Here is a 57,671-nt window from a genome sequence, read left to right on the forward strand (position 1 = left end):
ACTAATGCTGAGATCGGAGTTACCGTGATACTGCCCGTGCTTGGTCCGTCTCCGCCAAAACTGTCATTTCCTAATACTGCGATGTTCGTTAATCCGCTGTCTTCGTTTACGTCGGATGGCGTGTCGTTTGCAGCTAATGGTGCATCGTCAAGTACTATTAAATTAGCACTTGTAGAAGTTATCGTTCCACAAACAAAATTACTTTCGGTAATTACATCTCTGTAATCGTAACCATTAATTGCTGCGGTTGCTGCAGTAATGGTTAAAGTTGCAGTTGTAGCATTAGAATAAACACCTGCATTTGTAATATTTGTCCAAGAAGTTCCATTATCTGTACTAACTTGCCATTGGTGTTGTGTAACTCCCGAACCTCCTGAAACTGCTGCCGAAAAGGTTGTATTAGTGCCTGCAAGAATTGATGTATCTATAGGTTGTGTATCTATTGTGCTTGCAGTACCTAGAATTAAAGCATTTGAATAATCCCCAGAATAGGCAGCAGCAACTGGCCCTGTTACTAATCCTGTGCTATCTACTGTTGGAGTACCTATTCCAAAACCGCCTCCATCATTACCATCAGCTGTTGCTGAATTATAATATTCATTTGAATCTGAACATCCGTCATTATCGGAATCTAAATCTAAATAATTAAACGAACCATCATTATCAGAGTCACAATACAAATAAACACCTACACCCATTGCTTGGGTTCTTGCATTAGTGGCCTCATTTTCATAAACACCTGTTATAGAAATATTTTTACCTCTAGTGTAAGCAAATAATGATCTAGAATTGGTTTGAGTATTATCATAAATTAATTGATTTCCGGTAATACTTGCTTCAGTTGCTGTTGGAATAGCTCCTAAATTTTCAATAAGACTCCAATTAGATGAATTTGTAGTATAAACTCCTTTCTCTGCTGCAGTAGTTGATTCACCATCGAAAGCAAAAGCATCAAAAATTTGATTTATCCCCCCTTTAGTAGCAGTAATATCAAATTTAATTTCTAACCTGTTACCGACTGAATATGTAAATGGACCAACAAGCTGATTGCTAAGTCTAAATAAAAGAATACCTGCTAAGTCATCTGCGGCAGTGTTTCCAAAATTAGAATATCTCCAAAACATTTGATTTCCTCCTGCTGGAAAAGTGTTAATTATATTTCCTGTAATCGGGGTTAAAGCCCCACCCACTCTATTGACAACTGTAGCGATGGCAGTATATGTTATTCCATTAACAGTCTTACTAGATGTAGCACTATCTCCTATGTTAGTCAAAGAAACACCGTTCCAATCAAAAATCAAAAATTGATTTCTATTGGCGCCAGAACCACTTGTGAAATTATAAACTCCAGGAATATAATCACATCTTAACTCTACTGAATCTAAAATACCATCATTATCACTGTCAAGATCTGTCAAATCCTCTAAAGTGTCATTATCAGAATCATTTATAAAAACACAAGCAGCCGCTCCTGAAACAGTCAACGTTAAAGTACATGAAGGGGATGTTACATCAGTTACTGTCACAGTTTTATTTGAACCATCAGCTCCATTAGCAATTGTAAAAACAGTTGCTACACCATAAGAACCAGTTGTAGGTGTTGCACCAGACATCGTATATGTTGCTCCAGTATTGGAACCTGATAGGTTTAAAGTAAATTGTAAATCATTTGAACCAGTACAAGTCCCTGCCAAAGTACCCGGATTTGTTAAAGAACAAGTAGGTGGACAAGCCGAATTTACAGCACTATTTGTTACAGCAGAATTTGTACCTGTATAAGCAGTTGCATAGCCTGTAACTGCTCCGGTAGAAGAAACACCTGTCCCATCTACTTTGCCATCAGCAGGGCTAGCATCTGTAAAACCAGCCTCTTTGGCATCGCTACAACCATCCCCATCAGAGTCTGTGTTTTTATAATTATACGTTCCCGCAGTAGTAGCTATAGGTATAATTGTTGTGCCACAAGATTTTTGATAAGAAACACCATAAATCCTAAGACCACATGAACCTGTTGTAGATTTAATCAAAATATAGTCTTCGGAATTTGCTAATGTATAAGTATATGTCTGCATTGACGATCCAGCAATACCTGTTCGAGTACCTATAAGTGTACCTTGCGTACTTGATGCATCAGACTCATATAGACTCATATCATAATTAGTCCATCCACAATTATCCGAAGCATAGACCGTAATCACTGTTCCAGCTGGTATTACACTTCCAAAGCCTAATAAGAAATTGAAATTATTTGTCCATGAAGCAGAAAGAGCAAAATCAGAACTTAAAGGAGCCCCTATGGCATTTGCAGGATTTGTAACATTTGAACCAGAAACAGTAGTGGCATAAGCATCACTTAAACAACTTGCATCATAGATATCGGGCACTCCATTAGCATTTGAATCTGTCAAATTATCAGCTAATCCATTGTTGTCTATATCTGCTGCTCCCGCCTCTAGTATATCATAAATACCGTCATTGTCTGAGTCTAAGTCAAGTGAGTCTATAATTCCATCACTATCGGTATCTACTATTCCCTCAACAGTATCCAAAATACCGTCATTATCATCATCTGAATCACAAATATTTCTAATTCCGTCACTATCGGTATCTGGGCCTGTACAAGGTAAGGTAGTAAATGTTACTGTTGCTTTTTCAGAAACTCTACCATTATTTGCACTTCCACTTGCATCAGTTATAGTGTATTGAATAGGAGTAGGATTTGCTGAAAAACCCGCTAGTGGAGCAAACGTAAGTTGTCCTGAAGATGTGTTATAGGACCATGTCCCTTGTCCTGGTACTGTAAAACTATTTCCAGTAACTCTTGATCCATAAGTATCATATAGTTCTACAGTGGTGTTTGTAGTAGTTGCTTGTGCTCCCCCATTTAAATAATCGTTACTTAAAATCGAAACCGCTATTGGATTGCCCTGAAGTCCAGACCCAGTATCTGAAATTGCTGTAGGTGTTCCAGCATACTGTATTGTTACAGTAGCTCTTTCTTTACCTCCAGTTGCATTATCTGTTATAGTATAGGTTATAGGAGTTGGATTTCCTACAAATCCTGCCGCAGGTGTAAAAGTAAGATTACCTGATGTATATTGCCAAGTTCCCTCTCCGGCAACTGTATAGGATGTTAAACTCTTAATTCCAAATAACTCAAAAGTTACCCCCGCCGCTGTTGCGCTAGCACCACTAGCCAAAAAATCATTTGACAATACAGGCACAGTTACTACTCCTGAAGGCTGATTGGTAAGAATATCATCATTTGCAGTAGGGTCTTGAATTGAGCAATTGAATGCTACTGCAGCTGGCATTCCACTGTAAGTATCTAGTTCTTCTAATAAAATATCATCCAAATAAAAATCATTACCCGAATTATTACTCATTTCGTTGACCAAGGAAACGTAATAATTAGATGCGGAAACACAAGGAGGAGTTGGGAACATAAAAACTGCTGTATATTGAACCCAACCACCATTACCGTTTCCATTATTGGCAGGTCCAATATTACCTGAATCAAAACTACCAATAACTGTTTCACCAGATGGCAGTAAAAAATTTAATTTAATATTACTGTTTGCGTTTACCTCATAAATCCACAGCGAGAGTCTATAATATTTATTTGCTTGGAGAGGAATACTCCTTTTGTAAAAAGCATTCCTTGTAGTTCCAGCATTAACGACCATTACTGCACCGTTAGTATCACTAGGCGTATGATCTTGCATTGTAGTATTCCAAATTTGATAAACTGGTATATAGGAGTTATAAATATTTGGTGGAGCAACAACTGCATAATGATTGTTTTCCAAATCTCTAGCAAGATACGTTTCGTCTTGCGCAGTTGCAGGGTTATTTGGGGTATTCATATCGGCAAAAATAAAATTACCTGGCCCAACAGGAACATAAGGCGAGGGAATTCTAACAGTCGATTGACCAAAATCCTCAAAAAACAAAGTTGTTTGAGCATATGTTTTTACAAAGGAGAAAATAGTTAAGAAAAAAAATAATCCAAATTGTATTGATTTAATCTTAAGAAAGTATTGAAATCCTCCAGAAATAAATTGTGTAGTTTTAACTATCATAATTATAAAATTATATTATAAATGTTTCTTTGTAACAAAAATAAATCCTAAACAGATTCGCTTTTTAAATCAAAAAAGCGTATTATTGTGTTTTCACTTATTCCTAATTAAAAATATTTTTAACTTTAATAGATAAGTAAATATTAAAAAAAAGAAAATGAGACAAATCGTGGACTATTCGATTAAGTTATTAATATTCTTTATTTTTAAAATATTCAGTACAAGATGATTTTTATTGTTTTTTATAAATAAAAATTACAATTGTATTCACAAATAAAATTTTATAAGCAGTTAAAAACCCCACTATATATTGTACAACTTTAAAATCTTGTTAACGGTTTTTTTTTTTTAAATATGGCAAATATAAAATATATTTAAAAAAATCACTAATAATGTAACACAAAGTAGATTAAAAGCGATTTTACCCGATAAACTACATTAATACCTCAATAACACACAATAAGACATTCTTTTCTTTATGTTTTTCAAAAAATAAACATAATAAACTTCTACTTTTCTAATTTCTAATGAATTGAAATTTCTATCTATAAAACAAACTCCATAGAGTTTTTATCAATAAAACCAGTTGTTTTGAGAAGCACATAACCCATTTGGAGGATCTGTTTCAAAATCATTTTTTAATATTTTAATTCTCCCCATGACGTGCAAATTTTCAAATCTCGAACGGTATATTAGCAACGATAAAATAATCTTAAAATTCTAAAACCGAGATGCTAATTTTGGTCTTACTTATTCTAAAAATAAAAACAAAAAATTCGTCTTCTTTTATTAAATGCCTTCAGCTCAATAAAGCTAGGTATTTGTTGCTTATTAATCTCTATAAATAAAGTTTTTTCACTATCAATAACCACAAATTCAGGCGTTAAACTAATTCTAAATCATTTTTTTTACTTACATCTGATTTATTACCTAATTTACAATTCAAAGAACTTATAACTTCTAAAACTCTAAAATATTTTTTTAATCAAATTGAGATAGATATTGGCTTGTTTGATGAGTTAAATATACTAAAATTCAACATCTTGACAAATATTTAATCAGTTTTTTTTCACTATTAATATTTACACCCAAGGGATTAAAACTCTTTTTTTTAACACACCTAAACTGGCAACTTGAATTAACTAATAAGTTACATCCTTATTCACATCAAATTTATCTTTATAATTGACAAAAATATTACTTTATTCGTCAGGTATACAATATATATAGACAAATTACAAAAAAGTGTCGATAAATGGGTTCTCAGTGGTTTTGCCGCATCTACTGCAAATTCCAGTGATATTGACCACCCAATTCCAATTTAAAGTGACCACCTGATTCCAATTCAAAATGACCACCTAATTCCGGAGCAAAATGACCACCTCCATTTTTCATTAAAAACCTGAGCTCGATTAATAAAAGACAGCTAATTGGTTAGATTTAATTGTTTCGTATTTTAAAGAAGGTTTTTTAGGTAGAAAATTATAAGCAATTATTCCAGCAATAAGATTTGTCAAAAAGTTAGTAAATGAACGATGTCTAGAATGTTCAACTTGGCAGATATTTTTAAGTTCATCATTAACTGTTTCGATTATAGAGCGTTTACGAAGTAAAATTTTATCACTCATTTCCATCAAACTATTTTTCATATTATTACGAATGCTTGTAATTAACTGGATTCCATCAACAAATAATAATTGAGAAAGTTTTTCGCTTATATATCCTTTATCCCCAAATAACTTTCCAAAGACTGCATTCAAAAAACCTTCGTTTTTCAATGGTTCTCTATCATCAACATTAGCCTGGGTTACAGCAAAGCTTAATAATTCTCCTTTATCATTAATAATGATATGTAATTTAAACCCATGAAACCAGCCCATTGTAGATTTTCCTGTAGTGGCAGTGCCTTTGAAAACTTTGTTTCTGCTGATTCGTTTGTTTTTACAAATTCTTATTGGTGTTGAGTCAACAAATGAAATTCCTGTGCAATTTCCTAAACAACAAGTTTTTGCAAAAATAGTCGTTGGCAAAAGAACACTTTGCATCAGCTCTAAAAAACGATTATAAGAAACTGTATTTGGAAACTCATTTTGCATATGCTTTTGAACATAAAAAATATAATAGTGCTTGAAACAACGAAAACCACTTAAATGGAAAAGTAAATAAATTGTAATTACTTCGGATTTAGACATAATTGAAGGACGTTTAGAAGGCTTTCCTAGCAGAAAAGGCTGTGTAGTTTTGTCAAAATCTTTACAAAATTCATCAACAATAGAAAAAATATCAGTAATTTTATCGAAACAAATCATAAGGTAGAATTTAGTTAAATATTTAATTGTCAGAGATTTAAATATACTGAATTTTGCCTTTTTGTGCAATATTTTCAACCTAAATTATTAATCGAGTTCAGGTCAAAAACTAAAACCAATGCTATCACTTGAAATTTTATAATAAAACTCAATGTATAACATGAATTAAAGCTGACCTTAAAAAATTTGAAATGAAGCCGAAAAAAAAACAGCTAGAACTAGAATACTACAGGTATACTTTTTTTATTCCTGATAATTCATTTATTTCGATAACGAAAATAAAAGAAAAAAAAAGCTGTGGATAGTCAATTCGGACATAATTAACATGAATAAACACAGGTATTTATTTGAAAGAAAATAATTATTTTAATCAATTGCCGAATTTTGCAAAACACTATAATTGAGATAATTAACTTTTATAAATCATAAATAAAAAAATACTGCATGATCTTTTTTTGAAAAAAAATATTTTCAAAAGTCATAAACGAACCTCAGAAGGCAGTTTTCCAAAACGTTTTCTGAAATTTGAAGCAAATCGACCTGCAGAATCATAACCCGTAACTACAGCAATATCTTGAATATGGATATTTGAATTTCGAATTAATTGCATAGCCAAAAGCATATTTTTCTCTTTATGATATTGCAGCATAGAGAATCCAAAAACTACTTTAAAATTTGATTTTATTTTTGTAGGAGATGTATTAACTTCCTTCGCAATGGATTCGATACCGATAAAAGGCAGTTGCAGATTATGCAAAATAATTTTTTCTGCCTTGGCAACATTATGATAGTCTAAATTGGTCAAGGAGATATTATCTAAAATACGGTTGTCTTCAAAAGAGTTATCAAAAAAATCAGCCATTAAGTTGATGCATTTCTTCTTCAATCTCGCCCTGTCAGATTGTATATCATCCACATTTTTCAAAATTATCGAAATCTCTTTCGCTATATTATGTGCCTGCGGTGCAATGTCTAACCAAGTATAAGACCCTTTTTTAGCATTTAAAAAGTTCCTGATAGCCTTTCTGTGTTGGAATTTTTTAGAGGAAAAATTTTTATCAACCCAATCTTTTCTAATAGCAAAACTAAAGAATTTACCAGTTGTTCCTTTGTAAAAATAACTAGACACTTCGGTTTCTGGCTTACTGAAAGTCCAGCAAGTACTTAAAAGTAATATCTCTTGACTATCTTTAAAAGAAAACTTGTACTCAAATACTGAGAATGTAAGCAAGTAATACTCACTTAATTCATTCTTATCATAACGAGATTTAGTAACAATATTTTCCTTAACACTCATATCCACTTCCAAAATCCAAAAACCATCCTCAATTTCACGATAATACATCTTTGCTTTACAAAGAGCAGTATTGAAAGAAATAAGTTGTTTTAAAGGAGTATGATTCGTTATTGGAAGTTTTAAGATACTCTCCAGCATTATTTTTGGAGAATTAAATAAATAAGGAAGTTTAAAAAAATCATCTTTAAGAAGAAAAAGATACTTCTGAATATATTTTGGCCAATTATCTAAAGTCATAAAATCTAAAATTGATAAAAGTTAATTTCACAAACATAAAATCAATACATCAAAAATTAATAAGGCAAAAATATCAATAAAACGATTAATAAATCTAAAAAAATCAAACATATCCATACTATTTAATCACTTTTCAATTCATAATAATTATTTTATGTTTTTTTTATACAGTACAAAAAAAATAACAACATCAACCAAATAGTTAGCATAAAAGGAAACGAGGATGAGAAAAATGACACCAGAAAGCTCAACTACATCCATCTTTATTAAAAAAAAAGCAAAACTCATTTAAATAACAATAAATCCAACTTTTTATCTATAAAAAAACCAAAATGCAAACCTTGTTTATCTTCCTTCAATTTAACAAATTCAAAAGGCTGATCTGACCACATTACTTTGTGCCTTATTTCCTAGGCATCTGATGCTTTAATTGATTTTATCATCATTATAAAAATAAAAAACCGCCCAATCATTATTAGACGGTTCTAAATTACTTCAAATTTTATTTACTTGGCAGACCATTTATTATTTAATGGTGTTGCATCCATAAAAATCCCCCCATCAAGTGTAATTTGTCTGATTGGTTTCTTACCCTTTAAAATTACTACAGCTGTCTTTTCATTTTTCTCCCAAATAGCAGGATTTTGATGCAAGGTTTCTTTTGAATCATCAGTATACAAAATACTGATATCAAAAGGAATAGCAAAACCACCCGGATTTTCTACAGTAATATTTTTTCCTGAAACATTTTTAACAGCAATATCAATGTAATGATTGGGACTTGATGGGGCAGAATTCGAACCGTCTGTTAGATGCTTTAAAGATTTTAAATGATGTCTAGCATGCAGATTCGAAGTTCTTATCGCCCTCCATAATATTATGCAAATCGTGATCCTTACGAACCATTTTATACAAGATTTGAAAAAACTTTCGATTTCACTTGATTTTATTACAAAGTATTAGAAGGTGTAAGACTTGTGAACCAGTATTCCATAATATTACAAATAGTCTTTTTATAATCGTCAAATTTTTCTTCTTTTTTAAAGAAGTCATGAACATAGCAGTTATAAGATTTAATAACGTGTTCAGGACTCATTGAGGTGGACATAAAAATATAAGGTATGCATTTTTTGCATGTTACCGGATTGGATTCAATCTCATTGTTAAAAAGGAAAAAACACTTGTGAAATCAACAGCACAAGCAAAAACAGCATTGCATATGCTTTTGCAGCATTCAAATAAGAATCTCGAAAGCGGGATTTCTGAACTTCTGGGTAAATTGAAAAATCCCAAGCTCGATTTATTGCTTGACAGATATCCCGACCTTTTGCAGGAATACGATTTGGAAGAATTGCTTTCAGGTGATATTGAAATCATTGATGCGGAGATGCAGGACGTCAAGACGGCAGGACTGCTGTCGTGCTTACAATTACTGCTACATTTTTGTTATGAACTGAAAGAAAATCCAAATCCAGCTGATAAGCGATTTGATAGTCTCAGGTATATTTTAAAATCCATTACCTGCTCCCAGTTTGTACATGAACTGCTCTTTGTTGTTATAACAGTTGTCGGAGCAGACTATTACAAAAATTTTCAGCAGAGCATTCAAGACTTAAAATTTGATTTAGAAAGCGCAATAGAGCTGGAAAACGATCCTGAACTGAATGAGCATATTGATCAGATGACATGGTTTGCGTTAATGAGGCTATTTTTAGAATCGGTCTACACTTATTTCAACAGTCCTGATAAAAACTTCAAAAACACGACATAATCAAAACTTCAAACAGTCCACTAGATAAATGATTAATTGATTTAAAAATAAAGATTATGGAAAAAGATAAAATCAAATTAAATGAGTTCATAGAGAACCCAGAGCATTATTTTGTATTGCTCAAGCCAGCATTAGAAACAAGAAATGATATCCACATTATTGAAATAAATGTGCAAGGATATAGAGACCAGTTTTGTATGATTATGGATTTGCTTAAAACAGCAAAATTTGCTTTAGACGGCATTGAAGTCAGTATTGAGAGTGCTAAACATACTGAACGATATGTTGGAAGTCTTTTGAGAATAATAGAAATGCTGATCCCATTGGAAGAAGCGGAATTATTGGATATGCTTTACCTAAAACATTTAGATGAAAAAAAGAAGAGTGATTCCAATTAACCTGTTTCCAATTGTAATTTTAATAAAACGGCGACTTTGGAGACGTTTTCCGCCCCCTGCAAGGGCAAGTTGTTTTGAGATGCTGAATTCATTTCAAGCATCTCAAAACACAACTTGCCGTTGTCCCGCGACAACTTTTTTACAAAAGGTTTTAATTGAAAGGGCTTGATGCCCTTTTTTTATTTTGTCCGTATTTTTGAATTTCATGATTGTGCTAAAGGTTCAAAATTAGTTGTGGCAAGGTCATATAGATATTGCTTTTAAAAGTCCCGTCATATATAATTTTGTCACGGTAAATTCCAGTAATCACAATGACAATTTTTTGATCGAAGTCAAAGTATATAAATCTGTACAGTGTAATTTACATATTTATGCACGCCTGCTCATGCGTATTTGTGCCCAGATGTATTTCTGGCTGGCCAGATATAAAGCCATAAATAATAGTATAAGCAATTGCACATGTAAAACTGCAAATGAGTATTTACGTACATGCGCTTTTATGTTTTTACAGTTTTGCATATATACATAAATACTTCTCTGTATAAATAAGTAAATACAGTGTTATGTACATATGTAAAAACACAAAATATTTTCAAAAGAAAACAGAAAAACCGAAAAAAAGAAAAAGAAAGCAATTTCACAAGACAGGATGCAGTCAGGCCAAAAGGAATCGGAATAAGTCCCGAAGGGTGGCTTGTGAGGTACGAGCAAGGCATTATGCCGAAGTCTTTTTGCCAGACTGAGAACAGCCTGTCATACCTTCGTTTTCTTTTTTATTTCTTCGGAAAAATATAAAGTAAAAAGAATCTCGTGTTTAATAAATTTAAGAGGCAGAACTAAATCCAGTGATAGGGTTTGTCTTTGCGGTTCAGATAGCAATACATCTCTTCCTTTTTTAGTTCGGGAAAGAATTTAAGAGCATTCTCAATGGCATAGTTGGGAAGAAAGAAAATCTCGTCACGGACAGCCTTTATCACTTTTTCACGACCATAAAAACGCACGATTTCGTCAATTTGATCCTGACCTCCACGCTCAACAATACGGGCAATTACCATTTTATATCCTCCATCCCAGTCAATACTGTCGAATCTAAAATCCCAGAAGAATTTAGGGTGAAGATTAGGTATATGTTTGATTAATGGCTTCATTATTTTTTTAAATGGATTAGTATCAAATATAAGCATTTTTTACTGAATTACCTGCGAAATCCTCTCTTTTTGTTGGGATTAATGGGTAAATCCTGGCTTTCTGATTTAAATTTATACAAAGGATTTTTTACTGCCAGTTCCAGCCGTTTTTGGATATTTTTCCAGTTTTGCTCTTTTTCTTTCAGCATATCTACGCCTTCAAAGGTAGTAATCTTGTCATATGTATTCAGCCCTATGGAAGCCCAGTACGGATCTTTGTCATATTTTCTCTGATAGGCTTGAAGGTAGAACTTCAATGGTTCTCGTTCAAGCATAAAGTACATATCGACAAAATCCTTACACCTGTCTCCGCTCTGATGAATCGCATGGAGTTTCATTGCTCCAATATCTTCATTGGAAATCATGCGGACTCCTTCAGCTGTTTCTACAGAATTCAGAAGAGGGTAATTGTGTGTAACAATATCAACTTTTACATCATCGATGTAGGTAAGAACGGTGTTCGGGAAGAACTGGCTTTCCTTTTCATTTACAGCGTAAGTGTCATGCAGATATTTGAGCATCATCTGCGAATTAAAATTTTTTGTTGTAAAAAGATCTATATCCACCGATAAGCGGTGTCCCAATCGTAAGGCTAGCGCCGTACCTCCGACCAATATATGTTCTTTTAGTTTTTCGTCTTTCATAAGCCTTTGGAGAAGTTCCCACATCTCCTCGGTAACTGTTTCTTTGTGGAGCATAATTTCATGTTTTCAGAAAATTAATCCTGAAAAAGGCCTACTCTTTTAAAGTGTCTAGTGATGGCTTTACTTGACAGCAAATGTCCAATCCTACAGGTTGAAGACTGGGTCAGGCACAAATAAGCCAAATGCTTCCAAGTACTTCCAAATTAGAGTGTAAGTACTGATTATAAGATATATTAGTTTTTAAGTAATTAAAATAAGAAGTCATGGAAAATGAAGAAACAAAGAACCCGCATAAAGGAGGCAGACCTTCCAAAATAGATCCCGCTGTTCATCGTTATTCTATCAGTCTTACTGCAGAAGAAAATGCCCGTTTTCTGACTCTTTTTGAAATATCAGGAATGCATGTAATGGCGCACTTTATTACAGCGTGTGTTTTTCAAAAAGGAATAAAAACAGTTAAGATCGATAAAGCGACAATGGATTATTATATGCGCCTAACCTCTTTTTACAGCCAGTTTAGGGCTGTTGGGGTAAATTACAATCAGGTTGTCAAGATTTTGCACCGTAATTTTTCCGAAAAGAAAGCTTTGGCATATCTATACAAATTGGAAAAGCAGACTGCGGAATTTGCTGTTCTGTCCAAAAAAATCATACAGCTCACAGAGGAATTTGAGGAAAAGCACCTGAAAAAATAGGAATTGCCAATGTTTTATATTTTCTAACAATGCCAAATAAAGTCATTATATTCCTTTGAAAACAATAAGAAGCTGAGATATACTTTTACTTTTTAAATTCGCTTTACTACTGTAATGAGATTGGTGTCTTAATTACATCGATGCTATTTGGCATTAGTGTAGAAATCTTTTGTATGCCCTGACAAGGAATACAAATAAACGATACAGTTCATATTTTTAGAATGATGACTAAATTTTAGAAGCGATGAAAAGGGGTAAGCAAATAGAGTTCTTTAATGTTATATTGAAATTTGACGAAAGGTTACGATTATTAGAAAATCTAGTCAGCGAAACTGACATGGACAACAAAGTGCAATCTGTTTTTTCAAAAGAAAAATGTAAATCCTGTTACAATAAAATTGACTTCGCTCAGCTCTTTTATTTCTTAATGGATGAAGGTCTATTGTTTTTTGACAATGCAGATGAAAAAAATAATAGAAGTAAGTTTCAGTTTTTTCTCGAAAATAATTTTACATATGCTGGCGATGAGGGCGGGCAGTCGAAAATTAAGTCGATCAGTAGACAATTCTCCGAATGCAAAGGTTATACCTATAAAGAGAAGCAGATTACATTTTTAGAAGAACTCATTACAAAAATGCAGGAAAGAAAAAGAAGACTTCAGAGTTGGTAAGAGCTTGTAAAAATAGTTTAGTGTCAAAATTTAAATCTTTAGTTATGACAAAAAAAGAAAGAAAACTCTCTTTTGTAATGAGAGTAAAACAATTAATAGAGCCTGTACTGGTGAGGCTGGAAACAATTGATTCAAAAATCAGCGGACAGGGTAAAGGCGTGATACCTGTATATTACAGAAATGAAGATTTAAAAAAGATATTTGGATTGTCTAGCAATACTATTATAAAATACAGGCAGACAGGAATTCTGCCATTTACTAAACTCGGTGATATATTTTTGTACGATGCGGTAAAAATCGAAAAAATTCTTCATGAAAATAATAGTTAAAGAAAAACTGTAAAGCAAAAGGCTCCATAATTTGGAGCCTTTTTTAGTTATGTATTTTACTTGTATTTTAATTTCAGTTTCTCCATATCTTCCATAATATTTACATCTAAAACTTTTGCATAATGCTGGGTCTGCTTAATATTGGTGTGTCCCATCATGGATGAAACATTCTCGATTCTCATACCGTTCCCTAAGGTCACGGTAGTAGCGAAAGTATGTCTGGCGACATACCACGTTAGATGTTTGGTAATACCACAGACATCAGCAATTTCCTTTAGATAGGCATTCATTTTTTGATTGGATATCTGAGGAATTAATCCTTGCTGTTGATTTTTATATTTATTGATAATTTTTAAAGTCGAAGGAAGTACAGGAACGTTTGCTCTTATTGCGGTTTTAGCCCTGCTGGTCATAATCCAAAGATTGCCATTATTGTCTTCGAAAAGGTTGCCAAGTGAAAGATCCATGGCATCAACAGGCGCATAGCCAGTGTAACAAGAAAAAAGAAAGATGTCTTTTACTTTTTCTAAGCGATTTACCGAAAATATTTTATTCTCTATCGTATCGAGTTCTTGCTGAGTCAGAAACACGGCATCTTTAATACTTAATTTACCGTCGTAGATTTGAAAAGGGTTTTTGATGATTAAGTCCATTTTAATACTGTAATTACAAGCTGTTTTGTACATTTTCATATACTTGACTACAGAATTATTCTTAATCCCTATTTTACCCTTAAAATTGCTTTCGTATTTTAGAAATTCTTCCAGCTTATAAACAAACGAACTTGATATTTCCAAAGCAGGCATATCATTGGTTCCATAGTTCTTCTTCATAAAATTCAAAAGAAGCTCTTTAGAACGCTCGTATTTTTGAAGAGAAGCGCTGGAGCGCTCACCAGCGGCAACCTTTCTTCTGAAATACTTATTGTATTTGTCAAGAATCTCAATGATGGTGGTCTGATTTGTGTTGCCGTTTTTCTTTGCATTTGTTTTACCGCTGAGCTCTTCTTTTAATAATTCTAATGATACCTCAGAATCAATTCTGAAGAGTTCATTGAATTTTTTTTCGGCATTGAGTTGGAAAAGATCAAGAGAACTTTTAATCACTTTTTCTTTTTCAAGTTTTAAAACATTTCTAAGGTTGTTCGTAAAAATCCATCTATCTTTTGAGATAGATTTTCCTGTACTGATTGAAATTCTTTGCTTGTTGAGTGACAGACGGGCAAATATTGTTAATTCGCCATTTTTGTCAACGGTGCTTGATTTGAGAAAAAAAATTACTTTTAACATGGTATCTAGTTTTTAAATTAATATTCAAATTGATTTAAAAATTTTGATAGAGCCTAGAGGTAGCAGGGAATTCCCGGGGAATTCTCAATTTTTAGTAACCCTATTTTTGATTTAAAACTCAAAAATAATTAGGGTTACCAATAGGGTTACCGTTCTTTGATAAAGTATGTGCTTTTTGAAAGGTTGCCAAAAATGAAAAAGCCTTTAAACACTAGTGTTTAAAGGCTTTTGACTTTTAAAGTTTCTTTTGAAACTCCTACTGGCGGAGAAAGAGGGATTCGAACCCCCGGACCTGTTACAGTCAACAGTTTTCAAGACTGCCGCATTCGACCGCTCTGCCATTTCTCCAGTATATCGCTATCATTTTCTAATTGCGAGTGCAAATGTAATATGCTTTTTCGATTATAAAAAACTTTTTTTTAATTTTTTTACAAATTATTTCGATATATTATTTAAGTAATTAATAATCAGTATCTGTTGTTTTTTTTTCTTTAATAATTATTCAAAAATTGGAATTGGTTTTTTGTTGTCATCGACTGCAACAAACGAAAAAGTACCAGCAACAACACTTTCACGCTGTTCTGAGTACATCTGTTCCATAAAAATATCAACTTGAATTTTACAACTCGTTCTTCCTACACTTATAACTTTTGCAATTAATTCGATAAGTGTTCCGGCAGGTATGGCATTTTTAAAATTTATTTCGCCAGTGGCAATAGTCACCATTTTTTTGCGACTAAAGCGTGTGGCACAAATAAAAGCAACTTCATCCATGAGGTGAAGTGCTGTACCACCAAATAAGGTATCATAATGATTTGTGGTACTCGGGAAAACAGCTTTAAAAATGCGTGTTTCTGATTTTTCTATTTTTTCTTCTAAGTTTTCCATTTTAGTATCTAACGTATTCGGTAATTTCAAGACCATAACCAATCATCCCAACACGTTTTGATTGTTGAGTGTTCGAAACCAAACGAATTTTTGAAATATCAATGTCGTGCAAAATTTGGGCTCCAATTCCATAATCTTTGGTATCAATCACAACTTTTGGAGCTTTCATCGTTCCTTGTGATTGTAGCGCTTTCAACTCACTAATTCTGCTTAGCATATTAACCGCTGTCATATCCTGATTAATAAAAATCACTGCTCCTTTTCCGTCTTCATTAATTATTTTAAACATATCATCCAATTGCTGATCTACATTATTGGTAAGTGTTCCTAATAAATCATTATTAACCTGTGAAGAATGAATACGTGTTAAAATAGGCTCTCCCAAGTTCCATGTTCCTTTAGTCAAAGCGATATGGATTTGCTTATTCGTGGTTTGTTCGTATGCTCTCAATCTAAAAATCCCGAAACGAGTTTCAATATCAAAGTCTTCTTTTTTTATAATTAAACTATCATGTTGCATTCTATACGCAACCAAGTCCTCTATTGAAACTAATTTTAAATCAAATTTCTTAGCAACTTCAACTAATTGAGGTAAACGAGCCATTGAACCGTCTTCATTCATGATTTCAACAATAACCCCCGCAGGTTTGAATCCTGCTAGTCTTGCAAAATCAATTGCAGCTTCGGTATGCCCAGTTCTTCTTAAAACGCCACCTTGTTTGGCAATCAACGGAAAAATATGTCCAGGACGCGCTAATTCATGTGGCTTAGTACTAGGGTCAACTAATGCTAAAATTGTCTTAGCTCTATCTCCCGCCGAAATCCCTGTGGTCACACCATTCCCTTTTAAGTCAATCGAAACCGTGAAAGCAGTCTCCATATGATCTGTATTGTTTGTAACCATTGCTCTTAAATCAAGCTCTTTACAGCGACTTTCAGTCAAGGGTGCGCAAATTAATCCACGTCCGTGTGTAGCCATAAAATTGATCATTTCTGGAGTAACTTTGTCGGCTGCTGCCAAAAAATCTCCTTCATTTTCACGGTCTTCATCATCAACAACAATTATGACTTTTCCTTGTCGAATGTCCTCTATTGCTTCTTCGATTGTGTTGAGTTGTATTTTTGTGACAGACATTTTATTCTTTATTTTGAGATGGAACTATTCTTTGAATTATTTTTTGAAAAAACTTTTGTATTGGCGTAAGTAATACATCCATGTTAATTAACCCAATGTCGTTTGTAGCACGGTATGTTAATAAAATTGCCAATGGGGTAAGAATTAATGATGACATCCATGAACCAAAAAAAGGTGGTAAACCATCTTCTTGCGAAATTCTTTTCCCAAATGTATTGATAAAGTGAAACGAAATAAAAATCAAAACAGCAAAAACAATAGGGAGTCCTACTCCACCCTTACGAATAATGGCTCCCAAAGGCGCTCCAATAAAAAACATCAAAAAACATGCATAAACAATAACAAACTTATCATACAATGACAAGATGTGACTGTTGATATTTTTCTTTTTATTGTCTAATTCTGTTTTTGAAGCATCAACTGTATATATTGTACTTTCAATACTACTTATCGCTGTATTTAAAACCCTTGCTTTTTCCTGATTGTTATAAATAGTGAGAATATTTTTTACAAATGGCTTTTTGGTTTTTTGAGGTTCATTAGAATTATTATTACTCAAAATGGGGGCTTTGGCAGCTATACTTTCAGAAAATGCAACAATTTCGTTGTCTCTATTTTTTTTCAACGAATCCAAAGTGTATTTCAAATCACTAACATTAAGCATGTTATTAGTATTAGAAACCGACTCATTATTTTCGTCAACAGCATTCAATTTAGACAAATCTATATTGATGCGATATACTTTAAATGAACTTTTTGCAAAAGGAATTTTATTTCGGTCTTCATATTTTTTGGGAACAATGTCTTGATAGTAATTTCCCTTATTTAGAACCAATTGCAGAAGATTAGTTTTTTCATTACTAATCAGTTCACCATCTGTTGCCCGAATAACAGTCTTACCACCATCCCCATTTTGAGATTTTTGGTGAATTGTAATTCCAGTAAGATGATTTCCGTTTTCGCCAGATTTTTTATTTACTTTGATATTATACATCCCAATATCACTAAATTGACCTTCGGCGATTGCTAAGGCAGGTTTTGCTTGAGCAATATTTTTTCTGAAATTGACAAACCTAAATTCGGCATACGGAATGACATTATTTGCAAACAAAAAAGCAACTATGCTTAGAATTGCAATTGCAATTATCAAACTACGCATAGCTCTTTGCAAAGAAATACCAGAAGACTTCATGGCAGCAAACTCATAATGTTCTGATAAATCACCAAACGACATTATAGAGGCCAATAATATAGAAAGTGGTAAAACTAGCGGTACAATTCTAGGTAGCGAAAACGCTAAAAATTTTATCACCATTACAAAATCTAAATCTTTTCCAGCTAGTTCGGCAATAAACAGCCAAACCGTTTGCAGAATGAACACAAAAAAAAGGATTACAAATACCGTAGCAAATGTTCCTAAAAAAGTTTTTAATAAGTAACGGTCTAAAATTTTCACCTAGTAATTAGTCTAATTTATTGATGTAATAATTGGGGTATTTACTAGCGACAAAGGTAAATTGATTTTTTGGTAAAGCTTGATTAGTTTTAAAAGAATTCACTGTCAAAGTTGTTTTAGTTCCCTTTTTTCCAATTTCAATGATATTGTAAATTGTATTTGTTTTAGAATCAATTCCTAACAAAATTTCTTTCCTTTGATCTTTTGTATTAGTAGGAATCAATTTGACATACTGAATTTTTTTGCCACCAACATTCTGTACAATATCCATTGAATATTTATATCCTTTGTTAAAAAAAGTCAACATTTTTGATGGTGTGATAGCAGATTCATCTTTTTCATTTACGGTCGAAACACTTATTTCTTCATCTTCAGGAACAATTGTATAGGTTTTCTTCCCGTCGAAAATTTTGGTAACTCCCATCAAATTCAAAACATATTGATTTCCTTTCATTACAACATTCCCTTTGCTTTCTTGATTGATATTCTCTTTTGCATTATTCAAAGAATATTTAAAATCGATAGCGATATTATTGTAACTTTTAATTTTAGCAGTTACTTTATCCAGTAATGCTTTGGCTTTGGCATCCTGAGCTTGTGCCGAAAAACCAATAAAAAATACCAATGTAAAACCTAATATAAACTTTGTTCTTATGTTGTTTTTAAAAATCATTTTTTTGTTTTTTATCCTTGATTAATTTTGTTTAGCAAATTCTAAAATGTAAAGCTAGTTTGAAAAGGATTTGAAATGAAAGGCGAATAACTTACTTTATCCTTTACTTTTATATGGTGGATTTAAATATATTCGATTCTAAAGAAAATATCCACATCAAGTAATCCTTATCTAAAATCACAGTAATCAGAATTTGATGCAAATTTAAAAAGCTTAAAAGTCAAAAGCATTAAAAAAAAGCTAAATTATCACAATTATCTAGGTTTCATTATTGAAAAACTGGTCTAAACTAGCCATATCTTGTATGTTTACACTTCTAGCCTTACTTCCTTCAAAAGGTCCTACAATTCCTGCAGCTTCTAACTGATCAATCAATCGACCTGCTCTGTTATAACCCAATTTCAACTTACGTTGCAATAAAGAAGCTGAACCTTGTTGAGCACTTACTATAACTTCTGCAGCTTCTCTAAACAAAGTATCTCTTTCTGAAATATCCATTTCTAAACTCACTCCGCCATCTTCTCCAATAAATTCTGGTAGCAGATAAGCTGTTGAATATGCTTTTTGAGAACCAATAAAATCAACTATTTTTTCTACCTCTGGTGTATCAACAAAGGCACATTGTACCCTAACAACATCATTACCATTTGTATAAAGCAAATCACCACGACCAATCAATTGGTCTGCTCCTTGCGTATCTAAAATAGTTCTCGAATCAATTTTCGAAGATACTCTAAAGGCAATTCTAGCAGGAAAGTTCGCCTTGATCAAGCCTGTAATTACGTTTACCGAAGGACGTTGTGTCGCAATAATCAAATGTATTCCAATAGCACGAGCTAATTGCGCTAAACGAGCAATTGGCATTTCTACTTCTTTCCCTGCTGTCATAATTAAATCGGCAAACTCATCAACAATTAAAACTATATAAGGCAAAAATCGATGACCGTTTTCGGGATTTAACCTGCGTGACTTAAATTTCTCATTGTATTCTTTGATGTTTCTCACCATTGCATCTTTCAAAAGATTATAACGGTTATCCATCTCAACACAAAGAGAGTTCAATGTATTTACAACTTTGGCATTATCCGTAATGATTGCGTCATCAGTATCAGGAAGTTTAGCCAAGTAATGTCTTTCAATTTTATTAAAAAGTGTCAACTCCACTTTTTTAGGATCGACCATTACGAATTTGATTTCTGCCGGATGTTTTTTGTACAATAAGGAAGTAATTACGGCATTTAAACCGACCGATTTTCCTTGACCAGTAGCTCCAGCCATCAATAAGTGTGGCATTCTGGCCAAATCGACCACAAAAGTTTCATTCGAAATTGTTTTTCCAAGTGCAATCGGCAATTCCATTTCGGCTTCTTGAAATTTTGCCGAACCAATAACGCTTTTCATAGAAACCATTGTTGGATTCTTATTAGGAACTTCTATACCAATAGTTCCTTTACCTGGAATTGGCGCAATAATACGAATTCCTAATGCCGAAAGAGACAAAGCAATATCGTCTTCTAAACTTTTAATTTTAGAAATTCGAATTCCAGCTTCAGGCACAATTTCATATAATGTAACCGAAGGACCAACAGTAGCTTTAATTTGGGCAATTTCGATTTTGTAATTACGAAGCGTTTCAACAATTTTATTTTTGTTTTCTTCTAATTCTTCTTGATTAATAGTAATACCTCCTGTTGAATATTCTTTTAATAAATCGATTGTGGGATATTTATAATTGGACAAGTCCAAAGTTGGATCAAATAATCCAAAATCTGAAACCAATTTTGAAGCTAAATTGTCCTCTATTATATCTTCTTCGACTGCTTTTTCAATCACAAATGCTTCTTCTTTAGGTTGCTCAATATTGGGATGAACTTCAACTGGAAGCGGTTTAAGTGTTGGATCTAAATTAATTTCTGACGAACTAGAAATCGTGGGTTTCAAAGCTTCTTTATTGATTTCAAATTGAGAACCTGTAGTTTTTAAGTGGATCAAATCCAACTCTTCATCCACATCATTAATAGGTTCTTCTACAGCAAATTCTTCTAAGTTATAGCTTGGATCGTTTGATGAAATAACTGGTTGCGGTAAAGTAATCTCTTCTTTAATTTCTTTTTTTGTATTCTCAAAAAACGACTGTACCCGTTCAGGCGACAATTGTATTTTGAAAATTAAATAAATAATTATTCCAAAAACTAGGGTTAACAAAGTCCCAGTATTACCTACATAATCTTGCATTAAGATATTCAGTTCGTAACCAATAGTTCCTCCTAATTCTGGGATAGAAGTTGCAAAAAAACCAAATAAAACCGAAATTATAATCATGACAAATAAGTCCCAAAACCAGATGCCTTTTAGTTTTTTGATAGAAAGATCTAAAACCAAATACATTCCGGTTAGAAAAAATAAACGCACAAACAAAAAAGATGCTACTCCAAATCCTTTGTAAATAAACAAATCAGCCAAATAAGCACCGAACTTGCCTAACCAATTTTGAACCGATTCATCACGATTTGTCAATTCATGAACAGCACTTTGATCATAATGACCATGAATAAAAAAAGAAACAAAAGCAACCAGTAAAGCAATTGAAAACAAAACCAATAAAGCCCCCAAAACAATACATTGTTGTTTGGTTAACTTCCATGATTTTGTTTTTTTTACTTCTGAATCGTCTTTTTTATCTGATGTTTGTTTTTTTGTAGATTTTGCCATTCTTGAATTTACTTGAACCTATATTAATTTTGGAATATAAATAATAAGACCAATTGCTATTGCCGTTAATGCTGCAAAAAAAACAGCCCCAGCAGCAATATCCTTTATAAAACCAATTCTTTCATGGTAATTAGGATGAATAAAATCAGCTATTTTTTCGACTGCTGTATTCAATCCCTCAATACTCATAATTAAACCGATTGCCATAGTTTGAAAAAGCCATTCGGTAGTTGAAATCTGATAATAAAATCCAGCAATGGTTATAAGGATTCCTATTGAGAATTGAACCATTATACTGTGCTCGGTAGTTATTAGTTTTACGGCACCAAGAAAAGCGTATTTTACGCTTTTCAATCGGCCCGTAAGTAGAGAATTGTCTTTTTGAAATTTCATAAAAATCTTAAAGAGCAGCTAATGCCGCTTCATAATTTGGCTCGTGAGCTATCTCGGCTACTTGTTCTGTGTGTGTAATTACTCCGTTTTCATCAACTACTATAATAACACGTGAATGAAGTCCGTTTAACGGCCCATCAACAATATTTAAACCATTGTTTTTACCAAAAGTTCCTTCTTGAAAATCAGATAAATTAACAACGTTTTCTAAACCTTCGGCTCCACAAAAACGTTTTTGAGCAAACGGTAAATCTCTAGAAATACATAAAACGGTAGTATTTGGTAAACTACTTGCTTTTTCATTAAATTTTCTAACCGAAGTTGCGCAAGTTCCTGTATCGATGCTTGGAAAAATATTTAAGACTAATTTTTTCCCTGCAAATGTGCTTAAATCTGCAATAGACAAATCGTTTTGAACTAATTTGAAATCAGCCAATTTAGAACCAACTTTTGGTAATTCACCTGAAGTATTAACAGGATTTCCTCCTAATGTTATAGTTGCCATAATTATTTTTTGTTTTTTGTGAGGTTCAAAAGTAAGGATTAAAATTTGAATCTAAAAGTATTTGTTTCTTACAAAAGGGCTTTCAAATGCTATTTTCGAATGGACTTTAGCCAAAATTTATTTTACTATTTTTTACTTATAAAGTTGGTATTCAAATAGAGAAAATACCTTGTATAATGTTTTGAGATAATGATTGTATATAATGAATTTGTAGCAAAACTTTTTATAATTGCAATGAACTACCTCCTATTCTTTTGAATTACATAATTGTTATTTAAAACACATCCTTTTACTTATTTCTGTAAAATTATTATACCCTGCAAGACAAATGATTACAAAATAAAATCAAAAAGTTTCAAATTTATCAGTCTGTAAAGTAAATAATAAGAATTTATTTGCGTTATAAAATCATAGATTTAGTGCAATTGTTATAAAAACTGCACGCAAAAAAAAAGCATATGTCTCATTTTGAAAAAGTTAAAAAACTCCCTATTTATCAAAAAGCAGAATTACTTCATCAATTAGTCGAAAGTCTGGCTGCCTCGCTACCAGATGAAGATGAATACATTCAGGTCGCTAAGGACTTGATGCGCTCTGACGCTATGATGATTCCAGCAAAAATAGCAGGTGCTGAGGGTGGTGATTTATACAGTATCAGAATGCAAAAAGCGGCATTGATTAGAGAACACGCCATACAATTGGATATTCAAATTAGTGACTTGCGCTTTCAAAAAAACTATACCAATATAGAATATGTTTTGCTAATTCGGAAAGAACTTAATGAATTTAGATTGTTATTTATAGATTGGATTAATAGTTTTGATGCTACTAATTACGTTTGGGACGATTGGGAATTGTTTAACCCCAATGGAGCAATTAGACCTACTGACAACAATACCCATTTTGAAGACGACGAGTTTAACTCTGATGATTTTTGGGATAATAATGATTAATTATTTTGCTAATATACTGGCAATCTCTCTCTGCCCAGGATTGCAACAAAAAGCCCGCAAGGAAGGAACCTAAAAAAACAAAACCCAAAACAGCGACCAACGGAAGCTCGTTTTGGGTTTATGTTTTTTAAGGTGATGCCCGAGGACTTGGAGTGTAAAGCCTGAATTGGCAGCCGAAATATTTTACAAGTAATTTTTTTTGAATTAACTTTGGTTGAAAAGTTTTGTGATACGTAAGTTTAGTAGGGAATTAAATTTTAAAATATGTCGAATATTGGATTAATTATTGAAGAAAGAGCTGCTAATATTGGTAATTTTCTAGTTGGTAGGCTTTTGCCTTTTCGTGAAAAACGAGCTGTTGGTCCATTTGTTTTTTTGGATCACATGGGACCAGCGCTTTTAAAGGACTATCAAAATTTAGATGTTCCGCCACATCCTCATATTGGACTTTCGACACTTACTTATCTATTTGAAGGGGCGATTATGCATCGAGACAGTGTGGGAACCGAAATGGAAATTACTCCTGGAGCTGTAAATTGGATGACTGCTGGTAAAGGTGTAGTACATTCTGAACGTACACCTGAGTGTTTGAGAACCACGGATAAAAGTTTGCACGGTCTTCAAATTTGGGTAGCTTTACCGAAAGAAAAAGAAAATATAGATCCTTCCTTTGTGCATATTGAAGCCCAAGATATTCCTGAGTGGCAACAAGATAATGTGACTATAAAATTGATCGCAGGTGAAGCTTTTGGAAGAAAATCACCTGTACCTGTTTACAGTCCGTTGTATTTGATTGAAATAAAGAGTAGCACCAAATCAATACTGAGTATTGGCAAAGAACTTTTTGGAGAAAGTGCCTTGTATATTTTGGAAGGCGAAATTAAAAACAACGGTAACACTTATTCTTCTAAACAAATTTTAGTTGCCAAAGAAAGTAGTCTTTGTGAGTTTGAAATGGGTGAGCATACTACAATTTATATTTTTGGAGGTGACGCTTTCCCTGAAGAGCATTTTATATATTGGAATTTCGTGCATTCTGATAAAAATGTTATAGAAAAAGCCAAACAAGATTGGTTAGACCAAAAATTTCCAAAAGTTCCTAACGAAACAGAATTTGTCCCTTTGCCACAACCTCAATTTAAAAAAAACTAAAGTAATAGTTTTGCTTTTTTTAACCTAATTAACTGTCTTATAGCTTTTTATACGAATACATTTTTCAGTTCCTAAGTATAATGGATTACCGTGTTTTTCGGACCAAAATCCGTCTAAAACATCGTGGCTAAGACAACGGTAAACTGCTACACCTTTATAAATTTTAGAATCATCCCCTTTATACTTAAAATTAAGGACCACTATATCATCTTTAAAAAAACCTGTTCCGGTTTGCACTTGTATATTATTGATGATCCACTGCCCTATAATTCGATTGTTATGATCTAGTGATAAAGTCAAAATACCTTGGTAAGTAAAGCCATCATCTTCACTCTGATTACTTCCTTTAATACTATAAGTGCCTACTATTTCTTGTATTGTCATTCTGTTTTCTAAATAATGACAAATGTACTATTTCTATTTTGCAATTTCGTTTTTTACAACTGCATAGACTGAAGTCTTAATCGTTTTTTAGTCTCATTTCTTCATTTTAGGTACAAATTTCATAAAAATTACTACTCCCTTTTTGTTTATAATTTAACAAAATATACAGATTTAAGTTTTTTTTTACAAGAATACACTATCTAAATTTGTATTTATATTTATTCATTCTAAATAAAAATAATGAAGCGCAATTTATATTATATACTACTATTCTTAATAACAATTAATACTTACAGTCAGAACAACAGCTTTAGCGGTACAATTGTTGGCGAAAACACACAAACAATATCTGATGCCGTAATTGTTATCAAAAATAGATTGACTACAAAAAGCACAACCACAGATGCAACAGGTAAATTTAAAATTACAGGAATTGCATCTGGCACTTACAAAGTAACTATTACTGCAGTAGGTTATTTATTGTTAGAAAAGGAATACAAAATAAATTCGAACGAAAAACAAGATTTTATTTTAAAGGAAGACATTAATAATCTGAACGATGTTGTAGTCAAATCAAAATCAGAAGAACAAAAAAAACGTGAAAACCCTATTGCTGTTAGTGTAATTGATGTTGAAAAAACGATTGATCGCTCAGTTTCCGTTACACAGCTCATCAATCAGACTTCTGGAGTAAAAGTACGTGAAGCAACTGGGCTTGGTAGTAATTTTGAAGTTAATATCAATGGTTTACAAGGAAATGCCATCCGATTTTTTAAAGATGGAATCCCAACTGAATATTTAGGAAAAGCCGCACAACTAAACCTAATCCCTTCTGCTTTGATTTCGAATGTAGATATTTACAAGGGAGTTTTACCTACTGAACTTGGTGCAGATGCTCTTGGTGGAGGTATCAATATTGTTACCAAAGGAAACTCCAAAAATCACATAACTGCAACTTATGAATTGGGTTCCTTTAACACCCATATTGGTACAGTAAATATCAATTATCTTATTCCGAATTCATCTTTTTTTGTAGGAGCAAATGCTTATTTTATTTATTCGGATAACAATTACCAATTGGATGCTCCTGTAAGAGATGAAAATACTCAAGCATTGACAACGGTTCGTTTAAAACGTTTTCATGATAATATTAGTTCTCAATTTGCTCAAGTTTATTTTGGAATACAACAAACAAAATTTGCCGACCTATTAAAATTTGAGGCTTCGTATTTTAATTATTATAAAGAATTGCAAAACGGAATTTTTATAGATAACGTTTTTGGAGAACCCATAAATGAGGAAGAAAGCAAAATGTTCTCGTTGACTTATGAAAAAAAATTCACAGATAAATGGCTATTTAAAGCTTTTGGTGCATACAGTGATAAAAATGAAGTTTTCGTAGATATATCAAATTACAAATATAATTGGTATGGAAATATTACGAATCCAAATGAGCCTGATTATATTTCTGGCGAAGTGAGCACACCAAAAAGAGATCAAAATCTGGATATAGATGTCTATACAGGTCGCCTATACACACAGTATGATCTTACTGACAATATAAATTTTAAACTCAGTTCGACATTACTAAATCAAGATCGTGTAGGCTCTGACCCTTACTCCGTTCCTAATCCTGTAACTGGAATTCAGCCTATAACACAACCTAACGAGTACACAAAAATAATTTCGGGTTTTGGAATCGGATTGAAATTTTTAGAAAACAAACTCCAAAACGAGTTTACTGTCAAACATTATTATTTGGACGTAACTTCAACAGATTTATGGAGATATGGAGAAATCAATTCACAACAACACAGATCGTTTGGTGCTGGAAATTCAACAAAATATAATTTTAGCGATACACAGTTTGCTAGAATATCATTTGAAAACACTACTCGAATTCCAGAAGTAGTTGAATATTTAGGTGATAATTTATTTGTATTAGGAAATCCTGAATTAAAACCCGAAAAAAGCAACAACCTAAATCTTGATTTTTACACACATCTCAATAAATCGAGAACTATTTTTATGGACATTGCTCTATTTTATAGGAACACTACCGATTTTATACGAACAGTTCCTGTTGGTTTAATTTTTGCACGATATGACAATACAAATACGCAAATCACGAAAGGAATAGAAACTTCATTTAAATTCAATTTTAAAAAACAGTTTACAACTAATCTGGCAGTAACCTACCAAGATATGCGTACGGAAGATGTTGGAACCGTTTTAGAAGGATCTAGAACTCCAAATGTACCTTACTTTTTTGCCAACATAAATACATCCAAAAAATTCAACTCAACTTTCAAACTTCCTATTGATACAGAATTGTATTTGAGTTACTATTTTACAGAACAGTATTTGTTATTCCCCATCAATAAAGAGCTAGAGCCAAATTTATTCGAACATGATTTAGCTTTTACCGATTTGATTATACCTACACAACATCAGCTTGATTTCGGAATCACATCAAAATTTCAAAAAATTCCACTAAGTATAAATATTCAAATCAATAATTTATTGAACTCCGATTTGTACGATCAATTCAGAGTCCCGAAACCAGGAACAAACTTCCGATTAAAACTTACTTATAAATTCTAAATACATTAATTAAATAAAATTTCACAATGAAAAAATCAATTTTAAAGCTTTTGCTTTTGGCCTTATCCATTACAACTTTTACAGCCTGTTCATCATCTGATGATGATAATAATAACACAGAAGGAGGAGATACCAGTGGAGACAAATATGCTATGTTTATTGTTACAGATGAAACCGCAATGAGCGGAGTTTTAGTCCCATTTGACAAAATGCCTGAAGGAGAAATAAATGTATCTAAATTGACCAATGTAGTACAATTAGGTAGTTGCCGTGCAGCTGGTGTTGGTTTTAATGGAGCTATATATCACACTTCGAATACGGCTGGCCAATGGGGAGTTCAAAAGTTTACCCTGAATAGCGCAGGTAGTTTTGTAGCTGCAGGATTTTTACCTACTGGAAATCAATACACTACAGGAAACAACTTCGGTTTTATTTCTAATACAAAAGGGTATTATACCAATAGCGAATTGAGTCAAACCGCTATACAAATCTTCAATCCAGAAACAATGGTTAAAACTGGTTCTATTGATTTAAGCACGCCAATCAATACCATAAAAGAAACACTTACCAATGTTGCAGGAATCAGCATCGGTGGATTTATGATTCAAAGAGACGGGAAATTTTTTACCGAAATCTTCTTTTTAGACTCAAACGGATACCAGGTAATTGACAAATCTTACATTGCCGTTGTGGATACAGCTACAGATAAATTAGATAAAATTATCACTGTTGATGATTTTAAACTTTTTGGATATGGTTTAAAAAATTGTAATTATGTCACCATTGATGCTAAAAATGATATTTATTTGGGTGCCTTCTTAGGAAACTTCAACGATGCTGAAGGACCAAATTTTGCCGTTTATAGAATTAAAAGCGGACAAACCAATATAGATTCATCTTGGAGAATCAATTCATTGACTGATTTTACTACTGAAAATTTTGGTCTTGGCGGAGAAGTTTTGAACGGAAAAATGTACTTGAAAATGTTTACTGAAAAAATTGACATCACTTTCAAAGGAATGTCTAAAAAAACATATGCTGGTTACGAACTTGATTTGGCTACAAAAGAGTTGAAAAAAATTGAAGATATCCCAGTTGGATATTGGAAATCGGTACATGGTCCAGCTATTTACAATGGCAAACCTTACTTTATTGTTGAAGATCAAGAAGCTGAAGATCAAAAAGCAAATGGCAAAAAAGCATATTACTACGCTTATGATCCAGCAACAGGAAAATCTACCAAAGTGATTACCGTAATTGGAGGACAACCACAACAAATTATCAAACTGTAATTAATTTTAAAATTTAAATAAAATGACAAATCAATCAAAAATCAGTTTTACCTGGCTTGCAATAGCATTAAGTTTGGTTATGCATACCATTATGGAAATTTCAAGTCATATTTTCTTCCCAAAACCCGATGCAATGGTAGCAAAACCAGGTGCTGAAATTCCGCCAATTTTTCATGTGATTTATATTTCAGCTATGATTTTACCAATGATTGTTGGATTTATCACCCTTATTACAGAAAAGAAAATCTTCAAAGTTATCACTTTTGTCTATGCAATTTTATTAGTGATTCTAAATGCTTTTCATTTTGTAGAACAAATTTCAGGTAACCCATCGGATATTTCGCAAGTCGTATTGTTATTATTTGTAGTTGTAGCAAATGTGTATTTAATTATCTGGCTAAATAAATGGCAAAAAATTGATATTTAAATCAATTAGATCCCTAATCACATCTTTTTTAAACTGTTGTCTTATTTCATTATTTGACAACAGTTTTTTTTGTTCACTATCCGAAAGTCTAAAATAAAAAATGCCTGAGAATCTCTTATTTTTGATTTGACTAAAAAAAATAATTATGGGACTTTTCAGGCGAATCAAAAATAACAAAAAGCCACTTATTAGACAAATAATAGATTTAGCACCACTTTGGATGATTGAATCTTGTGCCAAACAACACAAAAGCGACAAAGGTTGTAGTAAATACAAGACTTACGATCATTTTGTGGCCTTAACTTACGGACAGTTCAATAAATGCTATACTTTGAACGATATTTCTACCGGAATCGGTGTTAATGAGACATTTATAGGGGATTTAGGATTATTGCAAAGTCCAGCGCAAACCACAATGAGTGATGGTAATCTATTGCTTGCTTTGATAAATAGAACAATAGCAAAAAAGACAAAATCATTCTCTTCTTTAGTTGAAAAAATCAGGATATGCCTAACTTATTACTTGAGTTTGAATTATGTCTTCAATCAAGTTGGTGATGGTGCAAAAAAAATAAGTCCAGAACCAAAATTACAATTCAATTCGGACTTATTTTTAGGATAATTTATATGTCGTACCCTGTTTATAAGGGCTACAGACATTTTTTATATCGTTATGTAAAACTTTCGGATAGCTGTGAGAATTTATTTTATAAAAATGACTAATAATAGAAAAGGACTATCCGAAGAACGGGCAGCCTTTTTTGATAAAAAAACTTTTATCCTAAAAACTCTTTGTTAGAAAATTATTATTGTCTGGTAAAAAAATATTTGTTGACAAAATTCTATTTATACTGATTTTACAAAATTATACTCTCATAAAGGTAGTAAGACGCAATTTTTTAAGGATTTACTTTGCGACTCTGTGACTTTGGGAGAAACATCCAAAACCAAGTTCTATTTCAAGAAAATTTTGTGAGATCAATGAATTCAATACTTAGCTAAGTTTTTAAAAAGTTTTTCCCGTACAGCAATATTAAAAAATTAATTGTGCAAAAAGATACAAATCATGTCTCCAAACTGGCCAAGTATGCCCTCCTGAATATTCACTATACTTATACTTTATCTGAAATTGATCAAATTTGCTCAACATAATTTTACAGTTTTCATAAGCGATATCTTCTTTACCTCCCATCGAAATCCAGAACTCTTTTATGTTACTATTAATCGTAGTCGCATTATTTTTCATAAACTCATAGTGAGAATCAGACAAGCTTGGGTTATTTGCCCACCAACCAGAACTAAAAACGCCCAAAGCAGAAAACATTTCAGAATTTTTCACTCCTGTATAAAGTGTTTGTAAACCTCCCATCGACAAACCTGCTAATGCTCTATTTTTTGCATCTGTCGATACTTTATAATTGTTTTCTACAAATGGAATCACACTGTTTTTCAATTCATTTTCGAAAGCTTTAAGTGTATTTTCATTAAATCCAGCAATACCACCAGAGTTTCTTACATTGCCATCCATCATGACAATTACCATTGGCTTTGCTTTTTTGGATGCAATCAAATTGTCTAAAATTAGATTTGCTTTACCTTGCATTGACCACCCTCTTTGGTCTTCGCCCCCACCATGTAAAAGATACAAAACAGGAAACTTTTCGGCTGCATTATCATAACCTGGAGGCGTATAAACATACATCTCTTTCCATGAAGAAGAAGCTCTTGATAAATAATTATTAATTCGGATGGTACCATGAGGTACATCTTTCAATTCATAAAATTCTCCATCTTTATTTGGAATCTCAATACCACTAGCCATGCGACTCATCCCATAGAAAGACTCACTTGCTGGATCAGCAACCGCTACTCCATCAATAACCAAAGAATAATAATTGAAACCACTATTGATAACATCAGTTGTTCCGTTCCAAAAACCTTCATCATCTTTTACCAAATCATACTTTTTACCTAAATCGATTTGTACCTTTTTTGCATCTGGTGCTTTCACTTTAAAAATAACACGATTATCGGGTAACACTTGTGGATATTTGGCATTGCGAATGTTTGTTTCTGCGGGTGTTCCTAAAACACTATACTGTGTAAAAGTCGAAGAATCAACTGGTTTAAACAAAAATTGTGTAAACATATACAATCCGTTTTTCCAGACTTTAAAATCATGAACTCCAGGCTCAATGTAATAAATATGAGGCACCTCGTTTTTGACCAAATATTCGTGTGTTCTAGTACTATTGTAAATCAATTCATCATCAATACCACAAGAAATCCAAAGCAACTTGATTTTCTTTTTGGCATCATTAGGATTTGGCATTAATTCCTCAGGCATTTTTGTATTGGGAGCAGATGAGAAACCTCCAATCCAAGCAAATTTATCCAAATTACCAAGGCCAAAATTTAAAGACTGACCTCCGCCCATAGACAAACCAGCAATTGCACGATTTTCTCTATCTTTTAGTGTTGGATATTTTTTTTCGATAAAAGGAATTAAATCCTTGAGTAAATCTTTTTCGAAAGTTGCAAAAGCTTGTACCTTATCAGGAGCCATTATATTTCCTGTTGCTCGATCATCTTTCATTGCTCTGCCATTGGGCATTACAACAATCATAGGTTGTATTTTTTTATCTGCATACAGATTGTCTAAGATGATTTGAGGTGTACCACCATTGAGCCACTCTTTTTCATCCCCTCCAATTCCATGCAAAAGATACAATACAGGATATTTTTTCTTGCGATCAAATCCCGGTGGAGTATAAACAGTTACTTTTCGATTACTTCCAACCGTTTGAGACTTATACTCTAAACCTTCTATATTTCCTCTGGAAATTCCTTCTCGTACTTGATCAAAACCCTTGGGAGCTTCCTTCTCGACTGGTTGAGCAAAAAGCATATTGATTGAGAAATTCATTATCAAAATGATTGACAGTATATTCTTTTTCATAAATATTTTTAATCGTTTTTAGTTAATAAACATTTTATTGTTCAGTTTGAATAATTGGATAATTAATACTGTATTTCAGTATAAAAAAATATCCTAGTGGTTATTTATTATTTAAACTAAGACTTTAAATAATTATATTTTAAAAATTATTTTAGAGCTTTATATTCTTCAAGAGAAAGCATTTTTTCAGCATATCGTTTGCCTAATTCTTTATAGCCATTAGTATCGAAATGTAAATGATCAGAAGCAACCGAACATCCTTTGGAAGAAATGATATAAGAATTCGGTAACACTTCTGGAAGTTTAGCAATAATTGTATTCATGCTAGCGCATTTACCATTTTGTTCCTCATGTACTGTTTCGCCAGACAACAGAGGTACTTTTTGGGGATCTAGATTCAAGTCTTTTATCAAATTATCATAAACCTTTTTAACTTTTACTGGCCAATTAGCATCACCTGTATTGGATTCTCCTTGATGCAACAAAATTCCTTTTATCACACCGCTTTTTTGAGCAATTCTTGCCATATCGACCAATCTTGCATAAGGATTATTATTGTATTCATTTAGTGCATTTTTCATCCAATCTGGAGCTGTTGCTACATAATTTTGACAATTTTCTTTATCAAAAAGTTCAACCTTACATCCACCAACGGCAACATTTATAACTCCTACTTTAATTTTATCAGGAAGATTTGCAATCATTGTACGTCCAAAAAAATCAGTTAATGTAATTCCCGTTTTACATCTACATAAAGGCGGAATAGCCGTGTACCATTTGCCCATTTCACGATTCAATTCTGGGCAATTTACAGCTTCTAAAACTTGAAAACGGCTATCGACTCCAATAGTATCTTGAGGTTCAATTTTGGCACTTCCTTCCATATTCGATTGTCCAAAGGCTAAGTAAATATGAAAATTCGAATCCTGAGAAAAAACCCTTGGCGCTACCAATACGAAAAATAAAAAAAGAAGTAATCTTAAATTAATATTCATAACAAATTGTTTAAAATTAAAATATTTAGATTGTTTGTATTATCTTCATTTACAAACTCAAGTAAATCAAAAAATAAAGTGTGTAAATCACATTTATAAAGCAAATATAAACAAATCACAAAATAAAACAACCGATTGTGTAAAATATTTTAATTAAAAATTCAAACAAACAACTACTATTTTAAGGTAATTAAAAAATATTTCTAAAAAATTTATCAAAATTTCATTTTGTAAAATCACTAAAATTGAAGTATAACAAGAAAATATACGCATAAAAAAAAGCTCCTCAATGAGGAGCTTCTTAATAACATAAAAAAATTCAATTATATAAACTAATATTTACTTAGTTCTGATTTTGCCAAAAATTCTTCTACTTTTTTGACCATATTAACACTACCGCTATAAAAAGGGACTCGTTCGTGAAGACTCGTAGGTTCAATTTCCATTATTCTAGAAACACCATCTGATGCTCTCCCTCCTGCTTGTTCGGTAATAAATGCCATCGGATTACATTCGTATAAAAGTCTTAATTTGCCAGTTTTAGATTTAGTGGAAGGATATAAATAAATTCCGCCTTTCAGCATATTTCTATGTATATCTGAAACAAGACTACCTATATATCGCGATGTATAAGGTCTGTTTTCCTCTTCTTGCTGACAGTACTTAATATAATCTTTAATTCCTTGCGGAAAATGAATATAATTACCTTCGTTTACAGAATAAATATTTCCGTCGGCAGGAAATTTTATTTTAGGGTGCGAAAGATAAAACGATCCAATAGCTGGGTTTAAGGTAAAACCATTAACACCATGACCAGTAGTATATACAAGCATGGTCGAAGTACCGTAAATAATATATCCAGCAGCTACTTGATTTATCCCTGGTTGAAGAAAATCTTCTAAAATAACAGGTGTTCCCACTTCGGAAACTCTTCTATAAATAGAAAAAATAGTTCCGACTGAAACATTTACATCAATGTTAGAAGATCCGTCAAGTGGGTCAACTAAAAGTACATATTTATTATTATACCCTTTATCGTTTCCTTGAACGGTGATAAAATCATCATTTTCTTCTGAAGTTATTCCGCATACAATTTGCCTATTGGTAATTGTTTCTATGAAGACCTGATTGGCATAAACATCCAATTTTTGTTGATCCTCACCTTGAATATTTTTTTCACCAACAGCGCCAATAATGTTTACTAACCCAGCTTTGTTCACCTTATAGCTCACTACTTTTGCCGCTAGTTTAATAGCATTAAAAAGACGAGATAACTCGCCAGATGAATATTTAAATTCGTTTTGGTTTTCGATTATAAATTCACCTAATGTTTTGTTATTGCCTTCCATAATTAATTCATTTTTTAAGTATCAATTAGAGATCATTACCCTTTTACGTATATCCGATTTGGTAGTAAACCCTAATTTGAGATTCTTTTTTTGTCAATTTAAAATCCTTTACTGGCTATGGCTATAAAAAGATTTATGCTTTGTTTTTCATATCATTATAAATAATTGATACAAAAATTAATTGAGGGGAAGCTTCATTGGTTAACAAAGCAAATTGAGTCAAAGCACATAACATCCTTATTATAACAGTGAGTAATTACACTTTTTTCATCCAAATAAAGATTAAAAACGAATACTAATTCGCTATTAATTTGAACCTAAATTCCATAAAAGTTCATCAATAATAACGAATACAGAAATTTAAATCCCTGCGTCAAAATTTGGCGTCTCAATAGGTTCCAAATTTTTCAACTTTTTAATTTTATCGTTCAATTTTAGAATTCTATCCAATTGCTTTTGTTGGATCGTGTATTTTGTATAATATCTATACAATTCCTTTCCGATAAAAAATGTACTCACAGAAACTCCTGTAAGTAATCCAATAAAATAATAAGTAATGTCCATTTTTAATATATTTAGTTAGTTAAAAAGCATTTTCATCTCCTTTTAATGTTACAATAACAGTTAAAAAGCAAATTTTAATGTCGGTGATTAAACTCCAACGTTGTACATATTCAATGTCTCTATTGACACGTCGTTTCATATCCGACACTTCTTTGGTTTCGCCTCTAAGTCCTGAAACTTGGGCTAAACCAGTAATTCCAGGTTTTACAAAATGACGAACCATGAAATTATTAATGTGGTCATTATAATCTGAAGTATGTTTTATCATGTGAGGACGTGGTCCTACTACACTCATATTTCCCATCAAGACATTAAAAAATTGAGGCATTTCGTCGAGACTTGTTCTTCGAATAAACTTTCCGATTGGCGTAACACGAGAGTCTCCTTTTTGGGCCTGTTGGCTTTCATCGCCTGAGTTAATGTACATACTGCGAAACTTATAACACCAAAAAGGTTCATTCTTTTTACCAGTTCGCAATTGTTTGAATAAAACAGGCCCTTTACTTTGTCTTTTGATAAGAATGGCCAATAAAGGATATAACCATGACAAAATAAAAATGATAACTAAAAGACTAAAAACAATATCAAATATTCTCTTAACCAATCGATTATAAGCATTTTGCAATGGTTCATATCGAGGTGTTATAACATGAAAATTGTTTAAGTGTGTGGATTTGAAATGTTTCTTGGAGATAGACGAAAAATCTGGAACAAATTTCAAGCGCATACAATGTTGATCTCCCAACAAAAAGAAACAATTCAGATCGGTAATAAAGTCAGGTTTGGATACAATATATAACTCGTTGATGTTTTCTTTCGATGCATTATGAATTGCCTCAGAAAGAGCCGAACTAAAATCATCATGATTAGTGTATTCTATAGAGGAATTTTCATTGACAATTCCTAAAAAATCGATAAAGAAAGAATTACTTTCTAAATGAGAAGCAAGTTCAATACTAGTTTTATTAAATCCCCAAATCGCCACAGTATAACGTTTAAAAACCCATCCTTTTATTTTACCGATCACAAGCGTAAATAGAATTCTAGACAGTAAAAAATAGGTTAATAAAAAACTCAACTGAAACAAATTGGCTTTACTTCCAATAAAATATAGTACATTATCCTGAAATATATAAATATACAGATGCCACAAAATTCTTTGAGTAAAAAATGCACGCCAACTATTGCGAAAAAAATATTCTAAACTAAATAGAACATCTACTCTATACAATCTAAAATAGGATACAGAAAATAACCAACTTAAAATTGTAATTGGAATCATTTTATTGAGAATAATGGAATTCCATCCAAAATTCTCTGCATCTACAAAATTCAAAAAAACAACAGTTCCAAGAACCATTGCAATCATATCAACAATGGCGCAGCAAATTATAAAAGTAAACTTATGTCTATTACGCATTTTTAAATCTTATTTTGTAAAATAAATTATACACCAATGCCCCAATCAAACTCCCAACAACACCAAAATAAACATCCATCAAGTCAGGGCTTCTGTCTCTTAATAAAAATTGTCCACACTCGGCTATGAATGCAACAACTCCAGCAACTAGAAGGTTTTGTATAAAAATCAAATTTTTGTTTATATCTGTTTTTTTAGAATTTTTACAATTAGAATAGGCCTGAATCAAAAAACCGAAGGCGATAAAAGGAATTGCTGTACGTAAATTATAATTTTGATTACTCCAGATTAAAAGCCATTGTGGCAAATAGGTTTCGGATTTTAGTGTAGGATCTGGTAACCATGAATAATAAAATACTAGTCCAACAACAGCAAACAGTGGAAATAAAATTATTTTTTTGGTCATTTTGCAGTGCAATTTTAGGATTAGAAAAGTTCTTATTTATAAAATTTAAAACCGTAACCTACTATAATAAAATACATTATTCCATTTTAATTTAAAAAAACAACTATAGTATTATGCTTTGTTAAACCATGATTTTTTTTCATTTTTTTCCTTATAGCCATAATTGTAATTGTATCCATAAGAATCTTTTTTGCTAATAGCATTAATCACAATTCCAACATTTTTTAATTGTCCTTTCTTTATAAAATTGCTAAGTTGGTTTAGTGTGCGTTTTTCAGAATAATTAGATTTAACAACAAAAACAGTTACATCCGCCAAATCACTGAAATTAAGAGTATCCGAAACTACCTGCACTGGTGCCGAATCAATGATGATAAAATCATAAATATTCTTAGCTTCTTCAATTAAAATTTTAAAATTAGCATTGGTTAATAACTGCGTAGGATTTGGTGGAATATTTCCAGATAACAATGTATCTAGGTTTTCAGAAAACTCATCACCCTTTATCAAGAAACTCTTCCAATCTTCGTTCTTGTCTGATAAAAATTTAGAAAGACCTACTGTGTTTTTATCAACATTAAAATAGTCTTGCAAATGAGGGTTTCTTAAATCGGCACCAATAAGCAAAACCTTTCTGTTAAGATTACTAATAGTTATGGCATTATGAAAAGCACAAAATGATTTTCCTTCGCCTTGAATAGACGAACTAAACAATATTACATTTCCTTTTCGTATTTCCTTTCGGGGCAATAAATAGGAAATATTAGAAAATAAAATTCGAGTTGCTTCGGCAATAATGGATCGTGAATTTGCTGAATTATCTAATTTTCCATCGTTATTGATTTTGGGAATAACTCCTAGAAAAGGAATATCGGCAAAATCTCCGCCTAAATCTTCTTCATTATGAATTTTAGAGTCCATTTGAAGATTAAGATAAACAAATCCAAAAGGCAACAAAAAACCAAACAAAACGGCTCCCAACATAAATGGTTTTGGTTTTGGAAAAATGGCCGAAAAATTAGTTTGCGGAGAGTCTAAAATACTTAAGTTTGATTCTAAAATTGCTCCATTCAAAATAGCCTCTTCTCTTCTCTGTAATAAGGCTGTATAAGTTCCCTCTTTTAGCGTCAAATTATTATTGATGTTTCCAAGTTCTTTATCTTTTGTTGGGATACTTTTGGCAGCCGAAACAGCGTTGCTTTGCTCTACTTTATTTACTGCATCATTTTGCTTCAAATAGTTCAAATAATCCCCAAGTGTATTCAAAATTGCTTGTTTTTGAACTTTCAATTGCGACATCAAAGCCAAATAGGCTGGATTATTTTTTTGAGCTCTTTGTAAAAGTAATTCGCTTTCCATAATACTAGTATTGTAACGAACAAGCATCTCATTGACAGATGGCGAATCTATATTATAATCTGTACCCAAAACTGCAGTATTACTACTTCTTTTTATATCATCAATTGCAAAATTGGTTAACGTAATTTGCTTCTCGTTGAGCAATGAATTTGCCGTTTTGGTTGCGTTATCAGTGGTTTTAGAGGCTATATATTGATCTAAAACATAAATATCATTATTGCGTAAATAGTTTTCTTTAGTACTTTCGATAGCGCTTTTTTCTTTGGCAAAAACAGCTATTCTTTGGTTTAAATATTCAATAGTTTTAGTGAATTTCTTCTGCTTGTTGGCCACAATATCCTTATCCAACTGATCTATAAGCTTGTCTAAGATTTGAACAGACAAAGCGGGATTTGTCCCTTTGTGACTCAAAAGCAAATTGGTATTGGGACTTTCAAAAGAATCGATTGTTAATGCTCCTTTCAAATTTTTGACAGCAGTTCCTTTGGACTCTACGGTTACGATATACTCTTTGCCTAAATAATACGGAATATTTTTTTCGGCTTTATCCGTAAATACGAGAGTAAAAGGTATATCTGCAAAAATTGAATGAGGTCTTTTGTTTCCAATCAAATATTTCTTTGCAGTAGTCAAATTAGTTACTAAAAAACCATGCTTGTCAATTTGTACGTTATAAGTTGCATCAGATAAAGAATCACTAGCAACTGTTGTTTTTATGGTAAAAGGAATATCATAGATAACCTTATTATCCAAATATCCTTTTTCGTAATAACTAATATTGAGTTTTAAATCTGTGACAATTTTGGCAAGGAAATCATTAGAAGTAATATACATTTTTTCCTCTTCAAGATCATCTTTCTCTTTCTCTTTTACAGTATTGGTGGTATTAATAATCTCTGAATTATTTTCTTTCTTAACATCAATATTAATCAAGGCAGATGTTTCGTATGAAGGTGATACAGAACGAATATAATAGTAAGCTCCCCCAACACTTAAGAATAAACTAACCAAAAACCAAGGCCAATATTTTAAGTATTTAAAAAAATCTTTTTTAGAATCCATAATGCTTTTATTTGAATTGAAAAACTTAAAATTTTTAAAAAAATAGATTTTAGTTATTTTTAATGATTAATAATAATGCTGCAAACGAGAGTGCGATTCCTATCAACTGAATTGGGTCTTTGATTAGTCCTCCACTATTAACCTTTAATTTGTTTGGCGTAATTATAATTACATCGTTTTGTCTAATTCTGTAATTTGGATTTGACATCCATGAAGCTGTTCTCAAATCGATATGATACACTAACCGTTTTCCTTCGACCTCACGAATGAGTTTTACATCTTTTCGAATTGCCGAATAAGTAAGATCTCCAGCTGTTCCTATTGCATCTAACAAAGAAATTGTTTCTTCTGTAAACGGGTAAACTCCAGGGGAAACTACCTCACCGAGTATGGTAAATTTATTATTGAGGACACGAACCATAACTGTTGGATTCACAAGATAGCCCTCGTTTATTAATCTATTTTTAACATTGATTTCTACTTCGGCAGGTGATAAACCTCCTACTTTAATTTCATTCAATATTGGCATCGTAATATTTCCTCTGCTATTTACCAAATATCCAGAAAGTTTCATTGTCTCTACTGAAGCATCCGTATTTATTGATCCGCCAATATTAAATGGCGCAGCAACCAACGGATTAAGATCACCTACTTCTACTTTTAAAATATCATTGGGTTGTATTTTTGTAGATACATAATTCAGTGGTGCATTGGCATAAGAGTCTAAATCTTGCAAATACAACATGTTTTTTCTGGTAGTACATGATTGTAATATCAGTAAAAACAATAAAATTATTGGATAAAGTTTATTTTTCATTTTGGATAGTTTTATAGCAGTAGTTTTGGTTTGATTAGATTGGATACAGTCGAAACAAAGATTTTCTATTTCTACAGTTTTATGTTTTGTTTAGTGAACTATATATTGCCTTAAAGCAATCGTCTTTTTCAAAAAAACAGCCTGAATCGCTGTTAAACCGTGGTACTTGTATATTTTGTAATCCTCATACAAAACTTCTAATGCTCGTTTTGCACTAGTACTCATGCCTCCCATTCGCATCTTTACAATATATACATCTATGTATGTCATCTTAATTTTATGCTTGTACAAATAGCGCAGTAAAAATTCGGTATCCGAAGCTATTTTAAAATCAAGACTATACATACCGTATTTATCAATTACCGATTTTTTTAAGTAAACTGTAGGATGCAAAGGCAACCATCCCCCTTTTACTTTGTCAAGACTAAACCTACCTCCAATTCGATTTCGGATTAATCGTTCTTCGGCATCATTTGATACGTAAACCCCATTTCCATAAATACCATCTGTATTTTTGTAAAACTCAAAACGAGCTACTATCCGACTGATGGTTTTAGAATCATAAAATTCATCATCAGAATGCATTAACCCAATAATATCGCCCGTTGCAAGCTTAATTCCTTTATTTATTGCATCATACATTCCATTATCAGGTTCCGATATAAAATGGCTTATTTTGTTGCCATAAGATTGAATAATTTCTTTGGTTCCATCTTTAGAATTTCCATCAACAATAATATATTCGATATTGTGATAATTTTGATTTAATACACTTTTGATTGCTTTTTCGATTGTATTTTTTCTATTGTAACACACTGTTATTATGGAGACTTTCATAAATAGATAGTTTAAAAATTGAATTTTATTCAGAATTTAAAAGGCATAAAAAATTGTCTCTCAATACGAAATTGAGAAAACAATGACCTTTAAAAATTGTTGAAAAATGGTAAAGTTTATTGGTTTTGTAATAGCTTATCAAAATAATTTATTGTTGCTAATAAGCCGTCTTTTAATTGAATCTTGGGTTCCCAACCTTCGAGTTTGTTTTTGGCCAGAGTAATGTCTGGTTGTCTTTGTTTAGGATCATCTTGTGGTAATTCTAGATGAATAATTTTAGATTTCGAATTCGTTAAACCAATAATGGTATTGGCTAATTCCAACATTGTAAATTCGTTTGGATTTCCTAGATTCACAGGCCCTAAAAAATTAGGATCAGAATTCATCATTCGAATCATTCCTTCTACTAAATCATCAACATATTGAAAAGAACGAGTTTGCTGACCATCACCAAATATTGTTATATCTTTTCCTTGCAAAGCTTGAACAATAAAATTAGAAACCACTCTACCATCAGCTTTATTCATATTAGGACCATAGGTATTAAAGATTCTAATGATTTTGATAGCAACTTTATTTTGATTGTGATAATCCATAAATAAAGTTTCGGCACAACGTTTTCCTTCATCATAGCACGATCGAATACCTATTGGATTTACATGTCCCCAATAATTTTCGGTCTGCGGATGAACAAGCGGATCGCCATAAACTTCACTTGTACTGGCTTGCAAAACTTTGGCGTTGACACGCTTGGCTAATCCCAACACATTGATAGCTCCCATCACCGAAGTTTTAATCGTTTTTATAGGATTATATTGATAGTGTACTGGTGATGCTGGACAAGCCAAATTATAAATTTCATCAACCTCAGCATAATAGGGTTCGGTTATATCGTGTCGCACCATTTCGAAATAAGGATGATCTAAAAGATCAATGATGTTAGATTTGGCACCAGTAAAGTAATTATCAAGACAAATTACTTCGTTGCCTTCGTTTAACAATCTTTTGCATAAATGTGAACCTACAAAACCAGCTCCTCCTGTTATCAATATCCTTTTCATCCTTAATTATATTTGTTTTTTAATGAATTTACTTTAGTCTGAATTTGAAAAAAATAATGAGATTTAAATCGTGCCAAATAAAATCCTTCTTTACCGTCTAGAAAACCTAATTTTAAAAAATAAGCTCCAACAAAATAAACCGCTGGAAGTAAACCTGTGTTAAGAAGACCATACTTTATTTTTTGATTTACAGATAAATGCGAGTTATTTTCCTTTTGTAATTGCAAATATCTTTGTGCTTCCCAAGTAGAATAAGCATTGTGTTTATCGATATAGTGTTCTAAGTTTTTGAAGTCCTTATGGATAACTTTTGCATTTATTATTCCAACTTTACCTTCTATAATAGGATGTTCGTGTACTTCCATATCCAAGTGACTCCATAAATCTTCGTCGATTTTTTCGTAAGCCCCTTTAGATTTTTTAAAGAGTGCCGATTTTTGAAAACCATATCCGTATTTCAGTTTTCTACCCATAAAATAGTTTTCAAACTGTATAGTATAACCGTTATACTTCGTGTCTTTTATTTTTGTGGCAACCTCATCAACAAAGGCTTCGGTTACAAATTCATCTGCATCCAAAAATAATATCCATTCGTGACGAAGATCAGCATTTTGCAATGTCCAATTGCGTTTTTTGGGGAATTTACCGTTCCATTGAAAAAGTAATACTTCGGCTCCCATAGCAACTGCAATATCTCTTGTATCATCAGTACTTCCTGAATCTACCACGATAATTTGATCAAAGCGTCTTAACTTATCCAAACATGAGGGCAAATTAAGTGATTCGTTTTTGACCGAAACGACTACTGAAATTGGAATTTTATTCATAGCTTCTATATTTAATAAATTTTGCAGGATTGCCTGCTACTATAGAATTTTTTTCGACATTCTTGGTGACTATACTTCCTGCACCTATTATTGCGTTTTCACCCACTATTACCCCTGGCATGACAAATGTTCTAGCACCAATAAAAACACCTTTGCTTATTGTTATTTTCCTGGTAATCAAATTCAAAGAGGGTTTATTAAAAGCATGAGTTCCTGTACATAAATAAACTTCTTGGCCTACCGTAGCATGTTCAAAAATTTCTACAACTCCAAGAGTGTAAGCATTGGCTCGATCTCCTAAACAGGCATGATCGTGTAAAATTAAATTCCACGGAATTTGAATTCTTGCCCTTTGATGCACAAATGGTTTTCCGTAAATCTTGCAACCAAATAATTTGAGCCAAAACAATCTCCAACCGTTGGCGGGTTTTGGAGTCCAAATACAAAATAACAACCATACATAATCCCAAATTACCATTTTGACTCTCTGTGATATTGACCAAGGCGAATCATAAGGTGTGTTTTGATTGTATTCTAGTATATCATTACTCATTTAATATTGATTGAAAATCATTAATAAACATTTTTGCAATTTTAGAAGTAGAAAAATCATCATACACTTTTTTCCCATTACCTGAAATTTTTTCACAAAGCTGATTATCAGTCATTAATCTTAAAATTTGCTGAGAAAGTTCGTGTGTTTGATTGTAACTGCTTTGATTAAATCTCAGACAATTTAGTTCTGCAACAGCATATTCATCAAAACAATGGTGATTTGATAAAATTGTCGCACAACCATAAGACATGGCTTCTCTAGGTGCTACTGGACCTGCATCGCCAGTCCCGTCTTGAACTGGGTAACAAAAAATCTTTGACTCGTAATAAAGTTTCGAAAGTTTGTCTTGATCATAAACAGAACCGATGAAGTTTACATTCCCTTTTTTGCTTTTTAATTCATTATAATATTCTTGTCCTCCACCACCTTCTGCAGGTTCCCAAGGTCCCACTATATTGAGTACCCAGTTTTTAGTGATCCTTTCGGGAATACTATTAAAAGCATCAATCAAAATATGTACTCCTTTTTCTTTGTCTAATCGTCCTACAAACAAAATGCTTTTTACTTTTTCACCTGCAAAATCTTTTAGTTGAAACGGCACAGGATTGGGTATGTACGAGATTTTTTTATGATCTTCTGGCTTAATTCTTTCTTTAATCAAATCAAAAATCATAGGCGAACAAGCTCTAAACTTACTAGCATTTGAATATAATTTCATTTGCCATTTGGGTCTTCGTTCGACACTTACATATATTTTGCCTTTTGATTTGTTTCTAAAAAAAATAGGTAACCAAAATGTATTAGAAACTACTATATCCGAATCAATATGCTTAAGAGTTCTTAAAGTATAAATTAAATCATAAAACTTTAAAACAAGTAAACTTTTTGGAGTTGCGAAACCTTTTACTCGAATATGTGACACCCCGTTTATGGTTTCTTTATCTTGAAAATCACTGTGCGATCTACTAATGTGAGTTACTTCATGTCCTAAACTAACAAACTCTTGTCCTAACTTAAAATAAATTTTTTCAACTGCACCGCCCAAAACTGGTGGGACTGGAAAAAAAGCACCTTGAACAATTGTAATTTTCATCGTTTCAAATCGTATTATATAATTGAACCATGTTTTTGCCTACCGCTTCGATGTCGTATTTTTCTTTAACTAATTTTCTACCGTTATTTCCCATAGCTTCTAGAGCTATAATTGGTGAATTAAAAACTTTCGACAAAGCATCTTTCAAATTCTTTACAGACAACTCAATCCACCAACCACAATTGTAATCTTCTAGATCTTGCCATGGTGTCCCAGTAGTTGTGATGACTGGAACACCAACTGCTAGAGCTTCAGCAACCACTATTCCGAAATTTTCGCTGTAAGTGGGCAAAACCATCACATCGGCAGAACGTAAAAAATCCCATTTGGCTTCACCATAAACAGCTCCAACAAAATGCACATTAGGTAAATCCTGAACACTCTGTTTTAGGGATTCTAAATAAGCTGGTGCGCCACTTCCTGCAATTTCCAACACCCACCCTTTTGTATTAGATTCCCGCCAAGCTTCGAGTAAAATTTCAACTCCTTTTTTGGGATGAATACGAGATATGAAAACCATTTTTTTTGTACCATATCTCCTTTTGCTACCATTTAATTCACTCAAATCAATTCCGTTTGGAATAATCGTAATCTTATTTGTAAAACTAAGTCTCTCAATACTATCTTTCTCCATTTGAGCAGTAGCATGAATATGATCTACTTTGTGAATTGCTTTATTTTGAAATAAGAAAAGAGCGATTTTTTTCTTCAAAGGATTGTGATTCAATATCCAAGTTTCTAGCATTCCGTGTGGCGATAAAACCACTTTTATCTTTTGCTCTTGCGCTATTTTTTGAAACCCCCAATTTTGTGGGCTCCAAATTCCGTTGATATGAACAATGTCTGGCTTTTCATGTTCAAGAAAAGTTCGAAACTCTCTCATCAAGGAAAACCAACGCAACAAATTATTATCAAAAAATTTTACAGGAACACCCTCAATAGTTATTGGAGATTTTGAAATTCCTGTGGCAATACTAAACGAAGTATCATTTTTTAGAGCTTTACTTAACAATCTCATGTACTCTGTAGTACCACCACCATTTTTATCGATACTTGCTATATAATGAATTACTTTCATGACCAAATTCAGATCTTAACGTTATTATTAGACTTAAACTTTTTAGAAAACAAATCCCACCTCTCTGTTAAAATATTTAAAATCCTTTGACAGTTCTTTAATTTCTTGAGCTGGATTTCCACCGTACAACCGATAAGGAATTTCAAAATGTTTATTTAATAATGCTTTTGCACCTAGAACACTGTGACTTGGTAAATTTGAACCACCCAAAATAGTTGATGAAGTTCCTACAAAACAATAATCACCAATTGTAATAGGATAACTGTCCTGAATATTCAAACCGATATTGATTGAATGTGTTAGCAATTGGCTTGCATATCCAGCAATGGTAACAAAATTGCCAATTTGAATTACATTGGTACAATCGATATGATGTTTTTTGGTAATGGATGAATGTTCTCCAATTATTAAATTTGATTTTCTATCTTTTTGATGTACAAAATGTTTCGAATCTGTATTAGTAGGGAAACCAGTAATCCAATTACCTCTTGCTATAGTTGAATACTTCCCAATTTTTATCAAATCTAAATGTACTGCTACATTAAAATTACCTATATAACTATCTGAACCCATAATCAGTTTTTGAGGATAAATCCAGGAAAATCCTATTCTGGCAGTTGGATCAATTTCGTATTTAAAAAATGTAACCAACATAAATCTTTTTAAAGGCCAAGGCATTAAAATGGTTATTATTTTTAGTACCATCTATTTAATTTTTTATAAATTCTACATACTGATGTACGGTATTATCAAAATCAAATCTTTTTGTGTTTATATACCCCAGTCTAATGATTTCGTCTCTAAATTCTTTTTCAATTAATTTCAAAAACTCATTTACAAAAGAGCTTGGATTGTCTGGGTCTGCATATAAAGCAGCCTTTCCTCCTACTTCGTCCATCATTGGTGCTTTGTTACTGGTAATTACAGGAGCACCACAAGCTTGAGCTTCTATTATTGGCCAACCAAAACCTTCTGAATAAGATGGAAAAATCATAGTATGACAAGTTGAGTATAATGCAATTACTTCTTTGTCGGTGGGATTCTGAATTTGTAATATTCTATCAGAAATCTTTAATTTTTTGATCAGTTCAAGCAATTCATCATTTAATTTTTCGCCAGCTAAAACCAATATGCCGTTCCAATAATTTTGCAATTCATACATCATATGAATCAATAATTTTCGATTCTTACGGTCTAAATCGGAACCTATATGCAGAATGAAATCGTTGTTTTTTAGTATTTCTAATTTATCCAAAACTAAATGAGCTTGACTTAGAGGCAATGGCTTGAATTTTTCAGATAAAGCATTATGAATGCAAATCCAGTTTTTGGAAATATTAGGCTTCGTGTCGATTTCGTTTAATTGATTTAAGGTAAATTCCGAAACAGCCACCACCTTTTTGGCTTCACTCAAAGCACTCAAAATTATCCGTTGCAAAACCTTCCCTGATTTTGTTACTGGACAATAAGTATCTAAATATCCCAAGCCAGCTCTTATTGCCAATACATCATGACAAGTAATTATTGTAGCGTTTTGGGGTAAAAAACGTAAATAAAACGCATTAGAATGATCGCAAATATGATAGTTTACCGATTGTAATGTTAAGAAGTTTAAAAGCCTAATCCCTAAAAGCTGAATTGGGAATACTATAAATTTATCAACGTAGCCTAACCACTTTATCAAAATTGAATTATTGAAACTTAATTTTCTAAAGATGTCATTTGGTCGAATTGTAGTAATCTGAAAACCATATTTCGAGTACCCTCTAGCTATCAAAGCTTCAAAAATCAACATGCTGTATTGTTTGTCCGGCTTGTAATTACCAATTAAAACAATTTTTTGGATCATAAACTATTGCTTTGTAATACATAATCTGTTTTTTTTAAACTTGCCATTACTAATCCTCCCATAATCACGGCATATCCTAAAATACTGGGTTGTGCCCATTGTCCTTGAATCAAGGATACAACTGCTGCGCCGCATAAAACAAAAGGAAGCAGTTTATCTTCTTGTGGCAATCTAAACGATTTCATTGTCATGCTTATTCCTAAAATAACTCGCAAAAGAATGAGGCCTCCGCCAAAAATAATTCCTTGTTCACCACCTAATCGTCCAAATTCTGTTTCTGCTATTAGGAATGTAATTTTACCGTTCAACATTTGTGCTCCTGCATTTGTACCCATTCCTAAATTTCCAGCAAACATAGGCTGATCGAATAAATCTACTATTGGAGCCGTAATATCATTCAACATTCTTAAAAAAATAGAATCTTTTAATCCACCTCCATCGGTCGCTTTGTTTGCAGATTCTACTCTATCCATAAACACTTCTGTACTCAAATTAAAAGTTTCTGAATATTCCTGAAGTGCCAGTATTACGAGATAAAAAACAACAACACTCAACACCAATTTCATCACCATTTTGCTACTGGTCATTGAGGCTATTACCGCAAACAACCCAACTATTGCAACTGCTACTACTGCCCCACGACTGATAGTTAATGGCAATGCTATGACTAAAGTAATTGTACTGATACTCAGTAAAATTTTTGAACAATACTCTTTGGACAACCAAAAATAAAATACAAAAACGGATACAGCTGTGTAAAAACTTGCCAATCCAGAGATAAACGAAAAGGTTCCTGGTGGACGACTATAGCCCATTGCTCCAGAAAAACCAGCACTTCCTTCGCCTCCTACACCAACGTTTATAAATGCTGTTTGTGGACTTATGAATTGGAAATAAACAATTATCGTCATTACGATATTCATAACCAATAAAAATCTGCCCATTTGAAGCACATCGTCTTTGGTAAAAACTTGTCCCATTATAAAAATTAATGGAAAATGAACCAACATTATCCTTCCTCCATAAAGTCCTACAAAAAGATTTCCGTGCCCGAAAGTCAGTGTAATTGCCAAACCGTATAATGTAAATATCAATGCAAAAACCACAAAAGAATTTACAAATTTAACATCCAGCATCAAGGCCTTAACTATTATGTAAATAGCAATAGGATCACGAACCACTAATAAAGGTGCTGCTAAACTAGGCAAAAACCATTTGCGCAGCGCCCCTTCAAAAATCCAAAGTAGAAAATACAACCATATAGCTATTTTTAACAGTTTATATTTTGGTTCTATATCTAATTCACTCGCTATATTCATTTACCATAGTTATTTATAAAATCCTTAACGAAGAAAGAGCGTCTGCCATTTCTTGACCATAAACTGACCATGGTCTTGTTTGAGCTTTATTTTGTGCCGAAATTCCAAACTGTTTTAGAATTTCTGGTTTTTCAAATATTTTATCAAAAACTTCTTTTATTGCTGATGATGAACCAGCTGGTACTATCCAACCATTTTCATTATCGGTAATTAAATCCGGTCCAGCCGTACGATCAGTTGTTATTACAGGAACACCTTGTGACATTGCCTCGGTAATTACCAAACCAAAACCTTCGAAAAGAGAAGGAAAAACCAACACATCATTTTCTCGCATACAGGATAGTACTTGATCGTGTGACAAGGACGGAATCCAATGATGTGTTTCTAAAGCTTCGTTTAAAGCGTTGCAATCAGAAACAGCTTTGTGACCAACAACAGTCAATGTTATCCTGTCTTCTAACCCCTTAACTGCATCAAACAAATAAGAGATTCCTTTTCGCTGTGACAAACCTCCAACAAATAGTACCTTGAGTTTACGACCTTGAAGTGGCTGGTATTCTTTTGTTAAATTTACCTCTGGAAATCCATAAGGAATCACTTTTATCTCAGCCAAATTCCCCGAATATTCTTTTAATGTTTTTTTGGTAAAACTACTCGCTACATAAATCACATCTGCAAGTGCCAATTCTTGATCTTTTTTTTGAAGCTTTTCTGGCGAATCATTAAAACCAGTAAGCGTACTTGACCATTCTGGATTGATGTCAAATTCATTTTGCATTAATAGGCGAGCGCTTCTCCAATACCCGATAGGCAAATCATAAATGCATTTTATTCCTAACTGTTTCGCTTTTACAAAAGTTGACAAAGCACCATCTTCATAAGCATATACTCCTGAAAGACCTTGCTTTTGGGCTTTTTTTAAATTATTGGCGACCCAAGTATCGTGCTTTTTATAAATATTATCAATGCAAAAAAATCCTTTTTCGTGAGCAATTAAGCTATCCAATTTGAGTTTTGAGGTAAATAACCGACCAAATTCATAAAATGATTTGGATCGTGTATAAGGTTGCCATGTACTATCCAAACTCCTTCTTTTTAAATCTTTTAGCTTTGAATAATCACTCAATTTATACAATATTTGATTTGGAAATATCGCTATTGATGTAAATAGTTTGAATAATCTTCTATTATCTAACAATCCTGTTATCAAGTTTTTTGAATTCGCATTCAATGTAGGATGTGAAACAAGTAACTTCATGATATCGAAATTGAATTAATAAATTGTTTCGTCATACTTTGTAAGTCAAAAACCTCAACATTTTTCTGAATTATATTCAAATTATTTTTTTCGTATCTGATGATTTGAGGTATTCGATATTGTCCTTGTGTTGGTGTCCATTGCCTAGAAACACAAATTGTATTTACTTGATGCTCTCGGTATGCTGCATAAACTCCACTTTTTTCGGACTGAAAATAAGGTGTTGTCGATATACCAAAATCACTATTTACTAACACTTCGGATATTACCTCTTCGGATTGAATTCCTAAAACCTGATAACCAATATTGTACTTTGTTAAAATCGTTATGTAATTCTCTAACTCAGAACCATTTTTCCCAATGAAAATAAATTTTATTGGTTTGACTAATTGATTCGAAATATTGTTTAAATCTTCTATAAAATCATCAAATGGAGCTCCATAATGTATCGCCCCAAACAAGACAAATTGAGTACAGTCTATATTTTCTTTTTTGACAGCTGTAAATGGAATGTTTCCGCAAATAGGTAAAACTTCTGAATTGATTTGATGTTCGTTCAAAAAATATTGGTACAATTTATTTTGAGTGTTTACGAGATTTGTATTTGTATTATGAATTACTTTTTCAATTATTAATTGCTGAAATTTGCCAATACATTTATGCTTAAACGAAGATTCGATATCAATTCCCAACCACAATTCATGAAACATGATATGCCATTTGTGTTTTCCTTTTAATTTCTTTAAAAAGGAAGGCAACCAGAAAGGCAATCCTTTTGCATTAAAGCTATAGGGAACAAATTGTAAACTAATCCAATCCGGATTATAAACAACTAATGATTGTTTTACTGTATTTAAACGTTGAGTAGTTGGTGTATTATTTGGAATACGCATAACTGGTACACTAGTTCCTTCTATTTCTTGTTCTTCTTCGGTTACAATAATTTTACTATTATCATTTAGAGCAATAATCTTGGCTTGATGATTTTGTCTTATTAGCTCACCAGCCAAGCGTCTCGTGTAATCTCCAACCCCATCAAATCCAGGCTCCAATGAACCACAGAGAAAAAGTATTTTCATCAATTCAGTTTTAGAAGTCCTCTAAGGTTTCTCATAACACGATCATTAAAATCAACCAAAAAGAACAAACGTGGATAATAATTTCTAACATAAGAGAAGAATATAGAATATTTACTTTTTTCACGCCAAGAACCATTAATGAGATGAATTGCGTATGACTTTGGAGACAAAAAAACAGAATTTCCTACAAATATATCAGACTTGAAGATGATCATATTATTATCTAATTTTTGCTCAGAATCTTGATATACATAACCATATTTTTCAGCAATTTTTGATATTATAGGTCCTATTATAAACTCCTCACATAATAATGTATTATTCTCATCAATAAGATGCTTGTCTTGGTAAAACTCTAAACAATCTTTTAAATAAAGATTCCCTTTTTTTGCGGCCATTATTGCTGCCTGAACATTCAAACCAAATACAAGATCATTTTCATTTTTGGGTCTAAAATTCTTATCAAGTTTCGATTTTTCGGTATCAGTAAAATTACCTGGATGCAACTCATGAGAGGTAAAAAAATCATAATCCAAGAATTCACTAAAACTCTTGAATACCTTAACATCCGAATCTAAATAGACTCCTCCCTCGGTATATAGAGCATACAACCTAATATAATCGGCAACAAAAGCCCATTTTCTAGCTTTGAATGCTTCATGTACAAATGGGACTGAACTAAAATCAAAGCTATTGGCATCCCATAATCTGATTTGATAATCTGGCATTATTTCAGACCAGCTTTTCATACAATCCAAAATAAATGGGGATTTTTCGTCACCACTAAACCAACAATAATGAATTACTTTAGGAATTTTATTCTCGCTCATTGTATTTATAGATTGTTAATTACGAATCAGTACTTTAAGATTTGATTTAATTTTGATTTGGAGTCAATTTAAACAATACCGTACTTATAAAACCATCTCTTATATTGTTTCTTACTTTAAGAGTTGTTTTAAAACTCCCCAAATTAGTATATAGATCTTGAGTTAAATTTAAAATTTGATAATCATTTTTTTGAAGAACCTTTTGCTCGTACAAAATTTTCATATAGAGTGACACTACATTTTTCATTTTTCTTAAAGCAATGTATCGATAATCATTCTTAAAATTTATTGGTTTTAGGCGATCTAATTGATAACCTATAAGCAAAGGCTCAGAAAGTCCAAATCCTAAAAATAATTTTTTATAATAATTGATTTCTGTTCTGTTTTTAGGAATGTAATGACAAAATTGTAGTTTCTTATTCCATAAAATTTTATAGCCAATCATTCCCAAAGCTAAACAGAGTTCGTGATCTTCTCCACTTACTAATGAAGTCCCTTTTCGTCCAGTAGATTGAAATTTGAATTGATATTTATGTATCAACTCTAAAAAGGCATTTTTATTTACAATCATTCCAGCACCGTAAACAACTTTTCGGGTATTGGTAATGTCTCCTTCTTCTAAATATTGAGAACCTACAGCCAAAGTGTGATATTGATTTTTCCAAAAATAAGGTGGCTCATGACCTTCAAAAACAGGAATACCATATCCTCCAATTACACCAACATTAGGATTATCATTAATAATTGATAAAGCGTCGTGCAAATAATTTTCAGACAACCAATTATCGTCATCACAGAATAATAAATAATCAAAGTGAGCATTATTGATCCCGCATAAACGGGCTGCAGACAAACCTGGCTCAAATTCTTTTATGATTCTAAAATTTGGTTTGTTTGCAGTAACATTATTTTTCCATAAACGATTAGCTACTTCAGAGGTATTATCTGTAGAGGCATTGTCTATTATTATAACCTCCCATTGATTAGGAGCAATATTGTCTTGATTTAACAAATGCTCTATAGTTGGTTTTAGCCTACCAACACTATTATAACAACAAACTATTACACTTATGCCTTTCATAACTTGCTCATTTTATATTTAAATTTTTTAAGCAAAAAGTTCAAATAACGTTTATAAGATATTTTTTTTTCGTACCAGGCTCCTCCTTTAGAATCTAACCATTTATCTATATTGAAATAATCTTTAGACAACTTATACAAATCTTTTCCATCTGTAACATAGTCGTTGAAAGATTCGGTAATACGTATTAGTTTATCGATTCCTGGTATTTTTTTGGCTGAAAAAAACACTTTGTTATAAGGGATTGAATTCCAAAGAATTAAGAATTCGAACCAATTATTTATTTCTCTATCACAACCTTTGATGAACCAATTAGAGGAATCCAATGGCATTCGTCCTAATCGTCTATTCCATTTTGAAGTGGCCTCATTTTCATCTTTATAATGCAAAAAATGAATTTCAATATCACCAAGCAAACCAATAGGATATCGTTCTTTTAGATGAAGTTTTTCGTATTCTATGTATTTAGTTCTTTTTACAAAAACTAAATTATGCTTTAAATAAACTGGCAAACTATTAGCCATTTTTACAAAGTCTAACGGAGGGATAAACAATCCAACAAATGGCGAATTGTATTTTATTTTTCGTTCAATATAAACCTCGGCACCCCAACAATCATTTGATATAATACAAAAGTCTTTATTCATAATTTATTGAAATTTACTGAAACAACCTCCTATATTTTCCGCTATAATCAAAATTATTGATTCTCATTTTAATAACCTTTGCCGGAATTCCTGCAACCACATTACAAGATGCTACATCCTTTGTTACGGTTGCCGAAGCGGCTACAACAGCTCCTTTTGCTAGATGAACTCCTGGTAATACCATAGCTCTTGTGCCAATCCAGACATAATCCTCAACGATTATTTCTTTATTCCGTATTCTTTCGTATTCAAATAATTCATCGTGATCGGCTGTCAAAAAAATTACATCTTCAGAAATAGAAACGTTACTACCTATTTTTACATTGCCTCTCGTATCTATTCGACATCCTCCATTTATAACAGAATCAATACCTATCTCAAGTCCTTTAGAAGAATCAAATTTGCAGTTCATACAAATTGAGCTCCCCTTACCTATCTTAAATCCCATTGCCGTTCGATAATACCATAACCGTATAGTATGACTAGGAATATGAGAAATTATATGATTGCACAGATACAATCTAAATTCAGACAAAAAGCTTTTGATTTTCATAGATTTAAGACATTACAAAACGAAACATATTGAAAAACAGTTTGTAATTCCAAGGGCTTCTACCTCTTATTATAGACTTTAAATAAGCTATTAAGCCAACCATCAAACTTTTTCTAAATCTGAAACCAAATTTTTTTGAAAGTTTGGAATGCCAAATAGGTAGAACATCAAAATAATAACTTTTCAATTCTCCTAATGGAATAGACGAATTGTTGGTTTCGTGAATTCTGTAATACCCAATTACCTCATCACAGTAATATAAATTTCGGTTTTCAGCGTACCGCAACATCAATTCGGCATCACATATTTGAGTATTTAAAAACAGTTTCCCTTTCAATTTAATTTCGTCAAGAATTTTTTTTCTAAACATTGTAAACACAATATGAAAAGGGTTTTCGAAGGCTATTTTTTCGAAGGCATTTTCGATATACCCAGACTTAATAGGTGCATTTTCTTCGGTATATTTTATTGCGCCCGTTTTTTCAAAAAGTCTTTTATATTTAAAAGAGATAAAATCGGATCTTGTGTCAGTGAGTTTCTTAACTCCTTTTTCTATAAATGTATTGTTGTGAACATCATCAGCATTTGCAATTACTACATATTCACCTATTGCTTTATCGTAAACATTATTCCAGTTGGGTCCTATTCCTAAATTTTTTTCATTTCTAAACAATTTAACTTTAGGTTCATTCGCAAAATTTTCATTCAATATTTCCCAAGTCCCATCAGTAGAATAATCGTCTTGAATAATTATTTCAATATTATCATAAGTCTGTGACAAAAAATAGTTTACAGTTTCTTCAATATATTTTGCAGCATTATAAACAGGAATACAAACGGATACTAATGGAGTAGTCATTTTATAAAATATTAAATCATTAAACTAAATCGTTTTTAACCTATGAATCTTTAATTGTGCATAGAACAAATAAATCAGCGCTTGAATAACCGAAATGAAGATATTGAAACTCAATACCCCAATTAAATTTGAAACATCAAAAATCAATATCCCTATAACAATGCATATTAAATTTGCTAATATGTAGAGATACGGATTGATAAGCCAACCTCGACTTGAACAAAGCGAAAATAAAAGCCCCGTTAATAGTCCTAAACAACTTCCTGAAACATTTAAGACAAGAGCAGTGTCTAGCCCTTTGTAGTTTCCTCCTAATAGCCATAAAAACTGAGTCGAAAATAGCGAAACGCCCAACACAACTAATAAACATATTGAAAACAAGACCAAAACACTAAGCAAAAATTGATTAAACAATACTTTGTAAACATTTTTTTGTCTTGCAAAACGAGGAACCAACAAAGTTGAAAATAGTGTTCCGAATAAACCTAACAAAACCGACACTCTTCCTAATGCTCCTACTTGTGCTACTGAAGTTGCATCGCCAAAAATGGATATTAACCAAATCGTAATTTGTCCAGATAAACAATAATAAATGGCACCAGGCAAGATTATTTTGACAACAGATAATATTTCTTTTTGAATCTCAGGATCATTTGTCTGAGTGTTATCGGCAAAATTATCCGCTATTTTTTTTAATTTAATATTTCCTATGAGCCTAGGAATCCCGCTAGCTAAAATTGCTACAAATGCCCAAGGGAAAATAAAAATTGTCAATCCCGTTAAGAAAAGTCTAGCAATACCAACCATAACCTGGTTTTTTTGCAAAGGAAAAATGTCTTGATGCAATTTGGGAACAATCTCTAACAAAGAATCCGATAAGGCTGCAAAAAAAGCTGGGATCAATGATGCCGAAATCAAAATTGCAGTCAACCAACTTGCGCCATTATGCAGCAATAAATACATTAAAACAGGAATCGCTAATACAAAACATATTGAAGCAAACTTTCTTCTTAATACTAAACCTGTGGCCAAAATAGCTCCCAGTTTTTCTTTGTCTTCCCAAACCTTACCTCCTTCAGACATCACACCAGTTCCGATTCCACCATCAGCCAGCAAAGTCATTGTCCCAAGCATTGTATTGGCTAATGTGTAAAGTGCATATTCTTGAACAGTCAGCATATGAATAATTATGAGTCCACTTGCAAAACCTACAGCTTGAATAATTATTTGAGCAGAACCTGTTATGCTGATTAGTTTTCCCCATTGTTTTGCATTGTCAAAATGTGGGTGCTCTAGTATCCTATTTAACATATTTTAATTCAAAATTAAGGTTATGTTTAAATGCACAGTTTTATTTTTTACATTCTCTTTAAAACCCATTTCTTTCTCAACTTATCAAGTGGTAAATCATAATATTGATAAACCAAAAATGAAAACAAATAAGTGATAAACAAATACGCTAGCGTATAAGGAATTCTATCCGATTTGGTAAGCTCTTTGATATAATAATTGTACGGAATTATAAACATCCAATGGCTTAGGTATAAAACATAAGATACCCCTCCTAAAAAAGTATCTTTAGAATCACTTTTTCGCAATACACTATTGGCTAGTAATGGTATTAACAGGAAAGAAGTCAAAATATTAAACAGTTCGTTGTAACTGCTATCAATCACTTTTACTTTAGCTAATAAATCAGGAACTACATAATGAATGGCTAAAATTGCAATAAATAAAAGATTGAAAATCTTTTCTAGATTGGGCTTAAAAACTACTTTAGATTTATAGATTTCGATACCTATTATAAAATAAACTAGATATTTAAGAATTGTTTTGGAAAGACATAATTCTGGAACCATAAAAAAAAGTCCTAAGGCTACAAAAAAACATATAACAATAGCCCATAATCTTTCTTTTCTGGTTTTTATGAACAATAATAGTATTGGCAATAACAAGTAAAATTGCAATTCGATATCGAGTGACCAAGCAGGAACCAAAGGTGCAAAACCAAGCTGATTGTATCCTAACATAAAAAGATTGGCAAACCAAAAAACAATACTGCTTGTAGATTTAAAATCTAATGAACTTACTATTTCTGGTTCAAATGAATGAAGCATTATAAAAGTCAAAATACTCACTAAATAAAAAACCGGTAACAAACGAAAAATCCGACTACAGTAAAAAACAAATAAAGGATTTTTGGTTTTGCTATATTTGGTTTCATACATCAAGGAGACCCAATAACCACTAAGAATAAAAAAACAGAATACGGCCAAATGCCCTATAAAAACAAACTTAGTAATATGAAAAAGAACTACTAATGAAGCTAAT

50 protein-coding genes, 1 tRNA gene and 2 pseudogenes (1 of these 53 running past the window's edge) are annotated in these 57,671 nt (G+C 32.2%); 11 read left to right on the plus strand and 42 right to left on the minus strand.

Annotated features, from left to right (window positions below; genetic code table 11):
• The 4 genes and pseudogenes from ABEB18_RS13665 to ABEB18_RS13680 all read right to left on the minus strand — a co-directional run.
• Positions 1-4,082 (minus strand): annotated as a pseudogene (locus ABEB18_RS13665) (hypothetical protein); the annotation flags it as partial.
• Between the two features lie 1,412 nt (positions 4,083-5,494).
• Positions 5,495-6,391, minus strand: a complete 897-nt coding sequence (locus tag ABEB18_RS13670) for an IS982 family transposase (protein WP_348799971.1) — start codon at positions 6,389-6,391, stop codon at positions 5,495-5,497.
• A 478-nt stretch (positions 6,392-6,869) separates the two neighbouring features.
• Complete coding sequence (locus ABEB18_RS13675; protein WP_348799871.1) at positions 6,870-7,925, minus strand: helix-turn-helix transcriptional regulator; 1,056 nt, start codon at positions 7,923-7,925, stop codon at positions 6,870-6,872.
• A 506-nt stretch (positions 7,926-8,431) separates the two neighbouring features.
• Complete coding sequence (locus ABEB18_RS13680; RefSeq protein WP_348799872.1) at positions 8,432-8,605, minus strand: hypothetical protein; 174 nt, start codon at positions 8,603-8,605, stop codon at positions 8,432-8,434.
• Positions 8,606-9,108: 503 nt separating this feature from the next.
• Between ABEB18_RS13680 and ABEB18_RS13685 the strand changes: the two genes are divergently transcribed.
• Both ABEB18_RS13685 and ABEB18_RS13690 read left to right on the plus strand, forming a co-directional pair.
• The gene (locus ABEB18_RS13685) at positions 9,109-9,696 is read left to right on the plus strand and encodes a hypothetical protein (RefSeq protein ID WP_348799873.1); all 588 of its coding nucleotides are present in this window, start codon (positions 9,109-9,111) and stop codon (positions 9,694-9,696) included.
• 56 nt (positions 9,697-9,752) lie between these two features.
• Complete coding sequence (locus ABEB18_RS13690; RefSeq protein WP_348799874.1) at positions 9,753-10,094, plus strand: hypothetical protein; 342 nt, start codon at positions 9,753-9,755, stop codon at positions 10,092-10,094.
• Positions 10,095-10,930: 836 nt separating this feature from the next.
• Here the strand turns inward: ABEB18_RS13690 and ABEB18_RS13695 are convergent.
• Both ABEB18_RS13695 and ABEB18_RS13700 read right to left on the minus strand, forming a co-directional pair.
• Positions 10,931-11,242: a DUF6922 domain-containing protein gene (locus ABEB18_RS13695; RefSeq protein ID WP_348799875.1), complete on the minus strand. Its 312-nt coding sequence runs from the start codon at positions 11,240-11,242 to the stop codon at positions 10,931-10,933.
• A 47-nt stretch (positions 11,243-11,289) separates the two neighbouring features.
• Entirely contained in the window at positions 11,290-11,979 is a 690-nt protein-coding gene (locus ABEB18_RS13700) for a nucleotidyl transferase AbiEii/AbiGii toxin family protein (RefSeq protein WP_348799876.1), read from the minus strand.
• A 209-nt stretch (positions 11,980-12,188) separates the two neighbouring features.
• Here ABEB18_RS13700 and mobA point away from each other — a divergent pair, with 209 nt between their 5' ends.
• The 3 genes from mobA to ABEB18_RS13715 all read left to right on the plus strand — a co-directional run bounded on the left by mobA (position 12,189) and on the right by ABEB18_RS13715 (position 13,619).
• Positions 12,189-12,620, plus strand: a complete 432-nt coding sequence (mobA, locus tag ABEB18_RS13705) for a conjugal transfer protein MobA (RefSeq protein ID WP_348799877.1) — start codon at positions 12,189-12,191, stop codon at positions 12,618-12,620.
• 244 nt (positions 12,621-12,864) lie between these two features.
• On the plus strand, positions 12,865-13,290 hold the full coding sequence (locus ABEB18_RS13710; protein WP_348799878.1) for a hypothetical protein: 426 nt from the start codon (positions 12,865-12,867) through the stop codon (positions 13,288-13,290).
• 44 nt (positions 13,291-13,334) lie between these two features.
• Positions 13,335-13,619: a helix-turn-helix domain-containing protein gene (locus tag ABEB18_RS13715; RefSeq protein WP_348799879.1), complete on the plus strand. Its 285-nt coding sequence runs from the start codon at positions 13,335-13,337 to the stop codon at positions 13,617-13,619.
• A 56-nt stretch (positions 13,620-13,675) separates the two neighbouring features.
• On the opposite strand, the gene ABEB18_RS13720 is transcribed toward ABEB18_RS13715, so the two are convergent.
• The 9 genes from ABEB18_RS13720 to tpx form a co-directional block, all read right to left on the minus strand.
• Positions 13,676-14,908 carry a site-specific integrase gene (locus ABEB18_RS13720; protein ID WP_348799880.1) on the minus strand — a complete coding sequence of 411 codons (1,233 nt, stop codon included), beginning with the start codon at positions 14,906-14,908 and terminating at the stop codon, positions 13,676-13,678.
• A 260-nt stretch (positions 14,909-15,168) separates the two neighbouring features.
• Positions 15,169-15,256: transfer RNA gene (locus tag ABEB18_RS13725), tRNA-Ser, on the minus strand.
• Positions 15,257-15,406: 150 nt separating this feature from the next.
• Positions 15,407-15,796 carry an acyl-CoA thioesterase gene (locus ABEB18_RS13730; protein WP_348799881.1) on the minus strand — a complete coding sequence of 130 codons (390 nt, stop codon included), beginning with the start codon at positions 15,794-15,796 and terminating at the stop codon, positions 15,407-15,409.
• Position 15,797: 1 nt separating this feature from the next.
• On the minus strand, positions 15,798-16,931 hold the full coding sequence (gene ribB, locus ABEB18_RS13735) for a 3,4-dihydroxy-2-butanone-4-phosphate synthase (protein ID WP_348799882.1): 1,134 nt from the start codon (positions 16,929-16,931) through the stop codon (positions 15,798-15,800).
• 1 nt (position 16,932) lies between these two features.
• Positions 16,933-18,387: an LptF/LptG family permease gene (locus ABEB18_RS13740; protein WP_348799883.1), complete on the minus strand. Its 1,455-nt coding sequence runs from the start codon at positions 18,385-18,387 to the stop codon at positions 16,933-16,935.
• Positions 18,388-18,394: 7 nt separating this feature from the next.
• Positions 18,395-19,060 carry an outer membrane lipoprotein periplasmic chaperone LolA1 gene (lolA1, locus tag ABEB18_RS13745; RefSeq protein ID WP_348799884.1) on the minus strand — a complete coding sequence of 222 codons (666 nt, stop codon included), beginning with the start codon at positions 19,058-19,060 and terminating at the stop codon, positions 18,395-18,397.
• Positions 19,061-19,318: 258 nt separating this feature from the next.
• Positions 19,319-21,772: a DNA translocase FtsK gene (locus tag ABEB18_RS13750; RefSeq protein WP_348799885.1), complete on the minus strand. Its 2,454-nt coding sequence runs from the start codon at positions 21,770-21,772 to the stop codon at positions 19,319-19,321.
• 18 nt (positions 21,773-21,790) lie between these two features.
• Positions 21,791-22,165: a diacylglycerol kinase family protein gene (locus ABEB18_RS13755; RefSeq protein ID WP_348799886.1), complete on the minus strand. Its 375-nt coding sequence runs from the start codon at positions 22,163-22,165 to the stop codon at positions 21,791-21,793.
• A gap of 7 nt (positions 22,166-22,172) precedes the next feature.
• Positions 22,173-22,670, minus strand: a complete 498-nt coding sequence (gene tpx, locus ABEB18_RS13760) for a thiol peroxidase (protein WP_348799887.1) — start codon at positions 22,668-22,670, stop codon at positions 22,173-22,175.
• 458 nt (positions 22,671-23,128) lie between these two features.
• Between tpx and ABEB18_RS13765 the strand changes: the two genes are divergently transcribed.
• Positions 23,129-23,623, plus strand: a complete 495-nt coding sequence (locus ABEB18_RS13765) for a hypothetical protein (RefSeq protein WP_348799888.1) — start codon at positions 23,129-23,131, stop codon at positions 23,621-23,623.
• A gap of 264 nt (positions 23,624-23,887) precedes the next feature.
• On the plus strand, positions 23,888-24,775 hold the full coding sequence (locus ABEB18_RS13770) for a pirin family protein (RefSeq protein WP_348799889.1): 888 nt from the start codon (positions 23,888-23,890) through the stop codon (positions 24,773-24,775).
• Positions 24,776-24,799: 24 nt separating this feature from the next.
• Here ABEB18_RS13770 and ABEB18_RS13775 read toward each other — a convergent pair whose 3' ends face one another.
• On the minus strand, positions 24,800-25,159 hold the full coding sequence (locus ABEB18_RS13775; RefSeq protein WP_348799890.1) for a hypothetical protein: 360 nt from the start codon (positions 25,157-25,159) through the stop codon (positions 24,800-24,802).
• Between the two features lie 240 nt (positions 25,160-25,399).
• On the opposite strand from ABEB18_RS13775, the gene ABEB18_RS13780 reads away from it, so the two are divergent.
• The 4 genes and pseudogenes from ABEB18_RS13780 to ABEB18_RS13795 form a co-directional block, all read left to right on the plus strand.
• The gene (locus tag ABEB18_RS13780; protein ID WP_348799891.1) at positions 25,400-27,763 is read left to right on the plus strand and encodes a TonB-dependent receptor; all 2,364 of its coding nucleotides are present in this window, start codon (positions 25,400-25,402) and stop codon (positions 27,761-27,763) included.
• Positions 27,764-27,789: 26 nt separating this feature from the next.
• On the plus strand, positions 27,790-29,055 hold the full coding sequence (locus ABEB18_RS13785) for a DUF4374 domain-containing protein (protein ID WP_348799892.1): 1,266 nt from the start codon (positions 27,790-27,792) through the stop codon (positions 29,053-29,055).
• 22 nt (positions 29,056-29,077) lie between these two features.
• Positions 29,078-29,482: a hypothetical protein gene (locus tag ABEB18_RS13790; RefSeq protein ID WP_348799893.1), complete on the plus strand. Its 405-nt coding sequence runs from the start codon at positions 29,078-29,080 to the stop codon at positions 29,480-29,482.
• 145 nt (positions 29,483-29,627) lie between these two features.
• Positions 29,628-29,912 (plus strand): annotated as a pseudogene (locus ABEB18_RS13795) (DUF4372 domain-containing protein); the annotation flags it as partial.
• A 603-nt stretch (positions 29,913-30,515) separates the two neighbouring features.
• Here ABEB18_RS13795 and ABEB18_RS13800 read toward each other — a convergent pair.
• From ABEB18_RS13800 to ABEB18_RS13925, 26 genes are all read right to left on the minus strand, one after another.
• On the minus strand, positions 30,516-32,441 hold the full coding sequence (locus ABEB18_RS13800; RefSeq protein ID WP_348799894.1) for an alpha/beta hydrolase-fold protein: 1,926 nt from the start codon (positions 32,439-32,441) through the stop codon (positions 30,516-30,518).
• Between the two features lie 146 nt (positions 32,442-32,587).
• Entirely contained in the window at positions 32,588-33,436 is an 849-nt protein-coding gene (locus tag ABEB18_RS13805; protein ID WP_348799895.1) for a sialate O-acetylesterase, read from the minus strand.
• A gap of 332 nt (positions 33,437-33,768) precedes the next feature.
• Positions 33,769-34,785 (minus strand): class 1 fructose-bisphosphatase, encoded by a 1,017-nt coding sequence (fbp, locus tag ABEB18_RS13810; protein ID WP_348799896.1) that lies wholly within the window; start codon positions 34,783-34,785, stop codon positions 33,769-33,771.
• Between the two features lie 360 nt (positions 34,786-35,145).
• Positions 35,146-35,349: a hypothetical protein gene (locus tag ABEB18_RS13815; RefSeq protein ID WP_348799897.1), complete on the minus strand. Its 204-nt coding sequence runs from the start codon at positions 35,347-35,349 to the stop codon at positions 35,146-35,148.
• Positions 35,350-35,368: 19 nt separating this feature from the next.
• A complete protein-coding gene (locus ABEB18_RS13820; protein WP_348799898.1) occupies positions 35,369-36,769 on the minus strand; it encodes an exopolysaccharide biosynthesis polyprenyl glycosylphosphotransferase in 1,401 nt (466 codons plus the stop codon).
• Positions 36,762-37,175, minus strand: coding sequence for a VanZ family protein (locus ABEB18_RS13825; RefSeq protein WP_348799899.1), 414 nt, complete (start codon positions 37,173-37,175; stop codon positions 36,762-36,764). The genes ABEB18_RS13820 and ABEB18_RS13825 overlap by 8 nt, the downstream gene beginning before the upstream one ends.
• Positions 37,176-37,286: 111 nt before the next feature.
• Entirely contained in the window at positions 37,287-39,596 is a 2,310-nt protein-coding gene (locus tag ABEB18_RS13830; RefSeq protein WP_348799900.1) for a GumC family protein, read from the minus strand.
• 49 nt (positions 39,597-39,645) lie between these two features.
• Entirely contained in the window at positions 39,646-40,413 is a 768-nt protein-coding gene (locus ABEB18_RS13835) for a polysaccharide biosynthesis/export family protein (RefSeq protein WP_348799901.1), read from the minus strand.
• Positions 40,414-40,503: 90 nt separating this feature from the next.
• Positions 40,504-41,250 (minus strand): glycosyltransferase family 2 protein, encoded by a 747-nt coding sequence (locus ABEB18_RS13840; protein WP_348799902.1) that lies wholly within the window; start codon positions 41,248-41,250, stop codon positions 40,504-40,506.
• Positions 41,251-41,366: 116 nt separating this feature from the next.
• Positions 41,367-42,311 carry a UDP-glucuronic acid decarboxylase family protein gene (locus tag ABEB18_RS13845; RefSeq protein ID WP_348799903.1) on the minus strand — a complete coding sequence of 315 codons (945 nt, stop codon included), beginning with the start codon at positions 42,309-42,311 and terminating at the stop codon, positions 41,367-41,369.
• Positions 42,312-42,313: 2 nt separating this feature from the next.
• Complete coding sequence (locus ABEB18_RS13850) at positions 42,314-43,138, minus strand: glycosyltransferase family 2 protein (protein WP_348799904.1); 825 nt, start codon at positions 43,136-43,138, stop codon at positions 42,314-42,316.
• Positions 43,131-43,691, minus strand: a complete 561-nt coding sequence (locus ABEB18_RS13855; RefSeq protein WP_348799905.1) for a DapH/DapD/GlmU-related protein — start codon at positions 43,689-43,691, stop codon at positions 43,131-43,133. Before ABEB18_RS13855 ends, ABEB18_RS13850 begins: the two co-directional genes overlap by 8 nt.
• A complete protein-coding gene (locus ABEB18_RS13860; RefSeq protein WP_348799906.1) occupies positions 43,684-44,787 on the minus strand; it encodes a glycosyltransferase family 4 protein in 1,104 nt (367 codons plus the stop codon). The genes ABEB18_RS13855 and ABEB18_RS13860 overlap by 8 nt, the downstream gene beginning before the upstream one ends.
• A 4-nt stretch (positions 44,788-44,791) precedes the next feature.
• Positions 44,792-45,865, minus strand: a complete 1,074-nt coding sequence (locus tag ABEB18_RS13865) for a glycosyltransferase (RefSeq protein ID WP_348799907.1) — start codon at positions 45,863-45,865, stop codon at positions 44,792-44,794.
• A gap of 42 nt (positions 45,866-45,907) precedes the next feature.
• On the minus strand, positions 45,908-46,570 hold the full coding sequence (locus ABEB18_RS13870) for an acyltransferase (protein ID WP_348799908.1): 663 nt from the start codon (positions 46,568-46,570) through the stop codon (positions 45,908-45,910).
• 4 nt (positions 46,571-46,574) lie between these two features.
• The gene (locus ABEB18_RS13875; RefSeq protein WP_348799909.1) at positions 46,575-47,714 is read right to left on the minus strand and encodes a glycosyltransferase family 4 protein; all 1,140 of its coding nucleotides are present in this window, start codon (positions 47,712-47,714) and stop codon (positions 46,575-46,577) included.
• A complete protein-coding gene (locus tag ABEB18_RS13880) occupies positions 47,711-49,033 on the minus strand; it encodes a hypothetical protein (RefSeq protein ID WP_348799910.1) in 1,323 nt (440 codons plus the stop codon). The genes ABEB18_RS13875 and ABEB18_RS13880 overlap by 4 nt, the downstream gene beginning before the upstream one ends.
• Positions 49,034-49,046: 13 nt before the next feature.
• The gene (locus tag ABEB18_RS13885; protein ID WP_348799911.1) at positions 49,047-50,291 is read right to left on the minus strand and encodes a glycosyltransferase family 4 protein; all 1,245 of its coding nucleotides are present in this window, start codon (positions 50,289-50,291) and stop codon (positions 49,047-49,049) included.
• Positions 50,288-51,370 (minus strand): glycosyltransferase family protein, encoded by a 1,083-nt coding sequence (locus ABEB18_RS13890; protein WP_348799912.1) that lies wholly within the window; start codon positions 51,368-51,370, stop codon positions 50,288-50,290. The genes ABEB18_RS13885 and ABEB18_RS13890 overlap by 4 nt, the downstream gene beginning before the upstream one ends.
• Entirely contained in the window at positions 51,370-52,200 is an 831-nt protein-coding gene (locus ABEB18_RS13895) for a glycosyltransferase family 32 protein (protein ID WP_348799913.1), read from the minus strand. The genes ABEB18_RS13890 and ABEB18_RS13895 overlap by 1 nt, the downstream gene beginning before the upstream one ends.
• Positions 52,201-52,246: 46 nt before the next feature.
• Positions 52,247-53,281, minus strand: a complete 1,035-nt coding sequence (locus ABEB18_RS13900; protein WP_348799914.1) for a glycosyltransferase — start codon at positions 53,279-53,281, stop codon at positions 52,247-52,249.
• Positions 53,278-53,928, minus strand: a complete 651-nt coding sequence (locus ABEB18_RS13905) for a DUF1919 domain-containing protein (RefSeq protein WP_348799915.1) — start codon at positions 53,926-53,928, stop codon at positions 53,278-53,280. Before ABEB18_RS13905 ends, ABEB18_RS13900 begins: the two co-directional genes overlap by 4 nt.
• Positions 53,929-53,941: 13 nt before the next feature.
• Entirely contained in the window at positions 53,942-54,340 is a 399-nt protein-coding gene (locus ABEB18_RS13910) for an acyltransferase (RefSeq protein ID WP_348799916.1), read from the minus strand.
• Between the two features lie 145 nt (positions 54,341-54,485).
• On the minus strand, positions 54,486-55,340 hold the full coding sequence (locus tag ABEB18_RS13915) for a glycosyltransferase family 2 protein (RefSeq protein WP_348799917.1): 855 nt from the start codon (positions 55,338-55,340) through the stop codon (positions 54,486-54,488).
• 24 nt (positions 55,341-55,364) lie between these two features.
• The gene (locus tag ABEB18_RS13920; protein WP_348799918.1) at positions 55,365-56,651 is read right to left on the minus strand and encodes an MATE family efflux transporter; all 1,287 of its coding nucleotides are present in this window, start codon (positions 56,649-56,651) and stop codon (positions 55,365-55,367) included.
• Positions 56,652-56,698: 47 nt separating this feature from the next.
• Positions 56,699-57,671: the 3' portion of an acyltransferase family protein gene (locus tag ABEB18_RS13925; RefSeq protein WP_348799919.1), read on the minus strand. The gene runs 29 nt beyond the window's last position; the window shows 973 of its 1,002 coding nt (coding positions 30-1,002); the start codon falls outside the window, past its right edge; it ends in the stop codon at positions 56,699-56,701.

Source organism: Flavobacterium adhaerens (assembly GCF_040045115.1).
Taxonomy (GTDB): domain Bacteria; phylum Bacteroidota; class Bacteroidia; order Flavobacteriales; family Flavobacteriaceae; genus Flavobacterium; species Flavobacterium adhaerens.

Coding starts and splice junctions, on each gene's coding strand:
- ABEB18_RS13670 (WP_348799971.1), bottom strand. CDS start 6,391: ATGATTTGTTTCGATAAAATTACTGATATTTTTTCTATTGTTGATGAA.
- ABEB18_RS13675 (WP_348799871.1), bottom strand. CDS start 7,925: ATGACTTTAGATAATTGGCCAAAATATATTCAGAAGTATCTTTTTCTT.
- ABEB18_RS13690 (WP_348799874.1), top strand. CDS start 9,753: ATGGAAAAAGATAAAATCAAATTAAATGAGTTCATAGAGAACCCAGAG.
- ABEB18_RS13695 (WP_348799875.1), bottom strand. CDS start 11,242: ATGAAGCCATTAATCAAACATATACCTAATCTTCACCCTAAATTCTTC.
- ABEB18_RS13700 (WP_348799876.1), bottom strand. CDS start 11,979: ATGCTCCACAAAGAAACAGTTACCGAGGAGATGTGGGAACTTCTCCAA.
- mobA (WP_348799877.1), top strand. CDS start 12,189: ATGGAAAATGAAGAAACAAAGAACCCGCATAAAGGAGGCAGACCTTCC.
- ABEB18_RS13710 (WP_348799878.1), top strand. CDS start 12,865: ATGAAAAGGGGTAAGCAAATAGAGTTCTTTAATGTTATATTGAAATTT.
- ABEB18_RS13715 (WP_348799879.1), top strand. CDS start 13,335: ATGACAAAAAAAGAAAGAAAACTCTCTTTTGTAATGAGAGTAAAACAA.
- ABEB18_RS13720 (WP_348799880.1), bottom strand. CDS start 14,908: ATGTTAAAAGTAATTTTTTTTCTCAAATCAAGCACCGTTGACAAAAAT.
- ABEB18_RS13730 (WP_348799881.1), bottom strand. CDS start 15,796: ATGGAAAACTTAGAAGAAAAAATAGAAAAATCAGAAACACGCATTTTT.
- ribB (WP_348799882.1), bottom strand. CDS start 16,931: ATGTCTGTCACAAAAATACAACTCAACACAATCGAAGAAGCAATAGAG.
- lolA1 (WP_348799884.1), bottom strand. CDS start 19,060: ATGATTTTTAAAAACAACATAAGAACAAAGTTTATATTAGGTTTTACA.
- ABEB18_RS13750 (WP_348799885.1), bottom strand. CDS start 21,772: ATGGCAAAATCTACAAAAAAACAAACATCAGATAAAAAAGACGATTCA.
- ABEB18_RS13755 (WP_348799886.1), bottom strand. CDS start 22,165: ATGAAATTTCAAAAAGACAATTCTCTACTTACGGGCCGATTGAAAAGC.
- tpx (WP_348799887.1), bottom strand. CDS start 22,670: ATGGCAACTATAACATTAGGAGGAAATCCTGTTAATACTTCAGGTGAA.
- ABEB18_RS13765 (WP_348799888.1), top strand. CDS start 23,129: ATGTCTCATTTTGAAAAAGTTAAAAAACTCCCTATTTATCAAAAAGCA.
- ABEB18_RS13770 (WP_348799889.1), top strand. CDS start 23,888: ATGTCGAATATTGGATTAATTATTGAAGAAAGAGCTGCTAATATTGGT.
- ABEB18_RS13775 (WP_348799890.1), bottom strand. CDS start 25,159: ATGACAATACAAGAAATAGTAGGCACTTATAGTATTAAAGGAAGTAAT.
- ABEB18_RS13780 (WP_348799891.1), top strand. CDS start 25,400: ATGAAGCGCAATTTATATTATATACTACTATTCTTAATAACAATTAAT.
- ABEB18_RS13785 (WP_348799892.1), top strand. CDS start 27,790: ATGAAAAAATCAATTTTAAAGCTTTTGCTTTTGGCCTTATCCATTACA.
- ABEB18_RS13790 (WP_348799893.1), top strand. CDS start 29,078: ATGACAAATCAATCAAAAATCAGTTTTACCTGGCTTGCAATAGCATTA.
- ABEB18_RS13800 (WP_348799894.1), bottom strand. CDS start 32,441: ATGAAAAAGAATATACTGTCAATCATTTTGATAATGAATTTCTCAATC.
- ABEB18_RS13805 (WP_348799895.1), bottom strand. CDS start 33,436: ATGAATATTAATTTAAGATTACTTCTTTTTTTATTTTTCGTATTGGTA.
- fbp (WP_348799896.1), bottom strand. CDS start 34,785: ATGGAAGGCAATAACAAAACATTAGGTGAATTTATAATCGAAAACCAA.
- ABEB18_RS13815 (WP_348799897.1), bottom strand. CDS start 35,349: ATGGACATTACTTATTATTTTATTGGATTACTTACAGGAGTTTCTGTG.
- ABEB18_RS13820 (WP_348799898.1), bottom strand. CDS start 36,769: ATGCGTAATAGACATAAGTTTACTTTTATAATTTGCTGCGCCATTGTT.
- ABEB18_RS13825 (WP_348799899.1), bottom strand. CDS start 37,175: ATGACCAAAAAAATAATTTTATTTCCACTGTTTGCTGTTGTTGGACTA.
- ABEB18_RS13830 (WP_348799900.1), bottom strand. CDS start 39,596: ATGGATTCTAAAAAAGATTTTTTTAAATACTTAAAATATTGGCCTTGG.
- ABEB18_RS13835 (WP_348799901.1), bottom strand. CDS start 40,413: ATGAAAAATAAACTTTATCCAATAATTTTATTGTTTTTACTGATATTA.
- ABEB18_RS13840 (WP_348799902.1), bottom strand. CDS start 41,250: ATGAAAGTCTCCATAATAACAGTGTGTTACAATAGAAAAAATACAATC.
- ABEB18_RS13845 (WP_348799903.1), bottom strand. CDS start 42,311: ATGAAAAGGATATTGATAACAGGAGGAGCTGGTTTTGTAGGTTCACAT.
- ABEB18_RS13850 (WP_348799904.1), bottom strand. CDS start 43,138: ATGAATAAAATTCCAATTTCAGTAGTCGTTTCGGTCAAAAACGAATCA.
- ABEB18_RS13855 (WP_348799905.1), bottom strand. CDS start 43,691: ATGAGTAATGATATACTAGAATACAATCAAAACACACCTTATGATTCG.
- ABEB18_RS13860 (WP_348799906.1), bottom strand. CDS start 44,787: ATGAAAATTACAATTGTTCAAGGTGCTTTTTTTCCAGTCCCACCAGTT.
- ABEB18_RS13865 (WP_348799907.1), bottom strand. CDS start 45,865: ATGAAAGTAATTCATTATATAGCAAGTATCGATAAAAATGGTGGTGGT.
- ABEB18_RS13870 (WP_348799908.1), bottom strand. CDS start 46,570: ATGGTACTAAAAATAATAACCATTTTAATGCCTTGGCCTTTAAAAAGA.
- ABEB18_RS13875 (WP_348799909.1), bottom strand. CDS start 47,714: ATGATCCAAAAAATTGTTTTAATTGGTAATTACAAGCCGGACAAACAA.
- ABEB18_RS13880 (WP_348799910.1), bottom strand. CDS start 49,033: ATGAATATAGCGAGTGAATTAGATATAGAACCAAAATATAAACTGTTA.
- ABEB18_RS13885 (WP_348799911.1), bottom strand. CDS start 50,291: ATGAAGTTACTTGTTTCACATCCTACATTGAATGCGAATTCAAAAAAC.
- ABEB18_RS13890 (WP_348799912.1), bottom strand. CDS start 51,370: ATGAAAATACTTTTTCTCTGTGGTTCATTGGAGCCTGGATTTGATGGG.
- ABEB18_RS13895 (WP_348799913.1), bottom strand. CDS start 52,200: ATGAGCGAGAATAAAATTCCTAAAGTAATTCATTATTGTTGGTTTAGT.
- ABEB18_RS13900 (WP_348799914.1), bottom strand. CDS start 53,281: ATGAAAGGCATAAGTGTAATAGTTTGTTGTTATAATAGTGTTGGTAGG.
- ABEB18_RS13905 (WP_348799915.1), bottom strand. CDS start 53,928: ATGAATAAAGACTTTTGTATTATATCAAATGATTGTTGGGGTGCCGAG.
- ABEB18_RS13910 (WP_348799916.1), bottom strand. CDS start 54,340: ATGAACTGCAAATTTGATTCTTCTAAAGGACTTGAGATAGGTATTGAT.
- ABEB18_RS13915 (WP_348799917.1), bottom strand. CDS start 55,340: ATGACTACTCCATTAGTATCCGTTTGTATTCCTGTTTATAATGCTGCA.
- ABEB18_RS13920 (WP_348799918.1), bottom strand. CDS start 56,651: ATGTTAAATAGGATACTAGAGCACCCACATTTTGACAATGCAAAACAA.